Origin of the sequence: Proteiniclasticum sediminis (assembly GCF_018128025.1) — a bacterium.
Lineage (GTDB): Bacteria > Bacillota > Clostridia > Clostridiales > Clostridiaceae > Proteiniclasticum > Proteiniclasticum sediminis.
In genome coordinates this window covers 1-56181 of record NZ_JAGSCS010000014.1, presented here as the reverse complement: position 1 = coordinate 56181, position 56181 = coordinate 1, and the positions used below count along the sequence as shown (strand labels likewise).

55 protein-coding genes, 4 tRNA genes, 1 rRNA gene and 2 other annotated features are annotated in these 56181 nt (G+C 49.0%); of the genes, 34 read left to right on the top strand and 26 right to left on the bottom strand.

Annotated elements, in window-relative coordinates:
• Window positions 1–274: 274 nt before the first annotated feature.
• The 22 genes from KCG48_RS10555 (at window position 275) to KCG48_RS10450 (ending at window position 18686) form a co-directional block, all read left to right on the top strand.
• The gene (locus KCG48_RS10555; protein ID WP_211802181.1) at window positions 275–445 is read left to right on the top strand and encodes a hypothetical protein; all 171 of its coding nucleotides are present in this window, start codon (window positions 275–277) and stop codon (window positions 443–445) included.
• Between the two features lie 504 nt (window positions 446–949).
• Entirely contained in the window at window positions 950–1231 is a 282-nt protein-coding gene (locus KCG48_RS14900) for an HNH endonuclease (protein WP_211802180.1), read from the top strand.
• 136 nt (window positions 1232–1367) lie between these two features.
• On the top strand, window positions 1368–1718 hold the full coding sequence (locus KCG48_RS10545; protein WP_211802179.1) for a P27 family phage terminase small subunit: 351 nt from the start codon (window positions 1368–1370) through the stop codon (window positions 1716–1718).
• Complete coding sequence (locus tag KCG48_RS10540; RefSeq protein ID WP_211802178.1) at window positions 1715–3463, top strand: terminase large subunit; 1749 nt, start codon at window positions 1715–1717, stop codon at window positions 3461–3463. Before KCG48_RS10545 ends, KCG48_RS10540 begins: the two co-directional genes overlap by 4 nt.
• Before the next feature lie 26 nt (window positions 3464–3489).
• On the top strand, window positions 3490–4716 hold the full coding sequence (locus KCG48_RS10535; RefSeq protein WP_211802177.1) for a phage portal protein: 1227 nt from the start codon (window positions 3490–3492) through the stop codon (window positions 4714–4716).
• On the top strand, window positions 4716–5297 hold the full coding sequence (locus KCG48_RS10530) for an HK97 family phage prohead protease (RefSeq protein ID WP_211802176.1): 582 nt from the start codon (window positions 4716–4718) through the stop codon (window positions 5295–5297). The genes KCG48_RS10535 and KCG48_RS10530 overlap by 1 nt, the downstream gene beginning before the upstream one ends.
• Window positions 5290–6654 (top strand): phage major capsid protein, encoded by a 1365-nt coding sequence (locus KCG48_RS10525; protein ID WP_211802175.1) that lies wholly within the window; start codon window positions 5290–5292, stop codon window positions 6652–6654. Before KCG48_RS10530 ends, KCG48_RS10525 begins: the two co-directional genes overlap by 8 nt.
• A gap of 79 nt (window positions 6655–6733) precedes the next feature.
• The gene (locus tag KCG48_RS10520; RefSeq protein WP_211802174.1) at window positions 6734–7018 is read left to right on the top strand and encodes a hypothetical protein; all 285 of its coding nucleotides are present in this window, start codon (window positions 6734–6736) and stop codon (window positions 7016–7018) included.
• On the top strand, window positions 7018–7329 hold the full coding sequence (locus tag KCG48_RS10515; protein ID WP_211802173.1) for a phage head closure protein: 312 nt from the start codon (window positions 7018–7020) through the stop codon (window positions 7327–7329). Before KCG48_RS10520 ends, KCG48_RS10515 begins: the two co-directional genes overlap by 1 nt.
• Window positions 7326–7733, top strand: a complete 408-nt coding sequence (locus KCG48_RS10510; protein WP_211802172.1) for a hypothetical protein — start codon at window positions 7326–7328, stop codon at window positions 7731–7733. The genes KCG48_RS10515 and KCG48_RS10510 overlap by 4 nt, the downstream gene beginning before the upstream one ends.
• 2 nt (window positions 7734–7735) lie before the next feature.
• The gene (locus KCG48_RS10505) at window positions 7736–8059 is read left to right on the top strand and encodes a hypothetical protein (RefSeq protein ID WP_211802171.1); all 324 of its coding nucleotides are present in this window, start codon (window positions 7736–7738) and stop codon (window positions 8057–8059) included.
• Window positions 8060–8071: 12 nt separating this feature from the next.
• On the top strand, window positions 8072–8977 hold the full coding sequence (locus KCG48_RS10500) for a major tail protein (RefSeq protein ID WP_230977101.1): 906 nt from the start codon (window positions 8072–8074) through the stop codon (window positions 8975–8977).
• Between the two features lie 2 nt (window positions 8978–8979).
• Entirely contained in the window at window positions 8980–9348 is a 369-nt protein-coding gene (locus KCG48_RS10495) for a hypothetical protein (protein WP_211802170.1), read from the top strand.
• Complete coding sequence (locus KCG48_RS10490) at window positions 9345–9509, top strand: hypothetical protein (protein ID WP_211802162.1); 165 nt, start codon at window positions 9345–9347, stop codon at window positions 9507–9509. The genes KCG48_RS10495 and KCG48_RS10490 overlap by 4 nt, the downstream gene beginning before the upstream one ends.
• Window positions 9510–9521: 12 nt before the next feature.
• Window positions 9522–11447, top strand: coding sequence for a phage tail tape measure protein (locus KCG48_RS10485; protein WP_211802160.1), 1926 nt, complete (start codon window positions 9522–9524; stop codon window positions 11445–11447).
• Between the two features lie 14 nt (window positions 11448–11461).
• Window positions 11462–11809 carry a hypothetical protein gene (locus KCG48_RS10480; protein ID WP_211802158.1) on the top strand — a complete coding sequence of 116 codons (348 nt, stop codon included), beginning with the start codon at window positions 11462–11464 and terminating at the stop codon, window positions 11807–11809.
• Between the two features lie 3 nt (window positions 11810–11812).
• Window positions 11813–14437: an XkdQ/YqbQ family protein gene (locus KCG48_RS10475; protein ID WP_211802156.1), complete on the top strand. Its 2625-nt coding sequence runs from the start codon at window positions 11813–11815 to the stop codon at window positions 14435–14437.
• Window positions 14437–15429 carry a hypothetical protein gene (locus KCG48_RS10470; RefSeq protein WP_211802154.1) on the top strand — a complete coding sequence of 331 codons (993 nt, stop codon included), beginning with the start codon at window positions 14437–14439 and terminating at the stop codon, window positions 15427–15429. The genes KCG48_RS10475 and KCG48_RS10470 overlap by 1 nt, the downstream gene beginning before the upstream one ends.
• 21 nt (window positions 15430–15450) lie before the next feature.
• Window positions 15451–15909: a phage holin family protein gene (locus KCG48_RS10465; RefSeq protein WP_211802152.1), complete on the top strand. Its 459-nt coding sequence runs from the start codon at window positions 15451–15453 to the stop codon at window positions 15907–15909.
• 2 nt (window positions 15910–15911) lie between these two features.
• Entirely contained in the window at window positions 15912–16961 is a 1050-nt protein-coding gene (locus KCG48_RS10460) for an SH3 domain-containing protein (RefSeq protein WP_211802150.1), read from the top strand.
• 433 nt (window positions 16962–17394) lie between these two features.
• Complete coding sequence (locus KCG48_RS10455; protein ID WP_211802142.1) at window positions 17395–18294, top strand: Abi family protein; 900 nt, start codon at window positions 17395–17397, stop codon at window positions 18292–18294.
• 134 nt (window positions 18295–18428) lie between these two features.
• Complete coding sequence (locus KCG48_RS10450; RefSeq protein WP_211802141.1) at window positions 18429–18686, top strand: hypothetical protein; 258 nt, start codon at window positions 18429–18431, stop codon at window positions 18684–18686.
• A 55-nt stretch (window positions 18687–18741) separates the two neighbouring features.
• On the opposite strand, the gene KCG48_RS10445 is transcribed toward KCG48_RS10450, so the two are convergent.
• The 4 genes from KCG48_RS10445 to KCG48_RS10430 form a co-directional block, all read right to left on the bottom strand.
• Window positions 18742–19026, bottom strand: a complete 285-nt coding sequence (locus KCG48_RS10445; RefSeq protein WP_211802139.1) for a hypothetical protein — start codon at window positions 19024–19026, stop codon at window positions 18742–18744.
• Between the two features lie 78 nt (window positions 19027–19104).
• Window positions 19105–19707, bottom strand: a complete 603-nt coding sequence (locus tag KCG48_RS10440; protein WP_211802137.1) for a hypothetical protein — start codon at window positions 19705–19707, stop codon at window positions 19105–19107.
• Window positions 19704–19925, bottom strand: a complete 222-nt coding sequence (locus tag KCG48_RS10435; RefSeq protein WP_211802135.1) for a hypothetical protein — start codon at window positions 19923–19925, stop codon at window positions 19704–19706. Before KCG48_RS10435 ends, KCG48_RS10440 begins: the two co-directional genes overlap by 4 nt.
• Window positions 19926–19977: 52 nt before the next feature.
• Entirely contained in the window at window positions 19978–20238 is a 261-nt protein-coding gene (locus tag KCG48_RS10430) for a hypothetical protein (RefSeq protein ID WP_211802133.1), read from the bottom strand.
• Between the two features lie 161 nt (window positions 20239–20399).
• Here KCG48_RS10430 and KCG48_RS10425 point away from each other — a divergent pair, with 161 nt between their 5' ends.
• Together KCG48_RS10425 and KCG48_RS10420 are read left to right on the top strand one after the other, a co-directional pair.
• On the top strand, window positions 20400–20549 hold the full coding sequence (locus tag KCG48_RS10425; protein WP_211802131.1) for a hypothetical protein: 150 nt from the start codon (window positions 20400–20402) through the stop codon (window positions 20547–20549).
• Between the two features lie 312 nt (window positions 20550–20861).
• Window positions 20862–21800: a hypothetical protein gene (locus KCG48_RS10420; protein ID WP_211802129.1), complete on the top strand. Its 939-nt coding sequence runs from the start codon at window positions 20862–20864 to the stop codon at window positions 21798–21800.
• A 20-nt stretch (window positions 21801–21820) separates the two neighbouring features.
• Here KCG48_RS10420 and KCG48_RS10415 read toward each other — a convergent pair whose 3' ends face one another.
• Window positions 21821–22738 carry a ribokinase gene (locus KCG48_RS10415; RefSeq protein WP_211802127.1) on the bottom strand — a complete coding sequence of 306 codons (918 nt, stop codon included), beginning with the start codon at window positions 22736–22738 and terminating at the stop codon, window positions 21821–21823.
• A gap of 289 nt (window positions 22739–23027) precedes the next feature.
• On the opposite strand from KCG48_RS10415, the gene KCG48_RS10410 reads away from it, so the two are divergent.
• From KCG48_RS10410 to KCG48_RS10390, 5 genes are all read left to right on the top strand, one after another.
• Complete coding sequence (locus tag KCG48_RS10410) at window positions 23028–23636, top strand: cytidylate kinase-like family protein (RefSeq protein WP_211802123.1); 609 nt, start codon at window positions 23028–23030, stop codon at window positions 23634–23636.
• Window positions 23637–23785: 149 nt separating this feature from the next.
• Window positions 23786–24036 (top strand) — a binding site (T-box leader).
• 61 nt (window positions 24037–24097) lie between these two features.
• Window positions 24098–24883, top strand: coding sequence for an amino acid ABC transporter substrate-binding protein (locus KCG48_RS10405; RefSeq protein WP_211802121.1), 786 nt, complete (start codon window positions 24098–24100; stop codon window positions 24881–24883).
• On the top strand, window positions 24876–25517 hold the full coding sequence (locus tag KCG48_RS10400; RefSeq protein WP_211802119.1) for an amino acid ABC transporter permease: 642 nt from the start codon (window positions 24876–24878) through the stop codon (window positions 25515–25517). The genes KCG48_RS10405 and KCG48_RS10400 overlap by 8 nt, the downstream gene beginning before the upstream one ends.
• Window positions 25517–26128 (top strand): amino acid ABC transporter ATP-binding protein, encoded by a 612-nt coding sequence (locus KCG48_RS10395; protein ID WP_211802117.1) that lies wholly within the window; start codon window positions 25517–25519, stop codon window positions 26126–26128. Before KCG48_RS10400 ends, KCG48_RS10395 begins: the two co-directional genes overlap by 1 nt.
• 76 nt (window positions 26129–26204) lie before the next feature.
• Window positions 26205–27002 carry a putative ABC transporter permease gene (locus tag KCG48_RS10390; RefSeq protein ID WP_211802115.1) on the top strand — a complete coding sequence of 266 codons (798 nt, stop codon included), beginning with the start codon at window positions 26205–26207 and terminating at the stop codon, window positions 27000–27002.
• A 108-nt stretch (window positions 27003–27110) separates the two neighbouring features.
• Here the strand turns inward: KCG48_RS10390 and KCG48_RS10385 are convergent, their stop codons facing one another.
• Window positions 27111–27293, bottom strand: a complete 183-nt coding sequence (locus KCG48_RS10385; RefSeq protein WP_211802113.1) for a transcriptional regulator — start codon at window positions 27291–27293, stop codon at window positions 27111–27113.
• Window positions 27294–27552: 259 nt separating this feature from the next.
• Here KCG48_RS10385 and KCG48_RS10380 point away from each other — a divergent pair, with 259 nt between their 5' ends.
• The 3 genes from KCG48_RS10380 to ade all read left to right on the top strand — a co-directional run bounded on the left by KCG48_RS10380 (window position 27553) and on the right by ade (window position 32262).
• On the top strand, window positions 27553–28161 hold the full coding sequence (locus tag KCG48_RS10380; RefSeq protein WP_211802111.1) for a superoxide dismutase: 609 nt from the start codon (window positions 27553–27555) through the stop codon (window positions 28159–28161).
• A gap of 233 nt (window positions 28162–28394) precedes the next feature.
• Window positions 28395–30401 carry a S9 family peptidase gene (locus tag KCG48_RS10375; protein ID WP_211802109.1) on the top strand — a complete coding sequence of 669 codons (2007 nt, stop codon included), beginning with the start codon at window positions 28395–28397 and terminating at the stop codon, window positions 30399–30401.
• A 130-nt stretch (window positions 30402–30531) separates the two neighbouring features.
• The gene (ade, locus tag KCG48_RS10370; protein ID WP_211802108.1) at window positions 30532–32262 is read left to right on the top strand and encodes an adenine deaminase; all 1731 of its coding nucleotides are present in this window, start codon (window positions 30532–30534) and stop codon (window positions 32260–32262) included.
• A gap of 49 nt (window positions 32263–32311) precedes the next feature.
• On the opposite strand, the gene KCG48_RS10365 is transcribed toward ade, so the two are convergent.
• The 6 genes from KCG48_RS10365 to thiM (KCG48_RS10340) all read right to left on the bottom strand — a co-directional run bounded on the left by KCG48_RS10365 (window position 32312) and on the right by thiM (KCG48_RS10340) (window position 38959).
• Entirely contained in the window at window positions 32312–32764 is a 453-nt protein-coding gene (locus tag KCG48_RS10365) for a hypothetical protein (protein WP_211802106.1), read from the bottom strand.
• Between the two features lie 250 nt (window positions 32765–33014).
• Window positions 33015–34448 carry a DEAD/DEAH box helicase gene (locus tag KCG48_RS10360; RefSeq protein WP_211802104.1) on the bottom strand — a complete coding sequence of 478 codons (1434 nt, stop codon included), beginning with the start codon at window positions 34446–34448 and terminating at the stop codon, window positions 33015–33017.
• Between the two features lie 130 nt (window positions 34449–34578).
• Window positions 34579–34654 (bottom strand) — tRNA-Thr (locus tag KCG48_RS10355).
• A gap of 297 nt (window positions 34655–34951) precedes the next feature.
• Window positions 34952–36964, bottom strand: a complete 2013-nt coding sequence (locus tag KCG48_RS10350) for a methyl-accepting chemotaxis protein (protein WP_230977100.1) — start codon at window positions 36962–36964, stop codon at window positions 34952–34954.
• A gap of 325 nt (window positions 36965–37289) precedes the next feature.
• Entirely contained in the window at window positions 37290–38114 is an 825-nt protein-coding gene (gene thiM, locus KCG48_RS10345) for a hydroxyethylthiazole kinase (RefSeq protein ID WP_211802100.1), read from the bottom strand.
• Between the two features lie 8 nt (window positions 38115–38122).
• Entirely contained in the window at window positions 38123–38959 is an 837-nt protein-coding gene (gene thiM, locus KCG48_RS10340) for a hydroxyethylthiazole kinase (protein ID WP_211802098.1), read from the bottom strand.
• Between the two features lie 539 nt (window positions 38960–39498).
• Between thiM (KCG48_RS10340) and adhE the strand changes: the two genes are divergently transcribed.
• Window positions 39499–42087: a bifunctional acetaldehyde-CoA/alcohol dehydrogenase gene (gene adhE / locus KCG48_RS10335; protein ID WP_211802096.1), complete on the top strand. Its 2589-nt coding sequence runs from the start codon at window positions 39499–39501 to the stop codon at window positions 42085–42087.
• A gap of 226 nt (window positions 42088–42313) precedes the next feature.
• On the opposite strand, the gene KCG48_RS10330 is transcribed toward adhE, so the two are convergent.
• From KCG48_RS10330 to KCG48_RS10300, 7 genes are all read right to left on the bottom strand, one after another.
• Window positions 42314–43249: a hypothetical protein gene (locus KCG48_RS10330; protein ID WP_211802094.1), complete on the bottom strand. Its 936-nt coding sequence runs from the start codon at window positions 43247–43249 to the stop codon at window positions 42314–42316.
• Window positions 43250–43893: 644 nt separating this feature from the next.
• A tRNA-Ser gene (locus KCG48_RS10325) sits at window positions 43894–43984 on the bottom strand.
• A 124-nt stretch (window positions 43985–44108) separates the two neighbouring features.
• On the bottom strand, window positions 44109–45386 hold the full coding sequence (gene serS, locus KCG48_RS10320) for a serine--tRNA ligase (RefSeq protein ID WP_211802092.1): 1278 nt from the start codon (window positions 45384–45386) through the stop codon (window positions 44109–44111).
• A 49-nt stretch (window positions 45387–45435) separates the two neighbouring features.
• Window positions 45436–45631, bottom strand: a binding site (T-box leader).
• 33 nt (window positions 45632–45664) lie between these two features.
• Window positions 45665–45892, bottom strand: a complete 228-nt coding sequence (locus tag KCG48_RS10315; RefSeq protein WP_211802090.1) for a DUF1667 domain-containing protein — start codon at window positions 45890–45892, stop codon at window positions 45665–45667.
• A 10-nt stretch (window positions 45893–45902) separates the two neighbouring features.
• On the bottom strand, window positions 45903–47288 hold the full coding sequence (locus KCG48_RS10310) for an FAD-dependent oxidoreductase (RefSeq protein ID WP_211802088.1): 1386 nt from the start codon (window positions 47286–47288) through the stop codon (window positions 45903–45905).
• 1 nt (window position 47289) lies between these two features.
• On the bottom strand, window positions 47290–50034 hold the full coding sequence (locus KCG48_RS10305) for a UPF0182 family membrane protein (protein WP_211802078.1): 2745 nt from the start codon (window positions 50032–50034) through the stop codon (window positions 47290–47292).
• Between the two features lie 47 nt (window positions 50035–50081).
• Window positions 50082–50606 carry an HD domain-containing protein gene (locus KCG48_RS10300; RefSeq protein WP_211802071.1) on the bottom strand — a complete coding sequence of 175 codons (525 nt, stop codon included), beginning with the start codon at window positions 50604–50606 and terminating at the stop codon, window positions 50082–50084.
• Window positions 50607–50801: 195 nt separating this feature from the next.
• On the opposite strand from KCG48_RS10300, the gene KCG48_RS10295 reads away from it, so the two are divergent.
• A complete protein-coding gene (locus KCG48_RS10295; protein WP_211802070.1) occupies window positions 50802–51209 on the top strand; it encodes a secondary thiamine-phosphate synthase enzyme YjbQ in 408 nt (135 codons plus the stop codon).
• Between the two features lie 117 nt (window positions 51210–51326).
• Here the strand turns inward: KCG48_RS10295 and KCG48_RS10290 are convergent.
• From KCG48_RS10290 to KCG48_RS10260, 7 genes are all read right to left on the bottom strand, one after another.
• Window positions 51327–51402, bottom strand: a tRNA-Ala gene (locus KCG48_RS10290).
• Between the two features lie 3 nt (window positions 51403–51405).
• Window positions 51406–51482: transfer RNA gene (locus tag KCG48_RS10285), tRNA-Ile, on the bottom strand.
• A 3-nt stretch (window positions 51483–51485) separates the two neighbouring features.
• Window positions 51486–51603, bottom strand: a 5S ribosomal RNA gene (gene rrf, locus KCG48_RS10280).
• A 275-nt stretch (window positions 51604–51878) separates the two neighbouring features.
• Complete coding sequence (gene hydF, locus KCG48_RS10275; protein ID WP_211802068.1) at window positions 51879–53090, bottom strand: [FeFe] hydrogenase H-cluster maturation GTPase HydF; 1212 nt, start codon at window positions 53088–53090, stop codon at window positions 51879–51881.
• Between the two features lie 10 nt (window positions 53091–53100).
• Window positions 53101–54519 carry a [FeFe] hydrogenase H-cluster radical SAM maturase HydG gene (gene hydG / locus KCG48_RS10270; RefSeq protein WP_211802066.1) on the bottom strand — a complete coding sequence of 473 codons (1419 nt, stop codon included), beginning with the start codon at window positions 54517–54519 and terminating at the stop codon, window positions 53101–53103.
• Window positions 54512–55612, bottom strand: coding sequence for a [FeFe] hydrogenase H-cluster radical SAM maturase HydE (hydE, locus tag KCG48_RS10265; RefSeq protein WP_211802064.1), 1101 nt, complete (start codon window positions 55610–55612; stop codon window positions 54512–54514). Before hydE ends, hydG begins: the two co-directional genes overlap by 8 nt.
• On the bottom strand, window positions 55609–55869 hold the full coding sequence (locus tag KCG48_RS10260; RefSeq protein WP_211802062.1) for a TM1266 family iron-only hydrogenase system putative regulator: 261 nt from the start codon (window positions 55867–55869) through the stop codon (window positions 55609–55611). Before KCG48_RS10260 ends, hydE begins: the two co-directional genes overlap by 4 nt.
• Window positions 55870–56181 lie beyond the last annotated feature (312 nt).

Sequence of the window (56181 nt, the reverse complement as noted above, 5' to 3'; positions counted from 1 at the left end):
TAGCATTAGTGCCTGGGTTGCATATACCAAGTCGCGAGACATGCCAGGGTGGGGGCACGGTTTATGGGAAAAGCAAGAAAATCAGAGAAGCTAAAAGACAAGAGACACTACAGGAAGAAGAGGGTCCGCAAAGGGTGGATCGTCATCAACTGTAGGACTGGAGCACACACGCATGTCCGGTCTGAGTATGGAGCTGCATGCCTTCTACTCTTTCTCCGGGAAAATGTAAAGGTTACAAACGAGTATCTGCAAGAATCAATGAGGAGGTTAAGCGATGGAGCAGAGCCAAAACAAAAGTACATCAACAAAAGATAAATGCACTACCTGTCCTTGGCTGGATCGTCAGCCAGAAGGAAATCAGATGCTGTGCATCCTTCCTGGTGACTGTTTCTGGATGAAAAGCTGGTACGACAATCCGAAAAATGAAACTCAAAAAATGGAATAGCATTACTGGTAGACAGTGATATATTTGCTCCTGGTATCAAGAGAATCATAATAATCAAGGCAATCAAGATAATCAGATAAGCATAAGAATCAAGTAAACATAAACTCTCAATAACCACAATGTTTCAATAGTCGAGATAATTCAACAATCAATCAAACAGGAAAGCCGGATAAAAGTAATTAAGCAAGCTATCTAACAAAGAGAATTATTTAAGTTTGTGGTCATTGTTTGTTTGATGTAATGATTTCACATAAACGAAAACCATTTGGAATTACACAGTTAGCAAAAGCAAGATAATCATAACAGTCATGTTAAGCAGACAAACAAGATAAGCAGATAATCAGGTTAGTACATGCAGTCTTGAGTATTCTGCATGATGTAATAACACGACATTCGAATTAATCAATAATCACATAAACAAGAATACGCAACAATATAGAGCATTCGAATAGACATGATAAGCAGACAATTAGATTAATACAAAAACTAAAACAGGTGAAGCAGATGGCAAGACGATACCATGGCAGTAAATGGGATAGTAAACGTGAGGCCATACTCAAGAGGGATGAATATAAGTGCAGGCATTGTAAGAGATACGGCAAAGTAAAGGCAGCAACAATGGTACATCATGTTAAACCAGTAGATCAAAGGCCTGATCTTTACCTGGAATCCCGCAATCTCATCAGTCTGTGTGGGACGTGCCATAACATGATGCATGACCGTGACTCCGATGCATTGACAGCTACAGGGCTTGAGTGGGTTCAAAGGATATGGGGAGAAGAATAGTTATATATATTGAATATATTTTTATCGATACCCCCCCACTTCAGCCTTAAAAAAGCAGATATTAAGGGACCGAAGGCGGAATCCTTTTCCAATAGAGCGATGTTTCAGAAAAAAAATACGAGGCGAGGTGATATACATGGCGAAAAAGGCTTCAACCTTTGATGGCATCAGGAAAAAGACAATTTCAGATATGAAGAAAATGAATGTATATAAGCCTGAATATGACCCCGTTATCGAGATTTATTCTGAGCTTCGCGAACAGTACCGAATTTTGTATGACAGGTTTAAAGATAGCGGATATGAGTTCGAGGTTGAGACGTTACAAGGTGGGATGAAGAAGGCACCGATAGTAAGCACACTGGAATCATTAAGGAAGGACATTATCACCTATGCAGATAGGCTCTGCCTAAATCCCAAAGCAGCAGACTCAGTAAAGATTGAAATTCCTAGGAAGTCAGTCTTAGCTGAGACTCTCAGTAAGTTATGAGCAACTTCCAAAATTATGATCTTGTCTTCCAGTATGCTCGAGACATTATATCAGGAAAGACTCCTGCAAATATCGAACAGATCCAGGGATGCGAAAGGTTCTTCAAGGACCTTGAAAATCCGGATTACTACTTCGATCCTAAACCAGCTGAAACCGTCATAGGAATAATAGAGCGTACCTTTGTCCATGCACAAGGAGAGAATTTAGATGGCGAGCCGATGAGAGGCAAGCCTTTTTTATTGCTCAACTGGCATAAGTTCACGATCTACAACATCATGGGATTTTACCATGTGAATACTACCATCCGGAAGTACAAAGAAGCCTTTATCTTTGTGCCTCGGAAAAATGTTAAAACAACTTTTGCAGCAGCACTGGCCTGGGCACTCTCCCTTTACTACAGAAGATCCGGGGCTAAATGCTACATCACAGCTAATGCCTTGAAGCAATCCCTTGAGAGTTTTGACTTCATCAACTTCAACTTGGGTATGATGGGCGAAAAGGAAAGCTTCCGAGTGATCGATAACAATCAAGAGCATTCGATCCAGGGTGATCTTGGAGATGGATCCATCTATATCCAAGCTCTTGCTGCTAATCCGGATAGCCAAGACTCTTTCAACTGTAACTTGGCCATAGCCGATGAAATTCACGCTTACACAAAACCGAAGCAATACAACATCATCAAAGAAGCTATGAAAGCATACACCAATAAGCTGATGATCGGGATCACGACAGCCGGAGACAACATGAACTCCTTCTGCTACCGAAAGCTGGAGTACTGCCAGAAGATCCTTGCCGGATCGGTGAAAGATGAACAGTATTATGTATTTATTGCCAAGGCTCCGGAAGAGAAAGGCAAAGATGTAGATTATCTTAATCCGCTTGTGCATCAAATGGCGAACCCAGGGTATGGAATTACCATTCGTCCGGATGAGATTCTCAACGATGCTCACCAGGCTCAAAACGATCCGCAACAGAGAAAGGACTTCTTGTCCAAGTCTTTGAATATCTACACTTCAGCAACGAAAGCATATTTCGATGTTGAAGAGTTCAAGTACAGCAACAAGAAAGCTGGTGAAGTCTTAAAGATCGATCCATCGTGGTCCACGGAGAAGAAGCTGAAGTACCTGGCCGGACTGCCGATTCACTGGTATGGAGGAGCGGACTTATCAAAGATGCATGACCTTACAGCATCTGCACTATACGGGACCTACAATGAGATCGATATTGCCATTACCCATGCTTGGTTCCCGGTGGTTGCTGCTCATGCAAAAGCCGAGGAAGACTCCATCCCTCTTTTCGGCTGGAAAGATGATGGATGGCTGGACATGTGTAATACTCCTACGGTAAATTACGCTGACATTATCAACTGGTTTAGAAAGATGAAACAGAGTGGATTCAAGATCCGGCAAATAGGTTTTGACAAGAAGTTTGGTAAGGAGTTCTTCCTTGGCATGAAGAAAGCAGGGTTCAATGTTGTCGATGAACCGCAGTATCACTGGAAGAAATCTCAAGGATTCCGGCGTATCGAGAATAAGGTCAAGAATACTCAGTATTACTATCTTGGATCTACGGCCTATGAATATTGTGTTGGAAATGTGCTGGGCATTGAAAAAACAGATGACATGATCCAGTACGAAAAAATAATGAAAAACCTAAGAATAGATATCTTCGACTGCAGCGTATTCGCCTCAGTCCGATTGATAGAGAACATGGAAAAGAGTTCTCGCGCTGGTGACTTTCTGTAATATCCGTTGTAGAGGAGGCTAGTAAGATGAGCCGAAGTAAGTATAAAAAGAATAAATCGAGAGCAGAACCTGCACTAAAACAAAAAAGAGAGTTGACCTTCATGGAGTGGGTCTCTTCCAGTGATTTCACAGGGAGCATCGCTACAGGAGAATACATCCGATTGAGTGATAATCCTGAAGTGCGGATCGCAGCTGGAAAGATCGCTGACCTGATCTCCTCCATGACCATACACCTAATGCAGAACACCGAAACTGGAGATGTCCGGGTCAAGAATGGACTGTCCGATAAGTTGGACATTAACCCATATAAGTACATGACCCGAAAAACCTGGATGTACAACATCGTGAATACGATGCTGATCGAGGGACGTGGGAATGCTGTAGTGCTACCGATCATCGGAGAAGGTGAAGGCTACATAGAGGATCTGATGCCTCTTAAGCCAAGCAAGGTTAGCTTCGTTGGGGATGGCATTGATTACCAAGTCAAGTACGGAGATCGGCTTTATGACTACGATGAAATTCTTCATTTCGTCATGAATCCGGATCCGGAAAAACCATATGAGGGTTTGGGGTATAAAGTGGTCCTCAAAGATGTGATCGGCAACCTAAAACAGGCTGCAGCGACAAAGAATTCATTCATGACGTCGCAGTACAAGCCATCGGTGATCATCTCGGTGGATGCCATGACGGATGAGTTTACGACTCCAGAAGGGCGAGACGCAATTTTGCAAAAGTATGTGGGGGAAACCAAGGCAGGAAAGCCCTGGGTAATGCCGGCGGATCTGGTCAAAGTGGAACAGATCAAGCCTCTTACTCTCCAGGACTTGGCCATGGACAAATCAGTAGAAATCGATAAGCGCACGGTAGCTGGAATCTTCGGAGTTCCGGCTTTTTTATTGGGCGTGGGAAGTTTTAACAAGGATGAGTTCAATAATTTCATTAACACCACAATCATGCCGATTGCGCAAAACATCGAGCAGGAACTGACAAAGAAGCTTCTCCTTTCCAACAAGCTGTACTTCAAGTTTAATCCGCGATCCCTATACAGCTATTCGCTGACGGATCTATCAAATGTGGGATCCAACATGTACATTCGCGGGATTATGACCGGTAACGAAGTCCGTAACTGGATCGGCATGACCCCGAAAGAAGGACTTGATGAGCTGGTGATCTTGGAGAACTTTATTCCGGTGGGAATGATCGGAGACCAGGAAAAGCTAAAACCAACACAGACAGAGGGAGGTGGTGAGTGATGCCACAAAATCAAGTGAGACACGCAGCACTGATCAGCGGAAATCTAAGAGCTGAACCGGGTGAGAAGAGATACCTGGAAGGGTACTTCGCGGTGTTTAATAACCGCACGCAGCTCTGGCCTGGAGTATACGAAGAAGTAGATCCAGAAGCCTTTAATGAAACCATGGGCAATGATATCCGGGTGCTGATCAATCATGATACGACGCTTGTGCTTGGCCGGAATAAATCCGGAACGGCTGAGTTCAAGATTGATGCCAGAGGACTTTGGGGCCGGGTTGAGATCAATGAGAAAGATAGCGATGCAGTAAACGCCTATGAGCGAGTCCAGCGCGGAGATGTCGATCAATGCAGTTTTGGATTCAACATTCTCGACGAAGAAATAGAATATCTCGACAACGGCGATGTAGTCTTCCGGCTGAAGAAAGTTGATCTCCATGAGGGCAGCATCTGCACTTTCCCGGCATACCCAGAAACATCGATACAAGCACGGCAGAAAGATCTTGAAATGCATAAGCGGAGAGAGATCGAACTTAAGAAAGCGAAAATTCGAACACGATTAGGAGGAAAAAAGAATGCTTAAGCAGTTGAGACTGAAGAAACAGATTGAAAATCTGAAAGCCAAGAGAGCAGAACACGACAAGCGAATCGGTGAGATCGAGAAACGAGAAGAGGAGCTCGCTGTAGCTCTGGAAGAGATCGACTCCGCATCGGAGACAGCAGATGAGGACATCAAGCTGATCGATGAAGAAAGCGATCCGTTGGAGACCGAAAAGAAAGAGCTTGAAGTGAAGAAATCGGCTCTCGCAGCGGAGATCGAAAAACTGGAAAAGGAGCTGGAAGAGCTGAATGCAGCGCCGGCACCTGAGGCAAAGCGAAGTGAAGAAAAAACTACTCACGAAGGAGAGGTAAGAAACATGTCTAAAATTGCAAGAGGAATGAAGAAATCCAGAGAAGAAAGACTGGCCGTGCTCAATCAGCCGGAGGTTAGAAGCTTCTACGAGAACATGCGCAAAGCCATGGAGACCAGAGCGGTCACCGGGCTGAACCTGACGATTCCGCAGGTAATCATGGACTCCATCATGGACAACCTGGGAGAGTACTCCGTACTGTACCCTCTGGTAAAGGTTGTTAAGCTCAATGGTACTGGCAGAGCACTGGTTGCTGGCGAAGCTCCTGAAGCTGTATGGACGGAAATGATCGGAAAGCTCAATGAGCTGGCAAATACGATCACCGACATCGAGGTCGATGGCTACAAACTTGGCGGATACATCCCGCTGGATAACTCCCTCATTGAGGACTCCATGCTGAACCTGTCTGCTTATGTAGAGGATCTACTGACTGAATCCATTGCAATTGCACTGGATAAGGCCATCCTGTTTGGTACCGGAACCAAGATGCCTAAGGGTGTAATCCCTGCCATCTATGCTGATTATGTCGCAGATCCGCTGTCCGGTCTGAGAACGACCAACATCATCAAGCTCTCTGTTGCGGATACCACTTTCGCGAAGATCATCGAGACCTTCAAGCATATCAAGCGTGGAAAGCGTGGAAGAGGCCCGATCACGGTACTCATGAACGAGTCCACCTGGCTTGGAACGATCGTTCCTAAGTCTCTGGCCAATAACGCTGCCGGTGCATTCGTCTCTGTTGCCAATCAGGTATTCCCTGGTGTGGGTTACAAGGTGGAGTTCAGCGAAGAGATCCCCGACAACATGCTGGTAGCTGGTGACTTCACCAAGTACATCCTGGCAGAGCGCGCTGGAGTCAAGGGTGCTTCCTCCACGGAGTTCCTCTTCACTTCCGACAAGACTGTGTTCAAGGCATCTGCTCGTTATGACGGAAAGCCCGTGAAAGAGTCTGCATTCGTCGTTGTCGGTCTGAACAATGTTGATGCAGCTGTGTCCGCGACTTTTGCAACTGACAGCGCCAATGCTTAGTAGATAATCTAATGGCAGTAATCCAGGGAGGAAATCTCCCTGGAGAAACTGTCTTTTTTTGTTTTGAAGGAGGGCCAGCATGACGAAATCTGAAATACTAAGTTTTCTCAAGGCCAGGCTGGGCATCTCCAGCAATGGCAAGGATGCGTACCTCAATCTGATCATCGACTCCACAATCAAGATGCTCGATGATGAAAAAGGAATCAATGCAGACCTTACAAACCCTGTGATCACCGAGTTTATCGTGGATTACGCTACATGGAAGTATGAAGCTAAAGGCGAGACTACTGGGATGCCTCGGTACCTTGACTTTGCGCTTAAAAATCTAATGATCCATAACCGTAAGGCTGATGAGGTGATCTAATGGGGAGTAAAAAAACCTTTGATGATCAAGTACAGCTGATCTCGGTGACGATCACGCAAGACGAATATGCCAATGAAATTGAGACTGAAGTGTCTACAACGGTATGGGCAGACATCAAAAGCGTGGGACGGACTGAGTTCTACAATGCGCTCCAGAATGGTCTAAAGCCAAGTGTGGTCATCACAGTTAAAGCCTTTGAATACTCTGGCCAAAAGTATCTCATCTTCGAAAGTAAACGCTACAAAATCGAGCGTACTTACGGGATTGATCGAGAAAACATCGAGCTGACCTGTAGCGAGGTGGTGGGATGACGAAGGTAAAAGGCGCTCTTCGAGTAGGTGACTTTACGAGAGCTTTTAAAGAGACTCTACAGAACTACACTGATGAGGTCGAAGAAGGGCTGAAGGAGGTAACCGAAACACTGGCAAAGACAGCTGCAAAAGACCTCCAGAAAGTATCTGCATCAACTTTTAACACTGCACAGGATAAGCCTTACCACAAAGGGTGGGTGGCATCCAATGAAAGTGTCCGGCACCATTCCAGATGGGTAATTCACAACAGGACAAAGCCTGGACTAGCTCACCTTCTGGAAAAAGGCCATGCGAAGGTGAACGGCGGAAGAACCAGCGGAGTGGTCCACATCAAGCCGATCGAAGAGAAGCTCATTAAGGACTACGAGGAAAACTTAGCTGCAATTATTGAAAGGGGATTTTAGCCATGACAACAATAACAGCCATTATCTCCGCAATCAAAGCAGCGGGGTATCCGATAGCCCATGACAGCTTTTCCACGGCTCAAACATTGCCTTTCGTCTGCTGGACTGACGATGGATCCAATGGAGTGTACGCCGATAACATCAACTACATCAGTAAGTCCGGCTATAGTTTGGAGCTTTACACAAAGCTCAAGAGCAAGGCCGATGAAAAGAAGATCAGTGATGCACTCACAGCACTGGGTGTGTCCTTTAGCAGAAATCCAACAACCAAGATAACGGCTGAAAATTGCTTTCAGACCGTTTTTTCGTTTGAACTAATCGACTAGGAGGTAAACAAAATGCCAGATAATAAAGTATTATTCGGAGTAAAAAATGCGCATATTGCTTTACAGAAAAACTTAAAGGGTAAAGCTGTTGCGATAACAGGCCCGTGCACCGTTGATGGATCCTTGACTGTGGTGGTGACATCTGGTGTGATCACCGGATCCCCGAAATCCGTACCTGTAGCCATTACCTCTGCAGCACAGGGAACAGCGGAGCTCGTGGCAACGGCCATCGCAGCTGCCGTCACTGGAGACACAGCGATCGCAACTAAATACACCTGCACAGCTCTCGGATCAGTAGTCACGCTTATGGCCAAAGATGAGTATGAGGATGCTACACTGGCCATCGACATCACGGAAGCGACCACGGGGGTAACCCATGGCACTCCGATTGACACAGAGACTATTTCATTCGCAACTCCAAAGCCGGTTCCAGGAACAGTAAGCTTGAACATTGAGCCCGAGGGAGAAGAGTTCAATTTTTACGCTGATAACGGACCATACTACAGTGTGACTACAAATAATGGTTACACCGGAGAAATGGAAATTGCGATTATGCCCGACGAGCAACTCATTGATCTTCTCGGTAACGAAGTCGATAACAATGGGATGCTAGTTGAGGTCGCAGATGGTAAACAGAAGGCATTTGCATTGCTTATCCAAGTAGATGGAAACGTGAAAAATCGAAGGACAGTCTATTACAATTGCAAAGTATCTCGGCCATCTACTGAAAACACAACCACGGAAGAAGGAATTGAAGTCGCAACTGAAACCTATCCTCTGGTTATTCAGCCAATAGAGTTGAATGGCAAGAAGATTACCAAAGGACGTGTGGAACTCCTTAATACTCCGTCCGCTGGAAATACCGCAATGTACAATAATTTCTTCACCGTAGTTCAGCTGCCTGTTTTTGGTGAATAGCCATGAGATCGATAAAAATAGGCGAAAAAACATATGGAGTCAGGGCAACAACCCTGGCTCTACTTTTTTATAAGCAAGAGTTTCACCGGCCACTATTGACCGATTACGTCAACGGAGCAAAGGATGCGGAATCAAACGGTGGAATGTACGACGAGATTTTACTGTTGCAGATCATGTGGGCAATGCACAAAGCAGATAGATTACCAGAGAAGACACCAAGCTTTATCGATTGGATAAGCGAAATTGAAGGGTTTAACTTTTCTGATCCGGAGATCTATCAATCAATTCTCGGGGAAGCAGGGGAAGGTTTTTTCCAAAAGCCCCTAATAAAGGGGCAAGCACAAATCAAAAAACCTCGGAAGAGGACATGATCTATAACCTCCTCGCATCGATTAAGCGGGTAGGCATGACCTTTGATGAAGCAAACCTGCTTACAGTGCGAGAACTACTGGAGCTTTTTGGAGTCTACATCAGAGAGGGAAAACCACAAAGAAGACTGGCAACACCAGATGAAATAGACAAATTAACCTAGTGAGGTGAGTTCATGGGTAAAGATATACGAGGAATAACAATTCAATTAGAGGGCGAGACCACTGGGCTGGCTAAATCCTTGCAAGATGTAAACAAGAAAGCAAGAGACTTGCAGCAGGAGCTCAAGGAGGTTGAGCAAGGCCTGAAACTTGACCCGAAGAACACTGAACTTCTTGCTCAAAAGCAAAAGCTTCTTGGCGATGCCGTTGAAAACACAAAAGAAAAACTTGAACGGCTTAAAAGCGCTCAAGAACAGGTGACAGAACAGTTCAACCGCGGAGAAATCAGCGAACAGCAGTATAGAGATTTCCAGAGAGAAGTTGTAAATACTGAATCAAAGCTAAAAAGCTTAGAGAATCAGTTAAGCAATGTCAACAATAAATGGAAATACAGCGCGAAAGCTCTAGGTGAGTTCGGAAAGAAAACGGAAGAACTCGGGAATAAGATGGCTCCTATTAGTAAGACTGCCGGAGCTGCGCTCACCGGAATAGTCGGAATCGGGATAAAGGCTGCAAGTACAGCTGACGATTTAAACACACTTAGTAAGCAAACTGGTCTGAGTGTCGAAGAACTTCAAAAGTTTCAGATGGCATCCGACACCATTGATGTCCCGATGGATACAATGACGGGATCTTTGTCAAAACTGACAAAGAACATGGCTGGAGCGAAAGATGGTACCGGGCCCGCTGCGGAAGCATTTGCTCAGTTAGGCGTAAAAATTACAGATAGTAATGGTGCGCTTTTAGACAATGAGGATGTTTTTTACAGCACTATTGATGCCCTTGGGAAAGTTGCGAATGAAACCGAACGCGATGCCATGGCAATGCAGATTTTCGGGAAATCAGCCCAGGATCTCAATCCGTTAATTCTCGGTGGAGCAGATGCTCTTAGAGAGATGGGGAAAGCAGCCGAGGAAAAAGGATTAATTCTATCGCAAGAAGAGATAGATAAAGCCAACGCACTTCAAGACACCCTTGATAGTATAAAAGCGGAGTCGATGCAGGGGCTGATGCAGATCGGAGCGGATTTGGCTCCGATTCTTATCCCCATGTTCGAGGCTATCGGAAATGCGATAAGCGGTGTCATTAACTGGTTTAAAAACCTTGATGAAGGCACTAAGAAGACAATAATGATTGTCTTAGGAATTATTGCTGCTGTAGCTCCGGTTTTAATCATCATTGGGAAAATAGCAACAGGAATCTCAGCGCTGATGTCCGTTCTCTCTGCAATAGGTCCAGTTATTGCAGTCTTGACGGGGCCAATAGGGCTTGTTATCGCTGCAGTCGCAGCGGTGATAGCAATTGGAGTGTTATTGTATAAAAACTGGGACAAGATAAAGCAATTCGCGGCTCAGCTATGGGAAAACCTAAAGAATACATTTTCTGGAATCCGCGATAGCGTAGTAAATGCCTTTAGTGGAGTGCTCAATGGGATCAAAAATATCTGGACGAACGTAACAAGCTTTTTAGCTGGCTTACCTGGGAAGATGCTGGAATTCGGGAAAGATATTATCAACGGCTTAGTAAATGGAATAAAAGCAAAGATAACAGCGGTAACGGATGCGGTTAAGAATATCGCAAATAGCATCACCGGGAAAATAAAGAGCATTCTGGGGATCCATTCTCCCGCCCAAGAGCTCATTTATCTTGGGGAAGATACAGGAGAAGGCTTTGCTGTCGGTATTGAAAATATGGCGAAAAGAGCAGCAAGCGCTGCTTCGGGAATGGCACAGGGAGTCGCAGGGGCTGCTAAACCTCAAGGTACGGCATCCACGATAACCGCCGGCGGAACACTCAATATCAATATCACCGGAGAAGGATCATCGGCACTCAAGAGTGACGCTCGATTCCTTCAGCAGGTCAAGACGGCGATCATCAACCAGATCAGCTCAGAAAACAAGTCCATCCCGAACCGGGCCGGACTAATTCCAATCGGATAAAGGAGGAGTAAAAAATGTACCAATGGGGAAATACAAAACTGAAAGTTGTTCCGGGGAGCTATACTCCTCCTCATGCGGTCCGCAAAAGGACTGTCTTAGACCTTATCCCCGGAGCTGACATTTCGACACCATCAAGCGTACTCCAAGACGGCGGGCGGGACCGCAAGCAAGCTGCATTCAGTGGTTTTACGGTCTCCCTCGCGGAGTACAATCTCTTGTATGATGATTACCTGGCATCTGTCCAGCGTGTGTTTATTGGACCTTCGGGTGAAAACATGACGGCAATGATCTGGGAGCTATCACCGGCGACAAGAGTATTTGATGGCAAGTATGAGTACAACATGACTTTGATGGAGGTGTAGACAATGAGACCAATTTCAGAAGAAACACTTTCCATCCTAAAGAGTCAAAACCTCACTGGACAGAATCGGTTTGCTCATAGTCTCCGCTTTGAAGGGACAGATTATTACTCTCCGATTCAAGATCAAAGAACAATCCAAGTGAGTAGTACTCTTTGGAGTCCAGATTTTGTAATTAGGTCTGATGGAAAAGTATTAGCTTGTGGTATAACAAAGTCTGGTTCTGTTTATCTCAAGGTCGTGGAGTCCGAGCGAATATTCACCACTGAACCTAATACTCTCGATGGTGCAACGGTATTTTACCAAGGCAGTCCACTTAGCGACAAGCCAAGTTCCTGGGACAAAGCTAGGTTGTTTCGTAGTAAATCAGGGAAAATACATCTGTTCATTATTGATGGTGGAGAGATAAATATAGCTCCGTATAAAGTGCTCCACTTTATTTCTCAAAACGGGCTTGGAACTGATTTCGTGTTAAAAAATACAATTGTTAGTTGGGCCCGATTAAGTGATGGGCCAGGAACACAATACTTTGATACTGCAGGAATATGCAAACCATGCCAAGACAATGACGGAGCAATCTATTTACTTGGAAAGCTAAAAATCACCAACTTAAGTGGATTGGATTTAGCAAATTTTGCTGTATATAAAAGTGCAGATGATGGTAACTCTTGGATCGAAAAATACTCAAACATTGCATCATATAATATAAACTTTACAGGACACGGTAATGCAGTTTGCATTGGAAGTTCTGTATTCACGGTATTTTCGGAATCAGGTACATACAACCAAGCAAAACTATACTTTTCTGCAGACAAGGGTGAGTCATGGCAGCTTAGCACTGAATTTTTATCGTTCCCTAAAAATTCGCAAGGCTTTCAAGCTCATCTGAATTTTTGGTATGGATTAGACAATAGGTTGTACACCGTTTTTAAGAAAATAAATAACATATGCGCGATATACTCGACAACAAAAATAATACCAAATCTCTTCTCTAAAAATTTTCTATCAGATTTTAGCAATTACAACTTAATTGCTGATCCAGTAATCGGCGATACCTATTTTGACACCGTTCCGCTACTAACCGTTACACCTTCTGGTTATATACACTTGATTTCAAGGTTTTCAGATATAGCTCTCGAAAGAGAACAATATTCATCCCCGCTAAGCGCTCTATCGATTTCGATAAATAAGGGACGAGGGGGAGCAAATACAGCAGTAATACAAGCGAATAATAATGATGGAGTTCTGAACCCTTTGAATCCAGATAGCCCACTTTACGGTGTTTTACAAACTAACAAACAAGTCATCATCAAGCAAGGGTACGGAAGCGATCTAGTTGAAGCTTTTACTGGCTTAGTAGATGGATTCGAGATGTCAACCTGGCCACAAACCACACAAATTAGCTTACGAGATAATCTTAAGAAAGCTTTAGACCAGACAGTAACCTATGGAAATCAGCACACAATTCAGTTTGATTTGCAGCCTATAGAGAATATTGTAGGGTACCTTTGTTACTTAGCAGGAATAGAGGTCGGAGAAATCGAACCAACAGGTATTCAAGTTGCAAAAACTTTTTCTTGGGAAAGTTACGCTGATTGTTTCCAGTTCCTTGGAGATCTTGCATCTTACGAGTGGGGCTGTGATGAGTATGGGAAGTTTTACTTTCGTAGAGACTACCAACCGGATAATATGTACGTAGCCTACACTTTCGAAGAAGGTGTAGATATCACCGCACTTAACTACTCTATCAAGGATGATGATCTTTATTATAAGGTGGCTGTCTTTGGCAAGTCTGGAGAAACTGTGATCAGTTTTGAAGCTCCATTTCTGGATGCAACAAAATACAATTTGATGCCTCAGAAAATCCTCAAGATTGATGCCACGGAAGCAACAACAATAGCTGAACTAAAAAAGATTGCAGAGCGAGCTATTGCTTTAATGCAGTCACGAACCGCCATTGTTAATTTCTCGTGTGTTGCAGTTCCTTGGCTCCAAGTCGGTGATTTTATTGGAGTCTACGAGCGATCTACAGGGGCAGCAAGTATCTACAGAATCTCCAGTCTCAAGCTGGACATGGATACTGACAGCTTTACAATGTCAATCGATGCTTATTATTACGGAGATAGCATTGTACCCGGAGAACTTCCTGAAGAAACGGCATCTCAGACTATAGCACCTACTACGAATCTCATCCCAGAAATGACTAGCAACGCGGCCCCATCTGGGGTAGCAAGGGCATCGAGTGTCTACACCTCCGCATATGAGCCATGGCAGGCATTTAATAGTACGGATGCAGACAATTACTGGAATGCCATTACTAACAACGGATGGATCGAGTACCAGTTCCCGGAGAAGATGATCGTGGATAAGTACACGCTGAAAGCAAGACAGGCCACATCATACAACGATGCAATGCCAAAAGACTGGACCCTTGAGGGCTTCGATGGATCTAAGTGGGATGTGCTAGATACAAGATCAAGCCAGACGGCATGGGGAGTCAACGAAGTAAGAACCTACAAGTTCTCAAATACTACGCCATATAGCAAGTACAGGCTCAATGTGAGCCGAAATAATGGCTATATACGACTGCAGCTTGAACAGCTAGCGATGTTCTACGGAGGTGGTGCTTAATGGCCAATGAGTTAGCGAAAGCTTTAAAGCAAAAAAGAGATGCGGAGCTTAGACTACAAGGTCAGACACAAAAGCCTGTGGTCATCGAGAAAAGTGATGGAAGTTATTACGCTCCTGAACAGGCAGACTACACCTCGCAATTGGCTGCAGGTAAAAACATCCAGATTCAGACCTCCGGAAACATCAAAACTATCACCGCTTTAATGAATCTCCTTGCGGGAAATAACATTTCGGTTTCGGCTCCGGATAGTAACGGGGCCGTTACTATTTCTGCAACAATCGGAGGTAAATCAATTAATCTCGCTGGACTTGCAGACGGATATGTTCTTTCATACGATTTAGCATCAGACAAATTTATCGTAAAAGAAGTATCCGGATCAGGTTCGTTAGAACAAGCTACGGAAACTGTTTTAGGTGGGGTTAGGGCAAAGGCTAAGACAACTGAAACAGCCGAAGTTTCTATTGATCCATCTACAGGAAAGTTATTTGCTCCAGCACCTGATGCCGCAGCGAATGGATTGCCAGCAGGTGGTACAGCAGGCCAAATTCTTATGAAGATCGATGGCTCGAACTATAATGCAGAGTGGGCTGATCCGCAATATTCCGGCGAAACTGAGTATTTTTATGAGAATTCCGCTGATGCATCTTACTCAAGTACGCCGACAGCGCCTACTCCAATACCAGGGTTCGAACTATTAATACCTCCATCAAATGTAACTAGGTTAGCAGTTTTGAGTGTTTTTTTAACATACCACAAGCAAAACGGTTGGCTTCGTAATGGAATAACACTTAATGATTCTAATTTATTATCAACTCAACTTGTAGGAGTCTCAAACTCAGAACACAGAACATTTTGGTTATCTGTTGCAAATATGATTATTTCAATCCCTGCAAGTGTTAGTGCGAATACTATAAAAATAACTTACGAAGCCGCACAAGTTGCAGATGGTGTCACAATTAAAAAAAGAAGCATGCATCTAAAATTTATTTAATTTGTATAGGAGGAAAACAACATGAAATCAAGTATATTCGCTGGCATCGGAATCTTAGGCTCTTTTCTAGCAGGAGCGCTCGGGGGGTGGGATACCGCTTTGCAGACACTAATTATATTTATGGCCATCGACTACATCACCGGGCTCATCGTGGCCATGGTCTTCCGAAACTCGCCGAAGACAGAACATGGAGCTGCAGAGTCCAACGCTGCCTGGAAAGGTCTTGTCAAGAAAGGAGTAACCCTTCTCTTCGTGCTCATCGGTGCCCAGCTTGATCTCATGATGGGTTCTGGCCTGATTGTGATGGGAATCGAATTTACTGTAAGAAATACCGTGATCATCGGCTTTATGGGGCCGGAGCTCATCTCCATTGTTGAAAATGCGGGGCTCATGGGCTTGCCTGTACCAGAGATCATTAAAAAGGCTATAGAGATCCTCAATAAGCAAGCAAGTCTAGGTGGCCTCGATAAGGAGGAATAGCTATGTTAATGAAAAAGATCCTCATTCTCCTGGATGTTGGCCATGGGCTTTATACCTATGGAAAACGGATGTATGGGCCTTTGGATCCCAATGAGACCCGGGAGTGGGTCCTGAATGATCGAATAGCCGATGCCCTTGAGCTGAGAGCTGCAGAGTACGATGGTCTTGAGATTATCCGGCTGGATGATCCATCTGGCAAGCGTGATGTTCCTCTCTCCGAGCGGACAGCAAAAGCCAATAAGCTGATGCTGGAGTACGAAGCCAAGGGCTACACGGTCATCGTGATCAGCCTGCACCACAATGCTGGGTTATACGGCAGAAGAGGTGGAGGAATCACTAGCTACATCGACTCCAGGAGATCCTCTGAGACTTCCAAGATGATCCGTGATGCTGTCTACGATGAGTTAATAGCAACAACGGCCATGGTTGGCAACCGTAATGACCCCAAGACCGATCAACCTCTCTACATCCTCTATAACACCAAGATGCCTGGAACGCTCGTAGAGCACGGGTTCATGGACTCCCCAACGGATGTCCCCAAGATCCTCTCTCCAGAGCATCCAGTCCAGTGTGCGGAAGCCTACATCAACTTCCTCGTAAAAACCTACGGGGTTCAGAAGAAGGCTGTAGCACCTCCGCCAAAGCCTGTGGATGACCTCTCGGAATATGCGTACACCACGCAGAACCTCAATGTGAGAGCCGGACGGTCCACAAGTCATCGAATCCTGACCGCCCTCCCACGGGGGACAAAGGTCAGGAAGCTTTACCTAGCTAATGGATGGTGGAGTATTGATGTGCCTCTTTCGGTATCTCCCAAAGGATATGGATTTGTCAGCGCTGCCTACCTCGCCAATCGGGCCCCAGATCAACCCAAGTACCGTGAAGGCAAAGTAAATGCAACCAGAGGGCTGAACGTTAGAAAAGGTCCTGGAGTTAACTATGGCATCGTCACAACATTCAAGCATGGAACTGTGGTGACTATCTACGAGGAAAAATCTGGATGGTACAGGATCGGAGCTGGACGATGGGTTTCGGGCAAATATATAATTTAGTGTAAAAGGGAGCAGCCTATATGGTTGCTCCCTTTTTTATGAAGTATAAAAAACTTCTGAAAGAATTCACAAATTATTAACAAATATTACCCCAAAACTTGGTAATCACAATATATTGTGGTTTACATAATATCCGACGCAATATCTTGTGGTAAATTTTCAAAAACAGCTCATTAAATGTTAAATTTGATTGACAAACATATTAATAAGTTTAAAATAAGTGGGTTGCACAAAATTTATCAATGGACTTTTTGAATTCTAGAAAGTAGAATGTAGTTACTAGAACTCATCAAGCTTAGCCTAAGCTAGCTCAAATTGATGAATTTCTACTTTAGAGTACCTGCCAGGCCTAGAAGTATGCAAATACTTTGCCCAAATTGGCGGGATGTAAATTACACCACCGAAAACCGGTGGTTTTTTTATAGGAGCAATTATGAGTGAGGTAAAGCTAAAACCCTTCAAGAGTTTTGAACAACAGTTAGCTAAACTAAGAAGTAGAAATTTGGAAATTCCTAAAGAGAATGAGGATTTTGCATTATCTATTTTAATGAGAATCAATTATTATAGATTTACTGCTTATTTGCTCCCCTATAAAACAGAAGACGATATGTATTTGCCTGGAACTAACTTCAACACAATATATGATATTTATGAATTTGATAGAAAATTAAGAAATATAACAATAACATTATTGGAACACATAGAAATTTCTTTTAGGACCTACATAGCTTATGCCCACAGTAGGAAATTTGGACCTGATGGGTATCTTAATTCTAGTAATTTCATCAATAAGAAAGACATAAAAACCGATAAGGATTTTCATAGTGGTTTTTGTTCTATATTGAAGAAATCTCAAGAATCCCATAAGCATCGATTATTCGTGATGCACCACGAAGATAAATATGACGGGATTATGCCATTATGGGTTGCAACCGAAATATTAACTTTTGCGAATATCTCGAAATTTTACTCCAACCTAAATCCCTCTGAAAAGAGTTTTATTAAAACAACATTTATTAAGCTAAATGTAGATTTTGTTGAAAATTGGTTAGAGGGTTTAACTGGTATACGGAATGCTTGTGCACACTCCCATAGGATTTATAACGAAAAGTTTATGAATATCAAGATTATGAAAAGATACGCTGAGCTTAATCTTGATGGACGAAAATTTTTCGCCTACGTACTAGCGATGAAGCATCTAACGATGTCTGATAAAGAATGGAACTTATTTTTTATTGAACTTCAAAAACTTGTAAGTGAATATTTTGCATCGGTTGATTTATCACTATTAGGATTCCCAAGTAATTGGAAGGAAGTCCTTGCAGAAGAATAACCCCACACTTTCGCGCAGGGCCGATAGGGGTTGTCTATCGTTTTAGATTATAGCACAAGATTTCCGGTAGTACAAAAACTCTCTTTCCTTTAAAGAACTAATGTTCTAAAATAAGAGAAAAGGGGGAGTTTACCATGACAGAATTTTTAAGAGTAGAGGTAATGAGCTATTGTAGGCCAGATCAACCACCACGGCCAGTAACATTCCGGTTTAGTGTGGCTGATGTGGTCTATAAAGGAAGAGTGCTCAAGGTCCTGGACAAGAAGATCAACAAATACAACGGAAACCTCATGTACGAATATTACTGCGACTGTTTGGTGGATGATCACCCGAAGAAAATCAAGATCAGTTATGAGCGCGACACCATGAACTGGTACCTCAAGAATCTATAGCATGAGCAAAGCCCGGGTGTTTAGCCCGGGCTTTTTTGCTATCTCAGGATCCCTACTAATCCACAGCCTTAAACAGTCTGTACAGCTCGATCATCTCTTCGGAGTAGCTTTCATAGGCTTCATCTTCTTCAGAGATACGGTCATTTCCAAATCCGTGCTGTCCAAGCCATTCCTCGCCCTCGTAGGTGTTGTAGGCTTCTGCAGCTGCTTCGGCCTCTTCCTTGGAGTCCCAGAAGTAATAGTTGCAGATTCCGTCGTTGGTGATAAATCCCTGATAGGATTCGTCGTACTCTCCGATTGTCCAGCGGTCTCCCTCTTGGATGGCTTTATACTTTCTCATCATGTTTCCTCCTTTTGCTACTCCCGGACTTGGGACCGGTTGAGTGCATTAACGCCCGGGTGGGCGCCCCTCTGCACGTTATCTTGAAATTTCCATCCCGATCAGATCGAGATCTGATTTTCCTGTCCAGTTAATTGCATATATCGGCATATAGTCGGTGTTGTTATCGTGCCATATTTCGCCGTTCCACTTTTCGTCCCATACCTGAGATCCATCTTCCAGGGTATAAAGGTTGTTTTTATTTTCCACGATGTCGAGGTACTCTGGGATTTCCGTTGTCAGATCGTCGGTGTCGATTTCCCAACCGAACTTTTCTTCGATATCTTCCTGGGTGATCTCCATAAACTTGAGGATCTCTTCGGCATTGCCAAGATTGTTGGTGATGGCCTGAGTGATCAGGTAGTGTCTGCCAGTACTGCGGTCATTATACCATACTTGCTTAAATCCTTTGGCTGCGAGTTCATTGATCTTTTTTCTTGTCATTTTCTTTTCCTCCTCAATCTTTTTCGCGTATTCAGTGAGTGCTGCTGCAGTTTCAAATTGGATCTTCTTGATATCAGTCTTTCCGGTGGCCATGTCTGAGAGTGTGGTTTGCGGGATCTTGGTCTCTTTGCTGATCCGATACCGGGTGACGTTTGACTCTTCCAGGAGCCATTTGATGAGTTTGAGATCTGCGATCATTTAAATTCCCCTTTCCTCTTCGGTATAATTTCCAACAAATCTTCCGATGTGCTTTTGCAATCCTTCCAGTACTCTACCGTAGATGCCAAGATTGATTTTGGATTTTCCGAGATGAATTTTTGACATCTTTCTAGTTCATCGAAGTAAAAACCTCTCGCAGTGGCCAGACAACCTATCAAATCTCGATACTCCTTTTCAGTTAGTTTGATGTTGATCATTTTGTTTACCTCCGTATATTTTGTGGTGGGCCGGTACAGCACCGGCGGGCTTTTAGAGTTGAGCGATTACGCTGATGATCTGTTCTCTTGGGTTTTCGCAGTCATTTGCGATAGCCAGTTCGTCCATGAGCTTCCAGGCTTTTTTATACTCTTTAGATCCAACCTGGAAATGAGACTGTCTCTGCATCAGCAGGTTGTAGATGGTGTTCTGGAGGTGATTCAGTTCATTTTCCAGGAGTGTTGCAAGCAGCTGTTCTTCCGTTACGGTTCCGTTTCCAAATACTTCGTTAGAGATGTTTGTGATTTCTTCCATTTTCTTATCCTCCTCTTATGGCTCTAGTCCCTTACCTTGATTTAAGTATACTACGGCACACCGGAGTAATCAAGAGTTAATAAGTAAACAAACCGTTAACATTAAAATGTGTATGCTTTTCTGCTGATCTTTGCATAATTAAATTATGAGGAGGTGATCGAATGAAGTGTATTTACTGTGACAATGAGCTAGCCATGGAGGAGATGCTTGGATATGAGTACATCTATTGCTGTGGTATGGTCCAAACCGAAGAAGAAAGAGAAGAGTTTTACAAAAAACTGTATTTCGAAATCATCAAAGCAAGCCCTTGATATTCGCAAAAACTTTTCTTTACTGATGGAGTTACTGATGGACTATACTTTTAGAATGGCTATTTACAATACTCATAGCTAACATGGTGAAGTATCCCTCGTTCTCCGCCAACGAAAAGCGAATTTTTTTTAAGGAAATTCGCTTTTTTTGTTCACTGAATTTACCTCCTCGTCCAAGGTGAGGAAAATCCGGAGAAGGAGTGCTATCCATATTTCCGGATCCGAATATGCTAGAATGAAATCAACAACCTAAGCATGAAGAAAAAACCTGTAGCGCAAAACTTCTCATAGCATAGGAAAGAGGCGATGATCATGGATTCGACCCTAACCTGGCTCCTGGAAGGGGATGTGGCCATCCAGTACCTGACCCACCGGGACCTTCTAAAATCCTCCGAAGTGGTCTGCAAGGCTCTGCAATCGCGAATTCCCGAGGAAGGCTTTGGCGCAGCGTATCTTGCCGCACAAAACCCTTCCGGACATTGGGGCATCTTTTACTATCAGACCAAATGGACCTGCACGCACTATACTTTGCTGGAACTTTACCATCTTGGCGCCCCTCCAGGCCTTTCGCCCTGCCGGGACATGGTTTTGCGGATGCTGAAGGAATGCCAGACCCCCGATGGCGCCCTTTATCTCACCCGCACGAAAGAGTCCCTGGACCTGGCGGTGGAGGGTATGGCCCTCACCTATGCGGTTTATTTCTGCCCGGAGGATCCTCGGCTTCTCCCTTTGGCGGATCATTTGCTTTCCTTCCAGCTGCCCAGTGGAGGATACTCCTGGGATCCCTTGGGAAAATCTGCGGATCCCCACTCCACCCTCTGCGTCTTGGAGGGTCTGGCTAAGTTTCAGAAAGTCCACCCCCAATACCGTCCCCAGGCTATGGCTTTAGCCCTGTCGGCAGGGGCAACATACTTCCTGGATCGGGAACTTTTTCTGGAACATTCTGATCCTCGGTTCCGAAAGCTGGCCTATCCCCATCGATACCGGTATGATCTCCTGCGGATCCTGGAGTATTTTGCCCGGGAACATACTCCTTACGATCCCCGCATGGAGCCGGCCCTATCCTGGCTCAAGAAAAAAATGAGCCCGGATCACACCTGGCCTTTGGAGCTCATTCATCCCGGGGCTGTGCACTTCTCCCTGGAACCCAAGGGCGCCCCCAGCCGATTCATCACCCTGAAGGGCCTGATGATCCTTTCGTATTTTAAGGAACTGCCTGAAGCCCTGGAAATAAAACAAGCCTCCCGCTAAAGGGAGGCATTGATTTTCGGTTACTGCTGGGCCAGAAAAGCTTCGATCTCAGCTGCTGTCGGCAGGGAGGGCTGTGCACCCAGCTTGGTGCAGGTCAGGGCTCCTGCGGCATTGGCGATCTTGGCGGATTCCACGATGTCTCTGGTCTCGGCAAAAGCCTTGGCCAAGACTCCGGTGAAGGCATCGCCAGCGGCGGTGGGGTCAATGGCGTTGACTTTATAGGGCGGGACAAGAACTTCCAGGCCTTCGCCGTAGATATAGGAGCCTCTGTCGCCCAGCTTCAGCACCACATACTTGCAGCCGTTGCGCTCGGCCAGCTTCATGCTGGCTTCCTTCATGGTGGCTTCGTCCGATGGATAGATGCCCACGAGAGCCTTGGTCTCCGTCTCATTGGGGGAGAGGATGGTCACCGGCGGCAGCTTCTCCAGATCATACTTCTGGGCTGGGCCTGCATCGAGAACCGTGATGATGCCCTTGCTGTTGGCCAGTTCGATGGCCCGGGCATTGGTCTCAAAGGGAATCTCAAACTGCAGGAGAACTGCATCAAAGGGATCCTGGAAGGCTTCTTCCAGCTGATCCGGCGGGGTCAGCATATTGGCTCCTGGGAAGATGATCAGACGGTTCTGGCCGCTGTCTTCCAGGGTAATGGCGACAAAACCGGTGTTGGCGCCTTCCCGGACAATGGTGTGCTTGGTATCTACCCCTTCATCCTTCCAGCGGGCCAGAAGATACTCCCCGTTGGCATCTTTGCCGACGGTGGCATAGGCGGAAACGTGGGCCCCTGCGCGGGCTGCGGCCACAGCGGCGTTGCTGCCCTTTCCTCCTGGGGCATTACGGTAATCATGACCCAGGACACTTTCACTGGGCTGGGGTGCTCGTTCGCACCGAAGAATGAGATCCATCATCACACTACCGACCAATAGAATACGTGCTGCCATAATTTCTTTTCCCTCCTAAAATTTGCTTGGATGTGTTGACCATAACACGCTCATTTTTCACTGTCAACGTTTTCGGCAGCTTGGGCCGTCCTAACAAAAAAACCGCTGAAACCCTTAATTATCAAGGGGTTTTGACCGCTTTCCATTTTTTGCCTCCAAAGACACCTGTCCTCCCTTGGAATAAATTCACAGAATGTTGAGAATTGAGGAGAGCTCCGCCGCTTAATCCTTTCGGGAAAACCGCTATACTGAAGTTGAGAAATGCCTCTACAGGCAAGGGGGGAGAATCATGGGCAACACCGTCATCACCATCGGGCGCGATTTCGGCAGCGGCGGACGGGAGATCGGCATGGCACTGGCAGTGCATCTGGGCATCGAGTGCTACGACAGCCGGCTCATCGACATGGCTGCAGAGCAGGGGGGGCTGGATCTGGAGGAGCTCCGGGCCGCCGACGAGAAAAAGACCTCCTTCTGGTACTACACCGTCCCCTTAGATCCCAACTTCATCTCCATCTATGACCGCCCCATGAATGAGGTGCTGTTTCAGCTGCAGTCGAAAATCATCCGGGAACTGGCGGACATGGGCTCCTGCGTTATTGTGGGCCGCTGCTCCGACTATGTTCTCAAAGGACATCCCCACGTCTTTTCCTGCTTCATCTACGCCGAAGCGGAAAACCGCATCGCCCGGATCATGAAGAAATACTCCCTGGACCACCGGGAAGCGGAGATCATGATGAAGAAAACCGACCGGGAACGAAACACCTATTACCGGAACAACACCTGCCAGGACCGCCATGCCCCGGAAAACTACCATATGCTCCTGGACAGCGGAAAATTAGGTACGGACAAGACGGTATCCATTTTGGAAAAAGCTGTCCGTCTTTTGGAAAACCCCTGATTTCCTTTCTCGGATTTCGCATTTCGTAAAATCCGGGCGAAAAGTCACCGGAATTTCTTTGCTGAAATCCTTGCCAGAAAATCAGGTTGGCAATCTTTGGATGGCCCCTTGCATTTTAAAAATCCCGGGTGTAGTATGAATTCAATATTTTAATCGCGTTGAGAAGAACGAGTACCTCATGCAAGATTTCCAGAGAGTTTTTGGTTGGTGTGAAAAAACAATGGCGCATGGGAGAACACATCTTTGAGCAGTATCTGCAAAATCCTTTTATGGGGAGAGTAGTGGACGCCGGGAATTGTCATCCGTTATCAAGACTAGGGTATGATTGTACCCGAAGAGGCCAGCATCGTGAGGTGCTGACGAAGTAAGGTGGAACCACGAAGTCAAATTCGTCCTTAGTCATTTATTGACTAAGGACTTTTTTATTACCCAAAACAACAACCAATGAGGAGGAAAAACCAATGAAAAAATTACTGATGGTCCTGATGGGAATGCTGCTGCTGGCGGGGTGCGCCAAGGCCCCGGCAAAATCCGAAGACACCTATGACGCCCTGGTCAAGAAAGGGGAAATCGTCGTAGGCCTGGATGACACCTTCGTCCCCATGGGTTTCCGCAATGAGAAAGGCGAAATCGTGGGCCTGGATGTGGATCTGGCCAAGGAAATCTTCAAGCGCATCGGTCTGACCCCTAAATTCCAGGCCATTGACTGGTCCCTGAAAGAAAGCGAACTCAATGCCGGCAATATCGATGTGATCTTCAATGGCTACACCATCACCGAGGAACGCAAGGAAAAGGTGAACTTCTCCCAGCCCTATATGGACAACACCCAGATCATCATCACCCTGGCCAGCTCTTCCATCAACACCAAGGCTGACTTGGCCGGAAAAGTGGTATCCGTGCAAAAGGATTCCAGCGCTTTTGACGCCGTCACCGCCGATGGCGATGTGGTGAAAAACCTGAAGAATGGCGAACTGGTAACCTTCGACTCCAACCTGGATCTCTTCCTGGATCTGGAAGCCGGCCGCAGCGACGCCATCGTCCTCGATGAAGTGCTGGCCCGCTATGTGCTCCTGTCCAAGAATGCCGCGGACTATAAAATTCTTTCCGACAACTTCGGGGCTGAGTCCTACGGTATCGGCTTCCGCAAGGGCGACACCACCCTCCTGAAAAAAGTTAATGAGGCTCTTCAGGCCATGATCGAAGACGGAACCTTCGAGACCATCAAAAAGGTCTACATCAATGATTAACATCCTCACCTCCAGCTACACCGTCATCTTGGAAGGACTGGGCCAGACACTGTTCTATTTCCTCATCACCTTGGTCAGTTCCGCCATTCTGGGGGTTGTGGTGACCTACCTCTACACGGTGAAACCCCTAAAGCCCATCATTTCCGTTTACATCTCCATCGTTCGGGGAACGCCGCTTCTTCTGCAGCTCATCTTCATCTTCTTTGGCCTTCCCTACTTCGGCATCACCCTGGACCGGATGCCCGCCGCCATCCTGGGCTTCACCTTCAACTACACGGGATATCTGGCGGAGATCCTTCGCGGAGGCATCCAGAGCATCCCCCAGGATCAGAAGGATGTGGCCTATGTCCTGGGCTTCTCCAAGGGCTTCACCTTCTTCAAGATTCTTCTGCCCCTGGCCATCCGGAACAGCTTCCCCTCTCTTTCCAACGAGGTGCTGGTTCTGCTGAAGGATACGGCTCTCATCTATGCCCTGGGCCTCAGTGAGCTTATTAAGGTCTCCAAGACCCTAGCCAATATCTATGTTTCCGCTGCTCCGTTCATTATCGCGGGCGTCCTCTACTTCACCATGAGCTTCATCATTGAGAAGTTCCTGAAGAAGATGGAGTCCCGAATGAGGAAGGTGACGTTCTAATGTTCAAGGCTGAAAAGATCTCAAAATCCTATGGGGAAACCAAGGTCCTGGAAAACATCAGTTTCCAGGTGGACCGCAACGAGGTTCTGGCCATCACCGGTCCCTCCGGTGTGGGCAAAACCACCCTCTTGAAGTGCATTGTGCGCCTGGAGAAGGAAGACAGTGGCTCCTTCACCCTGGACGGCATCCCGGTGGATGAAAAAAACCGGATCCGCATCGGGCTAGTATTCCAGTCCTCCTCCCTCTTCCAGCACTTGAATGTCCTGGACAATCTCCTCATCGCCCCCAAGTACCACAAGCTCTATTCCCCGGAGGAAGCCCGCCAGAAGGCGGAGCAGTACCTCCAGGATTTCGGGCTCCTGGACAAACAGAAGAGTTTTCCTTCCGAGCTTTCCGGAGGTCAGCGCCAACGGGTGGCCATCATCCGGGCCCTGCTTCTTCAGCCCGATGTCCTGTGCTTTGACGAGCCCACCAGCAGTCTCGATGCAGAGAACAAGAATCTTCTCATGGAGATCATCGGAAGGATCAAGAAGGACCAGGCCATCATCGTCGTCTCCCATGACGAGGACTTCATCAACCGCATTGCCGATCGACGGATAGCCCTGGGGTAATCCGGCAGCACTTGTAGTTTTTTTAAGGTTTTCGGGGTATGCTGAAGATAATGTCAGCGAGTAAAGGCGGTGCAGTATGAATTTGACGGTATGGTTTCTCTACTTCATTCTCTACAGCTTCCTGGGGTGGGCCTACGAGTCCACGCTCTGTTCCATCACCGAAAAAAGACTGGTGAACCGGGGATTCCTCACGGGCCCCCTGTGCCCCGTGTACGGTTTTGGGGCCCTGCTCATCCTTCTGGTCTTTGATGACCCGAAGACGGGTCTCGTGCCTCTATTTCTCTCCAGCATGGTGCTCACCTCCACGGTGGAGTATCTGACCTCGGTGATTCTGGAACGGCTTTTCCACACCCGATGGTGGGATTATTCCGGAAGACCCTTCAACATCCATGGTCGGGTCTTTCTGCTGGGCGCTCTGGTTTTTGCCACCTTCTCCGTACTTCTGGTCCGGGTGCTTCATCCGGTCATGGCCGAAGCCATCGGCAGGATCCCCGCCTACTTCCAGGCGGTATCCGCCAGCGCCATTTTAGCGCTGTTTCTCTCCGATCTCTTTCTCACTGTGCGCCATCTCCTTCTTCTTAATGGCCGGCTGGCCGCCGTGCGGGAAGACCTGGAACGCCATGTCCGGGAAGGCCGTCTCCGGGTGGAGGATCTGAAGCTCATGCTCCAGGAGAAAATCGAAGATACGGAAATCTACAGCGACAAGGTCAAGGCCCTCTTCCAAAAGGGACGGTTCATGAACCGCAGACTGTTCAACGCTTTCCCCCAAATGCGTCCTTTAAAGGAAAGCGAAATTTTCAACAAGCTGAAAAACACCTACGTGGAGAACCGCAAGAAAATCGACGAAAAGATCACCAAATTCCGGGATTCCTAAGGATCGGTCTCCTAGCATGCCCAGGAACCTTGCCTGAATTCCCCTATAAATAGACATATCCCCGCATGACGTCATGCGGGGATATGTCTATTTACTGCTAAAAAAGATCTACTTAACCGCAGGTTCCCACTTGCAGCGGACAGGAGAGACGATCTTCTCCTCCTTCTTCAAATCCTTGAAGGCCTTGTCAATGTCTTTGCGGTCAAATCCGGTGATCTTTTCCACTTCCCCCGCGCTGACGGGAGCTCCGGCTTCGGCCATGGCTTTAAGTACAGCATCTTTAATTTCCATATATTCTACCTCCTTTAGGCTCAATATCTTCATTCTATCACAGATCTTTATGGCGTCAACGCCGTTCCCCAAAGGCTTCCGGTTTGCTTTTGTTTGACCCTCTTTATGAAGAAAGGGTGAATAAACAAAAGATTTTGATTAAATTTAATTGTATGCTATTGAATATAATTCTCAATTGAGGTAAGATAAGACCATAGACAACATCCTCCCCGTGGGGGAGAGAAAATATTGATTTTTAACGATTTTGGAGGAATTAAACATGAAACATGAATTACCTAACCTTCCTTATGGATATGCCGACCTGGAGCCCTATGTGGATGAGATGACCATGAACATCCATCACACCAAGCATCACCAGGCTTACATCAATAACCTCAATGCCGCTTTGGAAAAGTATCCCGAGCTGCAGGAGAAGGACCTGAAGGCGCTGATCCGCGATCTGGACAGCGTACCGGAAGACATCCGCACAGCCGTCCGAAACAATGGCGGCGGTCATCTCAATCACAGCCTGTTCTGGACCGTGATGAAGAAAGCAGAAGGACAGAAGCCGGAAGGCGAACTGCTGGAAGCTCTGAACAGCGCATTTGGCAGCTACGATGAGTTCAAGGCCGCCTTTGCCAAGGCTGGAGCCGGACGCTTCGGATCCGGATGGGCATGGCTCATCGTCAAGGACGGAAAGCTGGCCATCACCTCCACCGCCAACCAGGACAACCCCATCTCCGAAGGAGTGGAAGCCATCCTGGGACTGGACGTGTGGGAGCATGCCTACTATCTGAAGTATCAGAACCGCAGACCGGAGTATATCGAGAACTGGTTCAATGTCGTCAACTGGGATGAAGTGGCCCGACGGTTTGCCGAAGTCAAGTAACTGAAGTCATCAACCTCCTTATAAGAAAAAGGCCTAGCGTGATCCCGCCGGTTCCCCCTGGCGGGATTTCGTTTGGGCTTTTTTCCCGTGTACAGATAATCCGGGGAAACGTACAGATGTTGGGCTTTCCCGCGAAAAAAGATCCCTGGAATGGGGTATATTGAACTCATGGACGTCATTTTCCGGGTAAACCCCATTCCCTTTGGCGTTACGATGAATAATGGAGGAAACCCATGCGTAAACTGACCCTGGATGATTTTAAAAACTATAAATTCCTCTCCGGCATTGAGCATTCCCCCGACGGCCGTCATGTGGGCTTTGTGGTCCACGAGGCGGACATGGAAGAAAACAAATACCGCTCCAATCTCTACCTGGCAGAAGTCGCCACAAGAAAGATCCGTAAGCTCACCACCTTTGACAAGGAATCTTCCTTTAAATGGCAGGATGATGAGCATCTGGTCTTCGCCACCATCCGGGATCCCAAGGACAAGGAGGCCGCAGAGTCCCACAAGGAGTTCACCCAGCTTTACCGCATCAATATCCATGGCGGTGAAGCGGACAAATACCTTCGGCTGAAAAAGAGCCTCGGCAGCTTTGATTTTCTTGCCGGCGGCGATGTCCTCGCCACCTGCGCCTTTGATCTCAACGCCAAGGATCAGCTGAACCTCAGCGAAACGGAGCTTTCCGACGAGCTGAAACGCCTGAAGGAGGAAGAGGACTATGAGGTCCTGGAGGAAATCCCCTTCTGGTCCAATGGCGGCGGTTTTACCTCGAAAAAGCGAAGCCGGCTTTGCCGTTTTGACGCCCAGGGAACCTTCCAAGGCTATCTCACGGGCGAATACACCAACGTGGAAAGCGTCAAGCTGAATGAAGAAAAGAACAAGGCCGTCCTCGTGTCCAGCACCTTCCAGGACAAGGAAGAGCTGCTTAATGAGCTCTCCTACTTCGACGGAGAGACGGTGCGGGTCTTGGACACCCCAGGCCTCACCATCAGCTTTGCCGACTTTCTGGACAAGGATACCCTCATCTTCACCGCCACGGACATGAAGAAACTGGGCCTCAATGAAAACGGAAAGTTCTACACCTATGATCTTCTCACGGATACCTTAGCCCTCATCACGCCGGATCTGGACCAGTCCCTCTACAATTCCGTGGGCAGCGATGCCCGCTATGGCGGATCCAAAACCCGGGTGGTGGACGGTGGGGAACTCTATTTCACCACCACCCTGGGCACCAACGCCGAGCTGTGGAAGGTGAACCGGGAGGGAGTACTGCGCCCCGTCATCACCGAGGAAGGATCCGTGGACGGCGTCAGTGTGAAAAACGGTCACGTGGCCTACATCGCCATGAAGAACACCACCCTCCAGGAACTCTACTTCCTGGAGGCGCCTGCACTTCCGGTATCCTCATTCAACACCTGGGTCCAGGAAGAAATTCAGCTTTCCCTTCCGGAACCCCTGAAACTCACCCTGGATGACGGCACCGTCATCGACGGTTTTGTCCTGAAGCCCGTGGACTACACGGAAGGCAAAACCTGGCCGGTGCTCCTGGAAATTCACGGCGGACCCAAAACCGTCTACGGCAGCGTGTTCTATCATGAACTCCAGCTCTTTGCCGCCCAGGGCTACTATGTGGTCTTCTGCAATCCCCGGGGATCCGACGGCAAGGGCAACGACTTCTCCGATATCCGGGGGAAATACGGCACCATCGACTATGAGGATCTCATGAACTTCACGGACCTGGCCCTCTTCACCTATCCGGACATGGATCTTTCGAACCTCTTTGTCACGGGCGGATCCTACGGCGGGTTCATGACCAACTGGATCATCGGTCACACCAACCGCTTCAAGGCTGCCGTTTCCCAGCGCAGCATCTCCAACTGGATTTCCATGTTCAATACCACGGACATCGGCTACTATTTCGCCGATGATCAGAATGCCTCTTCCCCCTGGGATAACCACGCGAAAATGTGGTGGCATTCTCCCCTGAAATATGCAGACCAGGTGGTGACTCCCACGCTCTTCATCCATTCGGAAGAAGATTACCGCTGCTGGCTCACGGAAGGTCTCCAGATGTTCACGGCCCTGAAATACCACAATGTGGAGTCCCGCCTGTGTCTCTTTAAGGGCGAGAACCATGAGCTGTCCCGTTCCGGAAAGCCGAAGCACCGCCAGAGGCGTCTGGAGGAAATTTCCGGCTGGTTTGCCCGGTACCGGACCCTAAAAACCGCTGACGAGTAACCTCTTCACTATATTTTTCTTCGCTGGCAGTTTCTGCCAGCTTTTTTTGTGTTCAGCTTCTTTTCCTTCATTGACAGCCCTCTTATTTTCCCCTATAGTACTACTAAACTAGCGAAAGAGGTGCACTCGGATGAATAAAGAAACCCAGCGAACACGCATAGAAGCTTCGGCAGGAAGGATCCCCTGCGACCGGGTTCTTCGCCATGCCCAGGTGGTGGATGTCTTCAGCGGGGAAATCCTCCCCCGGGATGTGGCCATAAAGGACGGCTACATCGTGGGCTTCGGCGAAGCCTATGTGGGCCATGTGGAGGAGGATCTCCAGGGACAGTACCTGGTTCCTGCCCTCATGGATGCCCATATCCACATTGAGTCCACCCTGGTCACCCCCAAGGAGTTTTCCAAAGCGGCGCTTCCCCACGGCGTCACCGCCGTGGTCATGGACCCCCATGAAATCGCCAATGTGCTGGGCCGGGAAGGCATTCGCTACATGCTGGATACTTCGGAGAATCTCCCGGTGGATTTCTATGCCATGCTCTCCTCCTGCGTCCCCGCCACGGCCCTGGAAACCTCCGGTGCCGTCCTAAGAGCCGATGATCTGCGAGATTTCCTTGAGGAAGAGCGGGTATTGGGTTTGGCGGAGGTCATGGATCTTCAGGCGGTGAAGGACGTGGAGCCGGACATGGCCAGAAAGCTCCGCGACACCCTGTCCCGGAAACTGGTGGTGGATGGCCACGGCAGCGGTCTTTCGGCCATGGACAATAATGTTTACCGAACAGCCGGGATCAGCACCGACCATGAGTGCACCACCAGGGAAGAAGCCATGGACCGTCTGTCCAAAGGCTTCTACATCCATATCCGGGAGGGCTCCGTGGCCAAGAACTTCGAGGCCCTGATCCCTTTGGTAAATTCTGCCAATCACCGGCGCTTCACCTTCTGCACCGATGACATCCACATCAGCGATCTGGCTGAAAACGGCAGCATCGACCTCATGGTCCGCCGTGCCATCGAAGAGGGTCTGACTCCTGTGGAGGCCCTGCGCATGGCCACCCTGAATCCTGCAGAGTGTTACCGGCTCCATGACCGGGGAGCCGTGGCTCCCGGTTATCAGGCAGATCTTCTGGTGCTCTCGGATCTTCAAACCTTCACCATTGAAAAGGTCTATAAGGATGGGGAACTTCTGGTGGACCATGGCGCCACGCTCTTTGATTTTGGCAATCATCAGGAACCCCTGGCAAAAAATACGGTGAAGCTCCCGCCTCTGACCCTAGCGGATCTGGAATTTCCTTTAAGCAGTGATGCGGTGAATGTCATCCGGATCCATCCCAACTCCCTCCTCACGGACCACGAGGTGGTCCCCGTCAGCGGACCTCGTTTCCAGAGCGATGTGCAGCGGGACCTGATGAAGATTCTGGTCCAGGAGCGCCATGGAAATTCTGGCACCTGCGGCAAAGGCGTGGTCACCGGTTTTGGGATGATCAAAGGGGCCGTGGCCACCACCATCGCCCATGACTCCCACAATATCGTGGCCATGGGCGTCGAGGACGGGGATCTTCTCCTGGCCATGGAGCGCCTAGCCGTCATCGGCGGCGGGATTGTCCTGGTCGACGATGGCAAAGTCCTGGCGGAGCTGGCGCTTCCTTTAGCAGGGCTCATGTCCCAGGAACCCCTGGAGGATATTTCCCGGGCTCTTCACCACCTCCATGCCACGGCAAAAGATTTTTTCAATGATCTTACCTTCAACCCCTTCCTCACCCTGTCGTTTCTTACCCTTCCGGTGATTCCGGAGCTGAAGATCACGGACCGGGGGCTTTTTGCCACCGCCACCGGGGACTTCATCCCCGTCAGCGCCGCAAGAGATTAAATCAGCGCATAATAATAGAGACCGCCGAGGCGGTCTCTTCCTTTTTCAGCTATTCGTGCAGATAGGTTTTTTCCCGGGTAAGCTCCGCTTCGGCTTTCAGCCGCTCCAGCTTCTTTTCCAGGTACTGCTGCAGCTTGTCCCAGAAGATCATGCGGAAATTTCCAGGATTGTCGATGATGGATATGGCGGAGAAATCCTCTTTACCGTCCAGCTTTCGCAGGAGAAACAGCACGCCCTTGTAGTCCAGCACCAAAATCCGCTCCGTGCAACGATGGCCGTCGGTGCCCACATTAAGGTCCTTACAATATTGGGTGACATTCTCGATGAGCGTTTCCCCCATGGAATCAATGTTGGTGACGGTATATTTTCCCGATACCCAGCGATACCAGCCTTCATTGAGATTTACAAAGTTAAAAAATTCATCATGCTCCTGGATCAGTCGTTCCAAGGAGGCCTGTACCACGTCGTGTTTCACATTTTGGATTTCTCTTCTTTTGTTCATGTTTTCTTCCATACGATTCACCTCGGCCACAATTATCACAATATTCTTATGATGATTATACCATACTTTTGAATAAGGGATTAAGAAGAATGGGCAAACTCTTCATGAATTGGTCGAAAGATGTTGAAATTCCATCATTCCAGGACACTAGCCGCATTTTGTTTGTGAATTTCCTTATAATTTGGACCGGAATAAAAGCCGGGTATACATCATCCTGATATACTCCCGACTTTGCTTTTATGGCACTCTGTTATTTTTTCGCCTTTTCTACCCGAAGGGTTTTCCCTTTAATTTTCCGTTCGGAAAGTCCCTTCAGGGCAATTTCACCTTTGCCATGGAGGATGTCCACATAGGATCCGGCATCCAGAACCTGGATAATTCCGATGTCCTCCGGTTCAATTCCTTCAATGGCATGGAGGGTTCCCGCAATATCTCCGGGGCGGATTTTCTTTTGCTTTCCGCCATTGAGATAGAGCTTGGTGATATCCTGGTGGATGACTTTCTTCTGGGGACGATGCTGGCGAAGGGTTTTCTGGAACTCCCGGTAGCTGTCTTTTTCTTCGGCGGTGGTTCGCATGGGCAAAGGTTCCTGGAGGGTGAACGTATACCCCACATAGCCCTCCACTTCCGCCATTTTGCGGTGATCCCGGTCCGTGACGAAATAGATGGCGAGGCCTTCCTTGAAGTTTCGTCCTGTGCGTCCTTTGCGGTGGACAAAGCTTTCCTTCTCCACGGGAAAATCATAGCTCAAGGAAATTTCCAGATCGGAGATGTCGATACCTCGGGCCGCCACATCCGTGGCCACCAGATAGGGTACTTCCTTGTTTTTGAAGCGTTCCATGGCTTTCAGCCGCTCGTCCTGAAGCATGCCGCCATGGATTTTCAGGGTATCGATGTTTTGATCCGCCAGTTTCTGTGCCAGGGTGTCACATTCATCCTTGGTGTTGACAAACAAGATCATGCTGGCGGGTTTTCGCCGGTAGATCAGGGACAGAAGCGTCTTAAACTTATCCCGGTCTTCCACGGGATAGAGAAGCTCCGCAATATTGAGCTCCTGGGCGGTCTCCGCTTCCACAATGTCATAGCTTAAGGCCATGGCGGAGGCCACATTCTTCACCCGGTCGGAGATGGTGGCAGAAAACATGAGAGTCTGCTTCACGGCCTTCAGTTCCTTCACAATGGCCAGGACTTCATCCTGGAATCCCCGGTCCAGGAGCTCATCTACCTCATCGATGACCAGAACCCGAATGGCCGCAGGATCCAGAGTACCCCGGCGCAGGTGATCCAGAACCCGGCCTGGGGTTCCACAGATGGCCTGGTGACGGTTCTTCATGGCTTTCACCTGGTCCGAAAAAGGCTGCTTTCCAAAAACTGCCACAGCAGACAGCTTCTTGTAACGGCCCAAGGTGTCATACTCCTTCTTAATCTGCAGGGCCAGCTCCCGGGAGGGAGCCAGGATCAGCGCCGAAGCGTTCTGCTCTTCCCAGGAGGTCCGCTCCAGAATGGGCATGAGATAGGCCAGGGTTTTCCCGCTGCCGGTGGAGGAGGCCCCCAGGATATTTCGTCCCTCCAGCGCCAGGGGAGCCACCTTTTCCTGGATTTGGGTCATGGTGGTAAATCCCAGGCTTTCCACGGCTTTGAGGATTTCTTTGCTGATGTTCATCTGTTTAAAATTTGTATTCATGGATTCTCCTTTAACTTGAGAGACAAGACTTTGTACCTTCAGCATAGCTTATTTGGCCGCTGAAGACGAGTGAAATTCACTGCAGTTTTCTGCAAATGAAAAACGTGCAGGGATGCTGCACGTTTCAACATGGAGCTACTGAGCGGAATCGAACCGCTGACCTGCTGATTACGAATCAGCTGCTCTACCGACTGAGCCACAGTAGCAAAATTAGTTACTATAATATTTTAGTATAAATCCCTCCGTAATGCAATCTTTCTTTATTTTTTGAGCGCGTCAAATTGACCTCAGCCAATGGCAAAACTAAATTCTACACCTCTACTCCAAATCCTGGAAATTACTTTTGCAAAGCAAGAACTGGAAATTAGTTCCGCAAAGGGTATGCTAGAGAAGTTGGTGCCTCCGGGAGGATGAGTTCGGGATGACTTGGCTTACTAGAAGAACGAAGGAAAAAAGAAGAACATCTCTCTTCTTCCCGAGAGCATGTTCTTCTTTGAGGATGATTAAATGATAAATTTGGATACGGTGTCTTTCAGTTTTTCCGCAATCATTTGGAGCTTTTCGCCGCTGCCTGCAATTTCATTAATTGTGGCGCTCTGCTCTTCGATGGCTGCCGAAGCCTCTTCGGTTCCCGCTGCATTTTCTTCCGATATGGCGGATAAGTTCTGGGTCAGCTCAATGATTTTATTTTTATTGATGATCATCTTGGAGGAGGATTCGTTGAGGACCTTCAGAATCTTTCGGACTTCATCGATGGATTCCGCGATGGAATCAAACTTGTTTTCCGTGATATGGACACTGTCTTCCTGCTCTTTGATGATCTTCAGCACATCATCCATGGTTTTGACCGCAGTCTCGGAGTTGACCTTGAGCTCATTGATGTCGCGTTTGATTTCATTGCTGAAGGTTCCCGACTGCTCCGCCAGTTTTCGGATTTCATCCGCCACCACGGAGAACCCTCGTCCGGCTTCGCCGGCCCGGGCCGCTTCAATGGCCGCATTTAAGGCCAGGAGATTGGTTTGGTCGGAGATGTTCTGAATCATGGAACTGGCCTTTTCAATTTTCTCTGCACTGAGATTATTCTTGAGAATGGTCTCATGGATCTCCTGGGTGGCCTTGCTGCTTTCCCCTGTCTTTTCCACCAGGATCTTCAGCACGTCAAAGCCTTCGGTCTTTTCTTTCTCGATGGCCTGGGTGGCGCAGTTGAGCTGGGTTAGTTCATTCTCTTCTTCCTCCAGCAGTCTGCCCATCTCGTAGATGTTCTCCGCGGTAACTTCGGTATCCACGGCTTGGCTGCTGGCTCCCCGGGCAATTTCCTCAATGGTTTTGGCCACTTCATCGGAAACCACGGAGGCTTCGCTGGAAGTTTTGGCCAAAAGCTCGGTGAGTTTTGCCATCTCTTCCGCATTGGCGGTGATGCCCTCCACCATGGTGCGCAAATCATCCAAGACCTGATTATAGGAGGTACCCATCTGCCCCAGTTCATCGCGGCTTCGCACCTTCACAGGTTTGGTGAAATCCCCCTGGGCCAGATAGGAAAGATTATGCGCAAACTCTTTAATGCTCTTGGAGAAGGAGAAGCTGTACAAGCTGATGAGAAGGGTGGCCAAGAGGAGAATGCCTAGGCTCAGGACTATCCCTTTGACCACCATGGCATCCACCGCACTGTAGAGCTCATCCATGGGGGCCATGACCACCAGTTTCCAGCCGGTGCTGGCCAAGGTGATAAAGTAGGCTTCGTAGTCCCTCCCCTGGACATGCACCGGAGCACTGCCCGTTTCCGACTGGCTCAGGACGGTGGCGATGCCTTTCAGGTCCTCATCTTCACTGATCTTCAGTTTCATGACTTTGTCCGGATCTTCATGGGCAATGAACATGCCCTCCTGATCCAATAGGAACGCAAAGCCGGTTTCGGCCAGTTTAACTTCCTGGATTCTTTTTTGGATGGTGAACAGATCATAGTCAGCGGTGACCACACCCTGAACCCCTGCACTGGTCAGAACCGGTACCGAGGTGGTAATCATGGTGATACCTGTGGTTTTGTCATAATAGGGACTGGACCACACACTGCCGGAGGTCAGGGCTTTTCCCGACTTATACCAGTCTGTGGAGGGATAGTCATATTCCGCGGTCTCGTAGTCCTCGGTATAGACGATGGAATCCCCTTCCCGATACACATATGGCCCGAAGTACTTCACCTTTTCATCAAACACCTTGGGTTCCAGCCATAACCCGGAGCCTAAAGTATTCTTATTAATGGTGACCAGCTCTTCCAAGAGGTCCTTGTAGTCACTTTTTTGTATGGTATTTTCTTTTGCCCGGTACACTGCAGCCACAGCTTCTGCGACCTTCTTGTGGGCGGTAAACTCATGCTCAATGGACTCATTGATGGCATTGAGTTCTTTCTTTACCCGTTCATCAATCTGAATTTCCAGCGCATCTTTGGCATCTCCGATGGAGAGCACGGCGATGACGCTTGTGGCAATCAGGAGGATGGGTAAGAATACCATCAGCATTTTTGTTCGGATACTTTTTCTTTTGTTGTAAAGCCCCATGGATCAATCTCCTCACTTCTTCGGTTTGGATTTATTCTTTTGATGTTCAAACTAAGCCGTCCCTCTTTTTATCGGTGAAGACGAAGGTTCCATTAAGGGGAAACGGAGCAAAAAACGGAAGTTCACAAGTCCATCCAAGAGAAGGATCTTCTGTTGCCTGAACCTCCCTTCCCTCACAATAACCTGCTTTGCCGCGTCCCGGGGCTATGCCCGCTGAACGCCTCTACTCGTCAAAAAAATCAGCTGGGCTTAAAGTTTAAGCACCAGCTGATTCCTGTTTTTTCCTTTATCGCACCGACTCAACGATGACTCGCTCCATGAGCTCTTCTGTGGTGAGCAGGGACACGGCATCATGGACATAGGCTTTAAAGGTGCGGATGCCGTCTTTTTCCGTCATCCGTTCCTCCGCCACTTCTGCCGCCACCCCCATGACCGCAGTCCCTAGGGCAGCACTGAGGAAATAGTCCTCGGTGAGACCGGAATAGGTGGCCATGATGGCGGCCACGGAGGAACCGGCACCGCAGATTTTCTTCAGCCGGGGATTCCCGTTGGCGATTTTGGCCACCCGGGTCCCATCGGTAATAATATCGGTCTTTCCCGTCATGACGACGACGGTATCGAGTTTTTTCGCCAGCTCCAGACAGTACCGCTCTCCATCGGCCTCGTCCTCAAAGGAGTCGATGCCTTTATTCTTCGTGTCGTAGCCCAGTATGAACTTAATCTCCCCCAAGTTCCCCTTGAGAATGGAGACCTTCACCGTGCGGAGCAAGTGCTCAATGGCATATCGGCGAAAGGAAGAGGCCGTCACCGCCGCCGGATCAAGAATCACCGGCACCTTCACCCGGTTGGCCGTGAGGCCGGTTTCGGTCATGATGTCCAGGTATTCCCGGTTGATGGTCCCCAGATTCATCACCACAGCCTGGGATCCCGAGTACTCCACCATTTCATGGGCTTCGGAAATCTCATCGGTGAGCACAGGCGATCCCCCGGAATGGATGCACATGTCCACCAGATCCAGGACCGTGGCGTAGTTGGTCAGAAAGCAGACCAAAGGGTACCGTTCTTCAAACTTCTTGGCATAGAGCTTTTGCATCTGTTCCTTCAGTTCCATGGTGCCTCCTATACGGCCTCGGGGACGGGCACATCCACCACGCGAGCTCTCTCCCGCACCTCTTCGTTGGAAAGAATCGACAGAGTGTCCAGGAGATGGTGCTTGTAGGTGTAGTAGCCTTCAGCCCCGTTCATGCGGACGTCGGCGATTTCCCCGGCGATGCCCATGAGGATGACCCCGGTCATGGCGCTGTAGAAGTAGTCCTTCGTCACCCCGCTAAAGGTGCCCACGAGGGCCCCAATGGTGCAGCCGGTGCCAATGACCTTCGGCAGATTTCGGGAGCCATTCTTAATGCGGACCACCCGCTGGCCATCACTGATGACGTCCTCCACGCCGGTCATGGCCACCACGCAGCCGTACTTTCGGGCCAGGGCCACCACATACTTCTCGGCCTCAGACTCATCCTCATTGGAATCCACACCCTTGGACGTGGTTTCTACCCCCAGGCAGGCTTTGACTTCCGCCAGATTTCCCTTGATGACGGAGATCTTCAGCTCTTCCAGCATCCGCTGGATGGACTGGGCACGGAAGGGAGTGGCACCGGCAGCCACAGGATCCAGCACAATGGGAATGCCCAGCTCCGTGGCTTTCTTTCCGGCTTCGATCATGGCATTGACCTGCTTCTGGGTGACGGTGCCGATGTTGAAGACCAGGGCATCCACCTTCGCATACTCCACCACTTCCGCGGCATCCACGGGATCGTCGGTCATCACCGGCGTTCCGCCAAAGTACGAGGTGATACTCGTTAGTTCATTGGCGGTGACATAATTTATGAGAAAATCCACCAGGGGATTCTCTTTTTTAGCTTTATCCATCAAATTGATGATTTCATCGATATGATTCATTATTAACCTCCTTATTCTCCCAGGTCATTTCCTGAGGACAACGGGACCATGGTAGCAAAAGAAGTTTCGGGAAACAATCGAAGAGGGGGAAATGTCCAGAAATGTTACGGAGAATTTAAAGTTCCTTCATGGTTTTATCCGGATATTTGGGGGATTTTCGCCCTCTTCTCAGCGAGTTGGCCTTGGGTTTCCCGGGTCCGGCGGGCATTCCTGGCTTGGTTCCGCCGAAGCGTATTTCAAGTTCCGTACTTTATGCACAGAATGGATACGAAAATCGTGATTCCTTTTCATTGGTTACATCTTTAACAAAGTTATGCGCCGTTTTAAGGTTATATCCTTTATCTCGAATTCAATCAAATTTTTCATAACTTTTCTGTAAATCTGCATATTTATGGATATATTGCGTTTGAATACGTTTAGAAACAAAATAATGATAATATCGTGAAATTAATAACAAAATATGTGGAGATTCTATTGACTCTCCGAATGGCCGGTGGTATGATTCACTTGTCAATAAATTAACAAAGGATGGATGCAACATGAGCAGGATCACGACAGTGGAGGAACTGAATCTCCGAATGGAATCCTTACGACAGGCACAGCGAGAATTCGCCACCTACACCCAGGAGGAAGTGGACGAAATCTTCCGTATGGCCGCTCTGGCCGCGAACAATCAACGCATCGAACTGGCCCGTATGGCGGTAGAAGAAACCGGCATGGGTATTGTGGAAGACAAGGTGATCAAGAATCACTTTGCTTCGGAATATATCTATAACCAGTACCGTAACGACAAAACCTGTGGAGTCATTGAAAAGGATGATTCCTACGGCATCACCAAGGTGGCGGAACCCATCGGTATTGTGGCTGCGGTTATTCCCACCACCAACCCCACCTCCACGACGATTTTCAAAGCTCTGTTGGCCCTTAAAACCCGTAATGCCATCATCTTCTCCCCCCATCCCCGGGCTAAGAACTCCACCATTGCCGCAGCAAAGGTCATCCTGGATGCGGCGGTGAAAGCTGGCGCTCCGGAAGGCATCATCGGCTGGATCGATGAACCCTCCCTGGAACTGACCCAGCGGGTCATGGCTACAGCCGATATCATTCTGGCCACCGGTGGCCCCGGCATGGTCAAGGCCGCCTACTCCTCCGGAAAGCCCGCCATCGGCGTGGGTGCAGGAAATACCCCGGCCATCATCGATGAAACTGCCCACCTGAAAATGGCCGTTTCCTCCGTGCTTCTTTCCAAGACCTTCGACAACGGCGTCATCTGCGCCTCCGAACAGTCCGTCATTGTCCTGGATTCCATCTATGAGGAAGTTCGCCGGGAGTTTGCCGAAAGAGGAGCCTATATCCTCAATGAGGAGGAAGTGGAGAAGGTAAAAGCCATCATCTTGAAAAATGGAGCTTTGAACTCGGCCATCGTGGGCCAGAGCGCTGCCAACATCGGAAAACTCGCCGGTATCGATGTTCCGGCGGATGCCAAAGTGCTCATTGGGGAAGTGGAACGCATCGACGATGAGGAACCCTTTGCCCATGAGAAGCTCTCCCCCATCCTCGGCATGTACCGGGCCATGACCTTTGCCGAGGCTCTGGATAAAGCCGATGAACTGGTCCGTCTGGGCGGTTTTGGGCACACCTCCGTGCTCTATACGGATCAGCTGAAATCCAAAGCCCGCATCACCGCCTTCGGCAACCGCATGAAGACCGGAAGAACCATCATCAATATGCCTTCCTCCCAAGGCGCCATTGGCGACATCTACAACTTCAGACTGGCTCCCTCCCTCACTTTAGGCTGCGGAAGCTGGGGCGGAAACTCCGTCAGTGAGAATGTCGGCGTCAAGCATCTGTTAAACATCAAGACTGTGGCGGAGAGGAGAGAAAATATGCTTTGGTTCCGTGTTCCCGAAAAAATCTACTTCAAGTATGGTGCCCTGGAAGTGGCCCTTCCGGAGCTTAAGGATCTGGGCAAAAAGCGAGCCTTCATCGTCACGGACCGTGTCCTCCACGATATGGGCTATACCCAGAAGATTATCACGGTTCTGGAAGACTGCGGGGTCGATTTTAAGATCTTCTCCGAGGTTGAACCGGACCCCACCCTGGCCTGCGCAAGAAAAGGCGCCGAGGAGATGCTGTCCTTCAAACCCGATGTCATCATCGCCCTGGGCGGCGGTTCTCCCATGGATGCCGCCAAGATCATGTGGACGCTCTACGAGCATCCGGAGGTCCGATTTGAAGACCTGGCCATGCGCTTCATGGATATCCGCAAGCGAATCTATCCCTTCCCCAAGCTGGGCGAGAAGGCCATGTTCATCGCCGTGCCTACCACCTCCGGAACGGGTTCGGAAGTGACGCCTTTTGCGGTGATCACCGACGAAACCACAGGAATCAAGTATCCCCTGGCAGACTATGAGCTGACCCCGGATATGGCCATCATCGACACCGAGCTCATGATGAATATCCCCAAGGGACTCACAGCAGCCTCCGGCATTGACGCCCTGGTCCACGCCATTGAAGCCTATGTCTCCGTGCTGGCTTCGGAATATACCAACGGATTGGCCCTGGAAGCCATTCGCCTCATCTTCAAGTATCTTCCCCTCTGCTATACAGAAGGAAAGACCAATGAGAAGGCGCGAGAAAAAATGGCCCATGCCTCCACCATGGCCGGAATGGCCTTTGCCAACGCCTTCCTGGGCGTCTGCCACTCCATGGCCCATAAGCTGGGAGCTTTCCACCACATCCCCCATGGAACCGCCAATGCTCTTCTGATTAATGAAGTGATCCGGTTCAATGCTGCGGAAAATCCCCGCAAGCAGGCCGCCTTCCCCCAGTACAAGTACCCGAATATCACCTTCCGTTATGCCCGCATTGCTGACTACCTGGGTTTAGCCGGAGCCAATGATGCAGAAAAGACCGAAGCCCTCATCACCGCCATTGAAGGACTGAAAAAGCAGCTGGATATTCCCTCCTCCATCCAGGAGCAGGGTGTCCCGGAAGCTAAGTTCCTGGAGAACCTCAATGAGATGTGCGACCAGGCCTTCGATGATCAGTGCACGGGCGCCAACCCCCGATACCCTCTGATCTCCGAAATTAAGGAGATGTACCTCAACGCTTACTACAAAAAATAATAGAACGTATCCCCCCGATACGGAAAAAAGGAGATGTCCACTTTGGGCATCTCCTTTTAAAATCATATATCATTCTAAAACTCAAACAGCATCCAAACTCGGATTACTAAATTTATTTTCTAAGTAATTTGATTGCTAAGATCACTCTAACCATGTCCTTTGTTTACCCGCAGAATAGAAACACATTGGTGTATCTAAGGTGTCATACTATTTCAAATTTTACGGGTTAAAGTCGAAACAATTTCTTTAAATCGCTCCTTGCTGTATCCCAATCTTGGGAAGGGATTTTGCTGAGTTCAAAATAATCTATTTCATTAAACCTTGTTCTGTACAATCCAATTCGATCTGTTTTATATGGAAATTCATTGTTATTATCGGATTCATGAAGCTCAAAGAATTCGGAAGAAATATCCGAGAAGAGGGCATACCCCATTAACTGAGCGACTTCTTGCCATTCATAGCCCCTATTTTTGCTCGTTTTAAAGTCATACATCGTTCCATCGATATATAAATCTGCATCAGCTCCTCCAACGGCTAGACTAACTTTACCAAATATTGGATGGTACTCAACGTTTGCTCCCTCATGGATCAGTCCCGTATCCACAAAAGTTGTCAAAAACCCTTGAAACAGACCACGAAGATCCTCGGTAACTGATCTTGGAAGGTCTTCTATAAAATACGGTATAGGTTTCTCTGGCAACTTGAATGATCGCTTATAATTTTCTAACTTTGATGATATCATTGCAGCACTAATCAACTCATCCATCTCTACAGGTTTATTTTCAACGTAATTGCGTATTGTCGTATAATTTTTATTATATTCTTGGTATATTTCTTTAAATTCTGCCATCGGCAACGTATTTTGCAAGATTTCTAGCCCTTGCACTGCCAATCCTGTGTTCCGTGCTTTTATCTTTTCTTGTTTACTTTGGGATGCTCTTCCAATGTGATACTTTGCCATTAACTCAATAGCAGTCCCCGTTAATGCTGCATATTTTAAATTATCCGAATTGTAAGGTGTAACAGGAAGTGCTTTTGCATCAAAGGCCATTGCCCCGCTCAATGTTGTAAACTGATTTTTGCTTGGCAAAACGCTTCTAATAATTCTTTGCAACTCTATTGATTTTGGGGTTTTATCTTTTAACATACTTACCAATGACATTCTACTTCACAACCTCCTTAATAATGTACAATTACAGACTTTAATGATTATTAATTTTTCGTTCTATAAACACTCTTTATTTTGATTATTTATATATACCATATCATAAAACTAGAAGATTCAAAATAGATTTGCAACTATTTAATCCTGATGAAGTTCGAGGTTGAATACATATTATCCATATATTATTTATATCATTAGATCGCAACATCAAATTTTTTTACTCGTAAAAGAGGGGATATCCTGAATAACCTGAAGCTTTACCAATACCCGTGCTTGTATTTAATTTGGTACCCCTCCAACCTCATTCGTAAATATCTATAGGAAAGTCTTCATCCCGCTTAAATATTTGAAGATCAAAGGGGGGCGAAAAGATATGTATATAATCTTCTATTTTTCCTTTGTGACGCTGTACTCTTTTTTAACTAATGAGAATTATTACAATTACTGCTCAACTCAACAATTTTTAATGCTGAAAAGAAACTTCACTATATGGTAAATCTGATCAAACTATAATCAATAATTGTTCATGCTATTGCAATTTGACGTTATGTCTCGGCTATGTTTATCTACTAAAGTACTCCAAAAAAAGATCTGAACCCCGGTAAGAATTGCTCTTACTTGGTTTCAGATCTCTTTGTCTATGGCGGAGAGAAAGGGATTCGAACCCTTGGTACCCTTTCGAGTACGTCGGTTTTCAAGACCGGTGCCTTAAACCAGCTCGACCATCTCTCCATAGTCTGCGACAACGTTTATTATATCAACTATAAAAATGACTGTCAACGGAAATCGGCCTTGAGACGACTGGGATGGCATGGAAAAGAGCAAGGGTTTTCCCTTGCTCTTGCAGCTCTGTTTCTTACTTGATGAGCTCCTCACCCTTGAGGTAAGGTCTCAGCACTTCGGGGATCGTCACGGTTCCATCTTCGTTCTGGAAATTCTCCAGAATGGCCGCCATGGTTCTTCCAATGGCTACGCCGGATCCGTTGAGGGTATGGACAAACTTGGGCTTGTCCTTGGGAGTTTCCTTATATTTGATGTTGATTCTTCTGGACTGGAAGTCCTCGAAGTTAGAACAGCTGGAAATCTCCACATAACGGTTGTAGCTAGGCATCCAGACTTCCAGGTCATACTTCAGCGCAGCGGTGAAGCCCAGATCTCCCTTGCAGATGCGTACGACACGATAAGGCAGGCCCAGTCCCTGAAGTACGCGTTCCGCATCCTTCACCAGGAGTTCCAGCTCCGAATAGGAATCTTCGGGCCTCGTGAACTTCACCAGCTCCACCTTGTTAAACTGATGCTGACGGATAAGCCCACGGGTATCTCTTCCCGCAGATCCTGCTTCAGCACGGAAGCAGGCAGAGTAAGCCACATGCTTGATGGGCAGCTCTTCCGCTGTGAAGGTTTCATTCCGGTACATGTTGGTCACCGGAACCTCAGCGGTGGGGATCAGGAAGTAGTCATTCTCCGTGAGTTTAAAGGCATCTTCCTCAAACTTCGGCAGCTGGCCAGTACCGGTCATGGATGCCCGGTTCACCATGAAGGGCGGAAGGATTTCGGTGTAGCCGTAATCGGAATGGGTATCCATGAAATAGCTGATGATGGCTCTTTCCAGCCGTGAACCGAAGCCCTTGAGGAACGTGAACCGGGAACCGGTGATCTTTCCGGCCCGTTCAAAGTCCAGGATGTTCAGGTCAGTGCCAATATCCCAGTGGGCTTTGGGGTCAAAGGTGAACGTGGGAATCTCGCCCCATTTTCGCTCCTCCACATTGTCCTCATCGGTATTTCCATTAGGAACATTCTCATGGGGAATATTGGGGAGACGAAGCATAATATATTCGATCTCCTCATCGAGGCTCTTGACCTTATTGTCCAGCTCCTTGATGGTTTCACCCAGGGTCTTCATCTCGGCCATGATGTCCGTCACATCTTCCCCGGCTTTCTTCTTCTTGGGAATCTCTGCAGAAACCTGATTCTTGCGGGCCTTGGCAGACTCCACCTCCACCAGGGTTAGACGGCGATCCTCATCCAGGCTCACCACCTTGTCAAAGTCTCCCAGGTCCAGGCTTTCTCCCCGGTCCCTCATGAGATTCTTGATCTCTTCCGTATTTTCACGAATGCGTTTAATATCCAGCATTTGGCTCACTCCTTTTGATTTTAATGTATAAAAAAGAGTCATATCATTCCCCAGGGACGATATGACTCGCGGTGCCACCCTAATTCGACGGATTCCTCCATCCTCAACAAGATAACGGCTTGGACCGTACTGTGGTTAGCAGTCCCTCGGAGGCGGATTCCCAAAAGTTAAAACCGCAGATTCTCACCAGCCATCTGCTCTCTGAAGGTTCTTCTTTATGGTACTGTTCTCGTCAACGGTTTAATTTCAACTTATTATAGCCCTTCCCCCGGGAAAGGTCAACTGTCGATGGACTTCGTGACAATGATGTTGACGCCCATGTTCAGGATGTTATTGCAGATGATGTCCCCACGCTTTAAGGGGACCCCCACATAGATCCTCGACAGCACCTTGGAGATCTCGATGAACCGGTCATGGGACACGGGTTCGTCGCTGCGCACGGGAACCATGCTGTGGTTTTGGGATCCCTTGATGCGGATGACGCTGGTATAGTATTCCTTCTTCATGGCTCTCTCCTTACATGGAATCAAATTCCTTGATGCGGGCGGATATGATTTGGGAGTTCTTCCGGTCATTCATGATTTCCATGGGGCTCTTGTGGAGCTCCCGGGCAAGGATCCGAATCACCTTGGTCAGGCAGTAAGACCCCTGGCAGCGGCCAAAGACCGTACCCGTTCTTCGGCGGACTCCCTCCACCGTGCGGGCTCCCATGGGTCGCCGAATGGAATCCACGATTTCCCCTTCCGTCACATTGGAACAGAGACAAACCATCTGTCCGTACTTGGGGTCGATGGCGATGATCTCATTGCGCTCCTTATCCGTCATTTCCCGGAAACGGTAGTACTTGCGGCGTTTTCCTTCAAAGTCATTGTTGGCCGTGGCCTTGAAGTGCTTCATCACCATCTCCACGGCATCCGCCGTGAGGCCGGAGAGCACATTATCCAGGGCATAGTTCTTCGCCTGAATATGGAAGTAGCCTTCCTTGGCGTACTCATCGTCAATGCGGATGGGTTCCGACCAGAAGCGGTTTTCATTGAGGATATCCACCCGTTCCGGCGGGAAGGGCCCGATGATGCCTTCCACTTCCTTCTTCATCTGGGAAAACTCCTTGGACTTGCTCGTCTGGAGACTGGCCAGGAGCTTGTTGGTGGAGGTAGGCAGCAGCGTAATGACGTCGCCGTTCTCCTTGTACTTCGTGATGATCTGCTTCACATCCGTGGCAAAATCCTTCTCGATGAGCATATTCTCCAGGATATCCCGGGAGCCCACGGTCTGGGCATCTTCCTTGATGGTGTACTTGTCCCCAAAGGTGGTGCGGACCACCACCCGGGAGCTGTACTTGTTTTTATTCGTTGTGACCTTGATCCCGCCCCGGGACTGGGTCTGGATGTCCAGCACCTCCTCCTCCAGCCGGAAACTCACCCCATTGTCGTAGGCAATTTCCGCCATGGCGGTGGCATAGTCGTAGGGGGAGATAACTCCGGTGTTCTCCGAATAGATGACAAACGCATCCTCCGGCTTCAGGTTATGGTTGACCTTGGCCGCTTCTTTCCCCGTCATGAGGGAAAGCCCCGGAATTTTTCGCTCCTTTGCCCGCTGCATGGCTTTTTCCGCCAGCTCCCGGGTGGGGTAAATCGTAAAGGAGGGTACCTTCTGGTAGAACACATCCAGCTCCTCTGAAAGACGGTCCAGGTTCCGGCTGCTTTCCCGGATCAGCCGGTAAGCCTCCTCGTCCTCGATGTCCTTGCCGTCGAGAATGAGGGAGGCGTTAAAGAGCGCCACATCCTCGGCGATATCAAAATTCTTTTCGATGAGAGCGATGTTGAGATTATATTTGCACAGCTCATAGGCCATGGAGCAGCCGATGAGACCGCCGCCTAGGATCACCACATCATAATCCATACTATTCCTCCTTGGACTCCAGCATGGCTTGGAGAACACGCTCCAGCTCATCCATGAGTCTTCCATACTCAGCCCAGTTTCCGGCGCGCTGCGCCTCGATGGCCTGGGCAAACAGTTCATTGGCCTTGGCGGCCAGCTCCCCGTTCACGGGACCTTCGCCCGGGGTCTGGGGCTCTTCGCCGGTTTGGCCTTTAAAGAGCAGATTCAGGGCTCCTTCAAAGGTATCCGCAATGACGATCTCCTCGTCGTTGGACATGACAAAACGCTTGATTTCGGGAATGCTGCTGCCCCCGTCCGCCACAAGATAAATGGGGACCACATAGAGCAGGGAGTTTCCGATGGGGGTGATGACCATATCCCCGAACTCCACGGAAGATCCGCCGCTGTCCAGAAGGGACAGCTCCTTGGAGATCTCCGCATCCTGGTTCATCCGGTTGCGGAAAAGGTAGGGGCTGGACACGGTTTTCTGGGGCGGGAACTTGTATTCAAGAAGGTTTCCGTAATGCTCCCCTTCCATGCGCACATTGACGATGGCCACCATGTTCTCCTTACCCTTGACGGTGTAGTACTCCGTAAAGACCAGCTCCAGGTCATCGGAATCCCCGAAGGAGGTAAAGAGGGTATAGGGCTCCTGGGCGGAACGTTCTTCCTGGTTAGTAGTGGTCACCTTGGATTTCTCCCATACATCTTCCCCGTTATAGAAGATGTTGGGGTCCGTCACATGGTAGCGTTCCAAAACCGTGGTCTGGAGGGCAAAGAGGTCCTCCGGATACTTGATATGGGCCCGAAGACCTTCCGGCATGGTATCAAGATCCTGGAACAGGCCACCGAAGATTCGGTTGTAGCTCTGGGCGATGGGATCCTCGGGATCTGAGAGATAGAACTTCACCTCGCCGGTATAGGCATCCACCGTGACCTTCACGGAGTTTCGGATGTAGTTGATGCCGTTGAACACCAGGGCGTTGGGATAGCGGTCCGAGACGGTATAGGCATCCATCATCCAGAAAAGCTTTCCTTCGCTGACCACCAGATAAGGATCCTGGTCATAGGTGAGGAAAGGGGCGATGGTTTCTACCCGGGCCCGGATATTTCGGCGCCAGAGAATCTTGGAGTCACTTTCGATGAGGGAGGAGATGAAAATTTTCGGCTCCCCCTCTTGGATGGCGTAGAGGATCTTATTGAAGAAATTCAGGGGAATTCCGGCCGTACCCGTGTAGCGGTAATTCTCGTTTTCGCCGCCCCGGGGGTAGTCGAACTCATCCAGATTCGTATTGACGATGATGTAGCTGTTTGTAAATTCCCCAAAATAGATCCGGGGATTGGTGATGTCCAGGTCCGTGCTGTTATTGGTGGGGATGTCCTTCATGAGAAAATCCGGCTGTCCCTGGGCGGTGACGGTACTGGAGTCTGTCATGACCAGCCCGTAGCCGTGGGTGTAGAAAAGATGGGTATTTTGCCAGGTGGCCGGGGAAATGAGACTGGTGTCGATTTCCCGGGCGGACAGGAAGATCTGCTTCTTCGCCCCGTTGATCGTGTACCGGTCCACATCCACATCCTGGAAGTCGTAGTATCCGCGGATGACCTGGGCCTGACGGATAAAGTCCAGGGTGTGCTTGTAGGAATTCACCTTGATGCTGTCCACCACATCCCGGTTGGCCGTGATGTCGCTGAAGGGGATCTCTTTATCCGCTTCAAACTGGCGGATTTCCACATCATTGATGCCGAAGGCCTGGCGGGTCATGCGGATATTATTCTCAATATAGGGTCTCTCCCTCTCCAGCTGGTTGGGATTCACCACCAGTCCCTGCACCGCCAGCACCGCCACAACGCGGACCAGGCTGAGGCCGAGCATGAGGAAAACGGGATAGGCGATGAGCTTCATGTTGCGCTTCAGAATGCCGACAGACACAATGACGGCTGCGGCAACGGAAAGCAGAGCCAGGATCCGGAGGAAGGGCACATTGATTTTTGCGTCGGTATAGCCTGGGCCATAGACCACCCCCGTGGCGTTGTACATGACATAGAAGGAGTCAATGTACCACCGGGCGGCCAAAAGGAGAAGGTAGAGGGAGATGAGCATGGCCAGGGACTTGCCCGCAAACTGAATAAACCCGGTCTTCATGACATGTAGAATGCCCTTGGCATTGCGAAGGTTCATCCGGTTCAGGGAGCTCTTGGCGGAGATGAAGAGATAGATGACCACCGTGGCGATGATGAGGAGAAGAACCACGGAGATGGCCATGGAGATGAGAAGATTGTAGAGCGGAAGACGGAACACATAGAAGGAAATGTCCTTTCCGAAAAGGGGATCCGTCTTCTGGAAATCCACGCTGTTGAAGAACTGCAAAATGATATACCAGTTGTCCTGGGCCAGGCCATAGGCCAAAACCAGGAAGAACACGGCGGAGGAGATATACACGATGCGGTCCCGCTTTTTGCTGTACTCTTTGGTGGGCGCCGGATAGCTCACCTGATCATATTTTCGGGCGATGCTCAGGTAATAAAACATGGAGATGCCAAAAAGCAGCAGGAAAATCGGCAGGGTGAGACTGGTCACGGCCAGGGCCCGGGTCAGATAGGTCCGGGTGTAGCCCACTTCCTCAAACCACTGGAGGTTGGCAATGACATCCGTGGAACTGAAGAGGACGATGATGCCCAGAAGGATGGCCACGAGGATCAGATAAATTTTCTTGTTGTCCTTCAGATGGATGTTCCGGAAAAACTTGGGTTTAATATCAATCTTCATGGGATTCCTCCATTCTTTAAATCTAACGGCAGTGCTGTGGCGGGGTCTTAATAGCGGTCATCGTGGCGCTTGAGAAGCGCCAGGGCGGCTTGGGCTTTTTTCCTCTCTTCCTCGTTCAAGGCGGGAAGATTCTGGGGCTTATGGTGGTATCCCACCACGGCATAGAGATAGGGAGCCTCTTCAAAAATCCCCCGGTCCCGAAGGATCCGTTCGCCGATTTCTCCGTGATAGAGATAGGAGGCCACGAAGGGGAATCGCTCCATCCTCTGGAGATGTTCTCCCAGGAGCTTTTTCAGAACCACGGCTGCGCTCTTTCCTCCAAGGCCGATGCGGTACTGGATTTTTCCGATGTCGTGGAAAAGAGCCATTTTAACGAGTTCCGCCTTGGCGGAACTTTCGGCTTCTTTGGCTACCCCCAGGGCCACCAGATAGGCATGGTAGGCCTCCGACCGGCGCAGGCGATGGAAAAGCTTCACTTCTTCGGGCTTCAGATATGCGTTGAGAAAAGCCTCCGGGGGCTTCTGGAAATGATAGCTCCCCTGGCGAAAAAACTGCAGAATGCGATGTTTCATTTTAACCTCTTTTGTTGTGCCCTAGGGGGCTGAGTCGTTCCCCGGGGCCGAATTCGATACTATACTACGATTATAATCTAAAACCGGCCATAAATTGTTATCGTTTAGAGAATATTCACCGATAAGACCCAGAATGCACTGAAAAACCTAGGCTTTATCGTCTATAATGAAGAAAAGAGCAAGGGGGGATATGCCATGAAAATCTATAAGAAAGCCTTCTCCATCAGCACCATCACCAAGGACCAGTTCCGGGAAATCACCGACGAAGTCCGCCAGATACTCAAAGAATCCGGAATCCAGGAGGGTCTGGTCACTGTCTATTCCACCCATACCACCGGAGGAATCTGCATCAATGAGAACCAGGATCCCGATGTCCTGAAGGACCTGACCCTGGGGCTCAATAAAGCCTTCCCCGATGATCCCCGTTTTCTGCACATGGAAGGAAATGCCCAGGCCCATTTGAAGGCCATCAACATCACCAACTCCGCCACCCTGATTCTGGACAAGGGACACATGGAGATGGGCATCTGGCAAGGCATCTTCTTCTGTGAGTTTGACGGTCCCCGGGAGCGCAAAATCCTGGTGCAGGTCATGGGCGAATAAGCTTATAACGTTCTATCCTAAGAAACATTTAAAGCCCCTTTGGGGCTTTTTTTGAGGAACTGTAGCACAAAAAAGTAAATCCGAAATCTTCTTCGTAGAAGATTTCGGATTTACTTATGGTGGAGATAAAGGGATTCGAACCCTTGACCCCCTGCTTGCAAGGCAGGTGCTCTCCCAACTGAGCTATACCCCCATATGGTGGACCTTCAGGGACTCGAACCCCGGGCCGACCGGTTATGAGCCGGTTGCTCTAACCAACTGAGCTAAAGATCCGGGATCTGGCGTCAACCTGCTTTCCCACAGAGCTGCCCCTGCAGTATCATCGGCACCTATAGGCTTAACCTTCGTGTTCGGAATGGAAACGGGTGTAGCCCTATAAGTCATCAGCACCAGATAGATGTAAATTACCGACGAGTCATCGGAATTTACTATACAAAACGTGCATAACAAGAATATTGTTTTCACGTATTGCTTTTTCAAAATTTACTTTCATAAATTTTGAGAACAATAATTATTATAGAGTCTTCAATTCCAACTGTCAACTTCTTTTGGGCTTCTCCGTCAAGTATTTCACGGAAATTTTCCGTTGGAAATCAACCAGATTCCTCAAAAAAGCCTCCTTTCCCCTGAGGGAAAAGGAGGCTTTGGAAAACCTGCAGATTTAGGGCTTCAAAGGCCATGCTCCTTGGTGGCAAAGGGACGGATGCTTCGTTCCAGGATGCCGTTCATGTGGGCGATGAGGATTCCATAATTGGTCATGGGGGTTTCGGCTTCCTTGGACTTTTTGATTCTCCCCTGCATCTCCTTTTCCTGGAGCATGCATCCTCCGCAGTGCACCACTAAAGCATAGCGCTCCAGCTCCTCCGGATAGAAGGTTCCTGAAGAATGCTCGATGATGAGGTTTTTTCCCGTATGCTTTTTGATCCAGGCCGGAAGCTTGACGGTACCGATGTCATCACACTGCCGGTGATGGGTGCAGCCCTCCGCAATGAGGATCCTATCCCCCTCCTCCAGCTGATCCAGGGTTCTTGCCCCCTTCACGGCGCCTTCCAGGTCCCCTTTGTAGCGCGAAAGAAGAATGGAGAAACTGGTGAGTTCCACGTCTTCCGGCACGATCTTTTTCACCTCTCCAAAAGCCTGGCTATCGGTGATGACAAGCCTGGGCTTTTTCCCCGCAATTTCCAGGGCGCTTTTCAGCTGGTCCGTCTGGACCACCAGAGCCTGGGCTCGGGCATCCAGGATATCCCGGATGGCCTGCTGCTGGGGGAGGATCAGTCTTCCCTTGGGCGCTGCCGAATCCACGGGCACCACCAGGATGACGAGATCCCCCGGCGAAAGAAGATCTGCTACCAGCCGTTTCTCCTCCCCTTCTTTGCGGGGAAGTCGGGCCAGCTTTTCCCGGAGCTCCCGAATATTCTCTCCCGTCTTCGCGCTGACAGTAATCCGATCAGCCCCTTGGGCATCTGCTCCCGGGATCCCTTCCTGGAGGAGGTCCCCCTTGCTGAACACCACCAGATGGGGGATGGCCTTTTCCTGGATGCGCTGAAGGATGGTTTCATCCATGGCCGTCATCCCCTCTTTGGCATCCACCACCACCAGGGCAATATCGGTTTTCTCCAGGACCTGGTAACCTCGCTTTACCCGTAGGAGGCCCAGCTCCCCTTCATCATCCAGACCCGGGGTATCCAGAAGAACCACAGGCCCTAGGGGAAGGATCTCCATGGATTTCGCCACGGGGTCGGTGGTGGTGCCCGGAGTCTCCGAGACGATGGAAAGATGCTGTCCGGTCATGGCGTTGATGAGGCTGGACTTTCCGGAATTCATCCGTCCGAAAATCCCGATGTGGAGGCGTTCGCTTCGGGGTGTTTCATTCATTCCCATATATTTCTCCTTAAAACCTGAAGTCCCGCTTGCCGCTGCTGATCTCCAGAAGATTCTCCTCCGCCAGACGCCGCACCTTAGGGTTCGTCACTTTGAACAGTTCTTTTTCAATGAGGGCTTCTCCGCGGATCCTGGTTTCGGGCGAAGCATAGTCCTGAAGGTACTCCTTCAGGGTCATTAATGCATTGGGATGGCAGCAGTTCTGAATCTGTCCGCTCTTGAGCAGCATCATGAACCGGTCGCCCGTTCGGCCTTCCCGATAGCAGGCAGTGCAGAAGCTGGGAATATGCCCCATATCCATGAGCCAGCGAACGATCTCGTCCAGGGACCTTCGGTCGCTCACATCGAACTGCTCCGTGCTCTCCTCCTCCGATTCCCCCTGGGCATAGCCACCCACGCTGGTTCGGGAGCCGCCGCTGATCTGGGAGATCCCCAGCTTCAGGGCTTTTTCCCGGCAGGCTTGGCTTTCCCGGGTGGAGACGATCATCCCCGTATAGGGAATGGCAATGCGAAGACAGGCCACAATTTTGGCAAAGGTCTCATCACTGATCCCGTTGGTGAAGGAGTCCGCCACAATATCATTGGCGTTGCGGATCCGCGGAACACTGACGGTGTGCGGTCCCACCCCATAGGCAGCCTCCAGATGCTCTGCATGGAGAAGAAGCCCGGTGAACTCATACCGGTAACGCTCCAGTCCAAAGAGAACGCCGAGGCCCACATCGTCGATGCCCCCTTCCATGGCCCGGTCCATGGCTTCCGTATGATAGGCGTAGTTGTGCTTGGGACCCGTGGGATGAAGCTCCTCGTAGCTTTTCCTATGGTAGGTTTCCTGGAAAAGGATGTAGGTGCCGATGCCGGCATCGGCCAGCTTCCTGTAATTTTCCACGGTGGTGGCGGCAATGTTGACGTTTACCCGGCGAATGGCGCCGTTTTTATGCTTGATGCCGTAGATGGTCTTAATGCTTTCCAGCACGTACTCAATGGGGGCATGGAGGGGATCCTCTCCCGTTTCCAGGGCCAGGCGCTTATGGCCCATGTCCTGGAGCGCCATGACTTCTGCCACGATTTCCTCCTGCGTGAGCTTTTTCCTTGGGATGGTCTTGTTCTGGAGATGATAGGGACAGTAAACACAGCCGTTGACGCAGTAGTTGGACAGGTAAAGGGGCGCAAACATGACAATCCGGTTCCCGTAAAATCGTTCCTTGATTTGTGCCGCTAAAGTATAGATCTTGTCGTTGAGATCCGGAAGACTGCAGTCCAGAAGCACGGCAGCTTCCCGGTGACTGAGTCCCTCGCCGCGCTGGGCCTTTCGGAGGATGGCTTCGATGAGAGGCCGGTCTTGGGCGTGGTCTTCTGCATACTGGAGCGTTTCCAGAATTTCGCCGTCGTGGATGAACTCTTCGGCCTTTTTGGATTTTGGATTATACATGTTTTTCGCTTCCTTTCGCGGATTGTACCTGGATAGAGGAGGTTAATCGGTCCACGGGATCCCCTCGGTGAACCACCACGGCTAACCCGATGGCCGCCATGGATGTTTTCAGTTTCTCGAGGCTTTCCGCTGCCTCTGAACCCGTAAAGGCCTTATTGTCATAGAGAAGATATTTTTTTCGGACTTCCTGGGGGGAAAGATTCGGCATCACCACATTAGCTCCCGAGGCCATGCCCTTTTCCCGCCCCAGTCCATCCAGGGTCGCTAAGGATGTGGTGGCCGGAATGAGGGCCTTTGGAAGCATGATTCGGATGAGAGCCAGAAGAAAGAGCGTCAGCTCCACGGAGCCGGCGGGTTCATCCTTGAAGCGGCTGGCATGATGGGGTACAAAGGGTCCGATGCCCACCATTTCGGGATCCAGCTTCTGCAGAAGAAGGAGATCCTTGGCCAAGGCCTCCGGGGTCTGGCCCGGGGATCCCACCATGAATCCTGTGCCGATCTGATACCCCAGTTCCTGGAGCATTTCCAGATGGGCGATTCGCTGGGAAAGCTCCTGGCCTTTTGGGTGCAGAAGGCGGTAGTGGGCCTCATCCGCCGTTTCATGGCGGAGAAGGTAACGGTTTGCCCCCGCTTCAAAAAGGGCGGCATAGCTCGATCTGGGGCGCTCCCCGAGGGATAGGGTGATGGCACAGTCCGGGTAGCGCCGGCGAATCTCCTGAATAAGAGGAACCAGCACCTCATCGGTAAAATAGGGGTCTTCTCCACCCTGGAGGACAAAGGTCCGAAATCCCAGGGCATAGCCGTTGCTGCAGCAGGCAAGCACCTCCTCCGGGGTCAGCCGGTAGCGCTCCGCCGTGGGATTTCCCGCCCGGATGCCGCAGTAATGGCAGTCGCAGCGGCAGTAGCTGGTGAGTTCAATGAGGCCCCGGATATAGACGGTGTTCCCATAATGCTCTTCCCGAAGCTTTTTCGCCAGGGACTGGGCATAGGCGAGATCCTCCGGAGTATAGGTGGTGAGGAGCGCCGTGAGGTCCTCCTGGGGGAGAATATGGCTCTGGAAAAGCTCGAGGATCCTTTGCTGATTTGTTCTCATCCTTTTTCTCCTGCACTATGGGCATAGATGGTCTTGGATGAGACCCCGGGGAGCATGCCCAGTTTTCCTGCAAGAGCGCTGATGACCGCCTGGGGGGCATCCACGGCCAGGGAGATGAGGTTAATTCCTTTTTCCCGATAGGGGATGCCCATGCGTCCGATGACATATTCCCCGTAGCTGTGAAGAATCGAATTGAGTTTTTCCGCAGACTCATAGTTTTCAATGACGATGCCGATGAGGGCCACTCGTGTTTCCATGATCTTTCCTCCCAAATAAAAAAGTGCGCCGCAAGGCGCACGAAAATAACCTTTCCTCCTGCGCCTTTCCCCGCAGACGAATCTTAGGGGTCAGTACCAGTCCTGTTCAAGGATTTGGAGTCAGGAATCCCTTTCTCCGCATCATGTTCATTATAGCAGGATTATTGTTAATTTTATATCATGGAATGAAATATATTTTACGATGAAAAAAAGCCCCTGGACAAACGTCCAAGGACTCTGTAACTGGCATCCCCCTACTTTCCCACAGAGCTGCCCCTGCAGTATCATCGGCACCTATAGGCTTAACCGTCG

What these genes read in the sequence shown, in the direction of transcription:
- KCG48_RS10555 (WP_211802181.1), top strand. Translation starts at nt 275, where the DNA reads ATGGAGCAGAGCCAAAACAAAAGTACATCAACAAAAGATAAATGCACT.
- KCG48_RS14900 (WP_211802180.1), top strand. Translation starts at nt 950, where the DNA reads ATGGCAAGACGATACCATGGCAGTAAATGGGATAGTAAACGTGAGGCC.
- KCG48_RS10545 (WP_211802179.1), top strand. Translation starts at nt 1,368, where the DNA reads ATGGCGAAAAAGGCTTCAACCTTTGATGGCATCAGGAAAAAGACAATT.
- KCG48_RS10540 (WP_211802178.1), top strand. Translation starts at nt 1,715, where the DNA reads ATGAGCAACTTCCAAAATTATGATCTTGTCTTCCAGTATGCTCGAGAC.
- KCG48_RS10535 (WP_211802177.1), top strand. Translation starts at nt 3,490, where the DNA reads ATGAGCCGAAGTAAGTATAAAAAGAATAAATCGAGAGCAGAACCTGCA.
- KCG48_RS10530 (WP_211802176.1), top strand. Translation starts at nt 4,716, where the DNA reads ATGCCACAAAATCAAGTGAGACACGCAGCACTGATCAGCGGAAATCTA.
- KCG48_RS10525 (WP_211802175.1), top strand. Translation starts at nt 5,290, where the DNA reads ATGCTTAAGCAGTTGAGACTGAAGAAACAGATTGAAAATCTGAAAGCC.
- KCG48_RS10520 (WP_211802174.1), top strand. Translation starts at nt 6,734, where the DNA reads ATGACGAAATCTGAAATACTAAGTTTTCTCAAGGCCAGGCTGGGCATC.
- KCG48_RS10515 (WP_211802173.1), top strand. Translation starts at nt 7,018, where the DNA reads ATGGGGAGTAAAAAAACCTTTGATGATCAAGTACAGCTGATCTCGGTG.
- KCG48_RS10510 (WP_211802172.1), top strand. Translation starts at nt 7,326, where the DNA reads ATGACGAAGGTAAAAGGCGCTCTTCGAGTAGGTGACTTTACGAGAGCT.
- KCG48_RS10505 (WP_211802171.1), top strand. Translation starts at nt 7,736, where the DNA reads ATGACAACAATAACAGCCATTATCTCCGCAATCAAAGCAGCGGGGTAT.
- KCG48_RS10500 (WP_230977101.1), top strand. Translation starts at nt 8,072, where the DNA reads ATGCCAGATAATAAAGTATTATTCGGAGTAAAAAATGCGCATATTGCT.
- KCG48_RS10495 (WP_211802170.1), top strand. Translation starts at nt 8,980, where the DNA reads ATGAGATCGATAAAAATAGGCGAAAAAACATATGGAGTCAGGGCAACA.
- KCG48_RS10490 (WP_211802162.1), top strand. Translation starts at nt 9,345, where the DNA reads ATGATCTATAACCTCCTCGCATCGATTAAGCGGGTAGGCATGACCTTT.
- KCG48_RS10485 (WP_211802160.1), top strand. Translation starts at nt 9,522, where the DNA reads ATGGGTAAAGATATACGAGGAATAACAATTCAATTAGAGGGCGAGACC.
- KCG48_RS10480 (WP_211802158.1), top strand. Translation starts at nt 11,462, where the DNA reads ATGTACCAATGGGGAAATACAAAACTGAAAGTTGTTCCGGGGAGCTAT.
- KCG48_RS10475 (WP_211802156.1), top strand. Translation starts at nt 11,813, where the DNA reads ATGAGACCAATTTCAGAAGAAACACTTTCCATCCTAAAGAGTCAAAAC.
- KCG48_RS10470 (WP_211802154.1), top strand. Translation starts at nt 14,437, where the DNA reads ATGGCCAATGAGTTAGCGAAAGCTTTAAAGCAAAAAAGAGATGCGGAG.
- KCG48_RS10465 (WP_211802152.1), top strand. Translation starts at nt 15,451, where the DNA reads ATGAAATCAAGTATATTCGCTGGCATCGGAATCTTAGGCTCTTTTCTA.
- KCG48_RS10460 (WP_211802150.1), top strand. Translation starts at nt 15,912, where the DNA reads ATGTTAATGAAAAAGATCCTCATTCTCCTGGATGTTGGCCATGGGCTT.
- KCG48_RS10455 (WP_211802142.1), top strand. Translation starts at nt 17,395, where the DNA reads ATGAGTGAGGTAAAGCTAAAACCCTTCAAGAGTTTTGAACAACAGTTA.
- KCG48_RS10450 (WP_211802141.1), top strand. Translation starts at nt 18,429, where the DNA reads ATGACAGAATTTTTAAGAGTAGAGGTAATGAGCTATTGTAGGCCAGAT.
- KCG48_RS10445 (WP_211802139.1), bottom strand. Translation starts at nt 19,026, where the DNA reads ATGAGAAAGTATAAAGCCATCCAAGAGGGAGACCGCTGGACAATCGGA.
- KCG48_RS10440 (WP_211802137.1), bottom strand. Translation starts at nt 19,707, where the DNA reads ATGATCGCAGATCTCAAACTCATCAAATGGCTCCTGGAAGAGTCAAAC.
- KCG48_RS10435 (WP_211802135.1), bottom strand. Translation starts at nt 19,925, where the DNA reads ATGATCAACATCAAACTAACTGAAAAGGAGTATCGAGATTTGATAGGT.
- KCG48_RS10430 (WP_211802133.1), bottom strand. Translation starts at nt 20,238, where the DNA reads ATGGAAGAAATCACAAACATCTCTAACGAAGTATTTGGAAACGGAACC.
- KCG48_RS10425 (WP_211802131.1), top strand. Translation starts at nt 20,400, where the DNA reads ATGAAGTGTATTTACTGTGACAATGAGCTAGCCATGGAGGAGATGCTT.
- KCG48_RS10420 (WP_211802129.1), top strand. Translation starts at nt 20,862, where the DNA reads ATGGATTCGACCCTAACCTGGCTCCTGGAAGGGGATGTGGCCATCCAG.
- KCG48_RS10415 (WP_211802127.1), bottom strand. Translation starts at nt 22,738, where the DNA reads ATGGCAGCACGTATTCTATTGGTCGGTAGTGTGATGATGGATCTCATT.
- KCG48_RS10410 (WP_211802123.1), top strand. Translation starts at nt 23,028, where the DNA reads ATGGGCAACACCGTCATCACCATCGGGCGCGATTTCGGCAGCGGCGGA.
- KCG48_RS10405 (WP_211802121.1), top strand. Translation starts at nt 24,098, where the DNA reads ATGAAAAAATTACTGATGGTCCTGATGGGAATGCTGCTGCTGGCGGGG.
- KCG48_RS10400 (WP_211802119.1), top strand. Translation starts at nt 24,876, where the DNA reads ATGATTAACATCCTCACCTCCAGCTACACCGTCATCTTGGAAGGACTG.
- KCG48_RS10395 (WP_211802117.1), top strand. Translation starts at nt 25,517, where the DNA reads ATGTTCAAGGCTGAAAAGATCTCAAAATCCTATGGGGAAACCAAGGTC.
- KCG48_RS10390 (WP_211802115.1), top strand. Translation starts at nt 26,205, where the DNA reads ATGAATTTGACGGTATGGTTTCTCTACTTCATTCTCTACAGCTTCCTG.
- KCG48_RS10385 (WP_211802113.1), bottom strand. Translation starts at nt 27,293, where the DNA reads ATGGAAATTAAAGATGCTGTACTTAAAGCCATGGCCGAAGCCGGAGCT.
- KCG48_RS10380 (WP_211802111.1), top strand. Translation starts at nt 27,553, where the DNA reads ATGAAACATGAATTACCTAACCTTCCTTATGGATATGCCGACCTGGAG.
- KCG48_RS10375 (WP_211802109.1), top strand. Translation starts at nt 28,395, where the DNA reads ATGCGTAAACTGACCCTGGATGATTTTAAAAACTATAAATTCCTCTCC.
- ade (WP_211802108.1), top strand. Translation starts at nt 30,532, where the DNA reads ATGAATAAAGAAACCCAGCGAACACGCATAGAAGCTTCGGCAGGAAGG.
- KCG48_RS10365 (WP_211802106.1), bottom strand. Translation starts at nt 32,764, where the DNA reads ATGAACAAAAGAAGAGAAATCCAAAATGTGAAACACGACGTGGTACAG.
- KCG48_RS10360 (WP_211802104.1), bottom strand. Translation starts at nt 34,448, where the DNA reads ATGAATACAAATTTTAAACAGATGAACATCAGCAAAGAAATCCTCAAA.
- KCG48_RS10350 (WP_230977100.1), bottom strand. Translation starts at nt 36,964, where the DNA reads ATGCTGATGGTATTCTTACCCATCCTCCTGATTGCCACAAGCGTCATC.
- thiM (WP_211802100.1), bottom strand. Translation starts at nt 38,114, where the DNA reads ATGGAACTGAAGGAACAGATGCAAAAGCTCTATGCCAAGAAGTTTGAA.
- thiM (WP_211802098.1), bottom strand. Translation starts at nt 38,959, where the DNA reads ATGAATCATATCGATGAAATCATCAATTTGATGGATAAAGCTAAAAAA.
- adhE (WP_211802096.1), top strand. Translation starts at nt 39,499, where the DNA reads ATGAGCAGGATCACGACAGTGGAGGAACTGAATCTCCGAATGGAATCC.
- KCG48_RS10330 (WP_211802094.1), bottom strand. Translation starts at nt 43,249, where the DNA reads ATGTCATTGGTAAGTATGTTAAAAGATAAAACCCCAAAATCAATAGAG.
- serS (WP_211802092.1), bottom strand. Translation starts at nt 45,386, where the DNA reads ATGCTGGATATTAAACGCATTCGTGAAAATACGGAAGAGATCAAGAAT.
- KCG48_RS10315 (WP_211802090.1), bottom strand. Translation starts at nt 45,892, where the DNA reads ATGAAGAAGGAATACTATACCAGCGTCATCCGCATCAAGGGATCCCAA.
- KCG48_RS10310 (WP_211802088.1), bottom strand. Translation starts at nt 47,288, where the DNA reads ATGGATTATGATGTGGTGATCCTAGGCGGCGGTCTCATCGGCTGCTCC.
- KCG48_RS10305 (WP_211802078.1), bottom strand. Translation starts at nt 50,034, where the DNA reads ATGAAGATTGATATTAAACCCAAGTTTTTCCGGAACATCCATCTGAAG.
- KCG48_RS10300 (WP_211802071.1), bottom strand. Translation starts at nt 50,606, where the DNA reads ATGAAACATCGCATTCTGCAGTTTTTTCGCCAGGGGAGCTATCATTTC.
- KCG48_RS10295 (WP_211802070.1), top strand. Translation starts at nt 50,802, where the DNA reads ATGAAAATCTATAAGAAAGCCTTCTCCATCAGCACCATCACCAAGGAC.
- hydF (WP_211802068.1), bottom strand. Translation starts at nt 53,090, where the DNA reads ATGGGAATGAATGAAACACCCCGAAGCGAACGCCTCCACATCGGGATT.
- hydG (WP_211802066.1), bottom strand. Translation starts at nt 54,519, where the DNA reads ATGTATAATCCAAAATCCAAAAAGGCCGAAGAGTTCATCCACGACGGC.
- hydE (WP_211802064.1), bottom strand. Translation starts at nt 55,612, where the DNA reads ATGAGAACAAATCAGCAAAGGATCCTCGAGCTTTTCCAGAGCCATATT.
- KCG48_RS10260 (WP_211802062.1), bottom strand. Translation starts at nt 55,869, where the DNA reads ATGGAAACACGAGTGGCCCTCATCGGCATCGTCATTGAAAACTATGAG.